General features: G+C 74.0%; 54 protein-coding genes, 1 pseudogene and 1 riboswitch (2 of these 56 cut by a window edge). Of the genes and pseudogenes, 15 read left to right on the top strand and 40 right to left on the bottom strand.

Translation table 11 applies throughout. The features are described 5' to 3' along the window. Both IE245_RS08450 and IE245_RS08445 read right to left on the bottom strand, forming a co-directional pair. On the bottom strand, positions 1-486 hold the 5' portion of the coding sequence (locus tag IE245_RS08450) for an SGNH/GDSL hydrolase family protein (RefSeq protein ID WP_189946122.1). Its footprint begins 327 nt before the window's first position; only the first 486 of its 813 coding nucleotides appear in the window; its start codon is at positions 484-486; its stop codon lies off the left edge, out of view. A gap of 160 nt (positions 487-646) precedes the next feature. Beyond that, a complete protein-coding gene (locus IE245_RS08445) occupies positions 647-1606 on the bottom strand; it encodes a M23 family metallopeptidase (protein WP_189946121.1) in 960 nt (319 codons plus the stop codon). A 4-nt stretch (positions 1607-1610) separates the two neighbouring features. Continuing rightward, a riboswitch (cyclic di-AMP (ydaO/yuaA leader) is annotated at positions 1611-1767 on the bottom strand. A gap of 394 nt (positions 1768-2161) precedes the next feature. Between IE245_RS08445 and IE245_RS08440 the strand changes: the two genes are divergently transcribed. Beyond that, positions 2162-2983: a tyrosine-protein phosphatase gene (locus IE245_RS08440; protein ID WP_189946120.1), complete on the top strand. Its 822-nt coding sequence runs from the start codon at positions 2162-2164 to the stop codon at positions 2981-2983. A 21-nt stretch (positions 2984-3004) separates the two neighbouring features. Here the strand turns inward: IE245_RS08440 and IE245_RS08435 are convergent, their stop codons facing one another. The 17 genes from IE245_RS08435 to IE245_RS08355 all read right to left on the bottom strand — a co-directional run bounded on the left by IE245_RS08435 (position 3005) and on the right by IE245_RS08355 (position 20746). After that, positions 3005-3187 (bottom strand): DUF6126 family protein, encoded by a 183-nt coding sequence (locus tag IE245_RS08435; RefSeq protein WP_189946119.1) that lies wholly within the window; start codon positions 3185-3187, stop codon positions 3005-3007. Positions 3188-3207: 20 nt separating this feature from the next. Then, complete coding sequence (locus IE245_RS08430; RefSeq protein WP_189946118.1) at positions 3208-3837, bottom strand: helix-turn-helix domain-containing protein; 630 nt, start codon at positions 3835-3837, stop codon at positions 3208-3210. Positions 3838-3912: 75 nt separating this feature from the next. Next, on the bottom strand, positions 3913-5298 hold the full coding sequence (locus IE245_RS08425) for an aspartate aminotransferase family protein (RefSeq protein ID WP_189946117.1): 1386 nt from the start codon (positions 5296-5298) through the stop codon (positions 3913-3915). Between the two features lie 10 nt (positions 5299-5308). Continuing rightward, positions 5309-6325, bottom strand: a complete 1017-nt coding sequence (hpnH, locus tag IE245_RS08420; RefSeq protein WP_189946116.1) for an adenosyl-hopene transferase HpnH — start codon at positions 6323-6325, stop codon at positions 5309-5311. Positions 6326-6332: 7 nt separating this feature from the next. Then, positions 6333-6995, bottom strand: coding sequence for a phosphorylase family protein (locus tag IE245_RS08415; protein ID WP_189946115.1), 663 nt, complete (start codon positions 6993-6995; stop codon positions 6333-6335). Continuing rightward, a complete protein-coding gene (shc, locus tag IE245_RS08410; RefSeq protein ID WP_189946114.1) occupies positions 6995-9004 on the bottom strand; it encodes a squalene--hopene cyclase in 2010 nt (669 codons plus the stop codon). Before shc ends, IE245_RS08415 begins: the two co-directional genes overlap by 1 nt. Before the next feature lie 107 nt (positions 9005-9111). Next, entirely contained in the window at positions 9112-10212 is a 1101-nt protein-coding gene (locus IE245_RS08405; RefSeq protein ID WP_189946113.1) for a polyprenyl synthetase family protein, read from the bottom strand. Further along, positions 10209-11636, bottom strand: coding sequence for a hydroxysqualene dehydroxylase HpnE (gene hpnE / locus IE245_RS08400; protein WP_229851140.1), 1428 nt, complete (start codon positions 11634-11636; stop codon positions 10209-10211). The genes IE245_RS08405 and hpnE overlap by 4 nt, the downstream gene beginning before the upstream one ends. Next, a complete protein-coding gene (gene hpnD / locus IE245_RS08395; RefSeq protein WP_189946112.1) occupies positions 11636-12583 on the bottom strand; it encodes a presqualene diphosphate synthase HpnD in 948 nt (315 codons plus the stop codon). Before hpnD ends, hpnE begins: the two co-directional genes overlap by 1 nt. After that, entirely contained in the window at positions 12580-13485 is a 906-nt protein-coding gene (gene hpnC / locus IE245_RS08390; RefSeq protein WP_229851139.1) for a squalene synthase HpnC, read from the bottom strand. Before hpnC ends, hpnD begins: the two co-directional genes overlap by 4 nt. A gap of 287 nt (positions 13486-13772) precedes the next feature. Next, complete coding sequence (locus IE245_RS08385) at positions 13773-14408, bottom strand: TetR/AcrR family transcriptional regulator (protein WP_189946111.1); 636 nt, start codon at positions 14406-14408, stop codon at positions 13773-13775. 119 nt (positions 14409-14527) lie between these two features. Continuing rightward, positions 14528-15316, bottom strand: coding sequence for an ABC transporter ATP-binding protein (locus IE245_RS08380; RefSeq protein ID WP_189946110.1), 789 nt, complete (start codon positions 15314-15316; stop codon positions 14528-14530). Then, on the bottom strand, positions 15309-16241 hold the full coding sequence (locus IE245_RS08375) for an ABC transporter permease (RefSeq protein WP_189946109.1): 933 nt from the start codon (positions 16239-16241) through the stop codon (positions 15309-15311). The genes IE245_RS08380 and IE245_RS08375 overlap by 8 nt, the downstream gene beginning before the upstream one ends. Positions 16242-16391: 150 nt before the next feature. Further along, complete coding sequence (locus IE245_RS08370) at positions 16392-17171, bottom strand: CDP-alcohol phosphatidyltransferase family protein (protein WP_189946108.1); 780 nt, start codon at positions 17169-17171, stop codon at positions 16392-16394. Continuing rightward, entirely contained in the window at positions 17149-18210 is a 1062-nt protein-coding gene (locus tag IE245_RS08365) for an iron-containing alcohol dehydrogenase family protein (RefSeq protein ID WP_189946107.1), read from the bottom strand. Before IE245_RS08365 ends, IE245_RS08370 begins: the two co-directional genes overlap by 23 nt. Next, positions 18198-18935 (bottom strand): phosphocholine cytidylyltransferase family protein, encoded by a 738-nt coding sequence (locus IE245_RS08360; protein WP_189946106.1) that lies wholly within the window; start codon positions 18933-18935, stop codon positions 18198-18200. Before IE245_RS08360 ends, IE245_RS08365 begins: the two co-directional genes overlap by 13 nt. Further along, a complete protein-coding gene (locus IE245_RS08355; RefSeq protein ID WP_189946155.1) occupies positions 18932-20746 on the bottom strand; it encodes a DUF5941 domain-containing protein in 1815 nt (604 codons plus the stop codon). The genes IE245_RS08360 and IE245_RS08355 overlap by 4 nt, the downstream gene beginning before the upstream one ends. A gap of 409 nt (positions 20747-21155) precedes the next feature. Between IE245_RS08355 and IE245_RS08350 the strand changes: the two genes are divergently transcribed. The 3 genes from IE245_RS08350 to idi all read left to right on the top strand — a co-directional run bounded on the left by IE245_RS08350 (position 21156) and on the right by idi (position 24362). Continuing rightward, on the top strand, positions 21156-22097 hold the full coding sequence (locus IE245_RS08350; RefSeq protein WP_189946105.1) for a cation diffusion facilitator family transporter: 942 nt from the start codon (positions 21156-21158) through the stop codon (positions 22095-22097). 203 nt (positions 22098-22300) lie between these two features. Continuing rightward, positions 22301-23566: a bifunctional class I SAM-dependent methyltransferase/N-acetyltransferase gene (locus IE245_RS08345; RefSeq protein WP_189946104.1), complete on the top strand. Its 1266-nt coding sequence runs from the start codon at positions 22301-22303 to the stop codon at positions 23564-23566. 163 nt (positions 23567-23729) lie between these two features. Next, positions 23730-24362: an isopentenyl-diphosphate Delta-isomerase gene (idi, locus tag IE245_RS08340; protein ID WP_373305293.1), complete on the top strand. Its 633-nt coding sequence runs from the start codon at positions 23730-23732 to the stop codon at positions 24360-24362. Here the strand turns inward: idi and IE245_RS08335 are convergent. Then, a complete protein-coding gene (locus IE245_RS08335) occupies positions 24328-24843 on the bottom strand; it encodes an ATP-binding protein (protein ID WP_189946103.1) in 516 nt (171 codons plus the stop codon). The two genes, idi and IE245_RS08335, sit on opposite strands and share 35 nt — an antisense overlap. Before the next feature lie 130 nt (positions 24844-24973). After that, positions 24974-25639 carry an HdeD family acid-resistance protein gene (locus IE245_RS08330; RefSeq protein WP_189946102.1) on the bottom strand — a complete coding sequence of 222 codons (666 nt, stop codon included), beginning with the start codon at positions 25637-25639 and terminating at the stop codon, positions 24974-24976. A gap of 71 nt (positions 25640-25710) precedes the next feature. Here IE245_RS08330 and IE245_RS08325 point away from each other — a divergent pair, with 71 nt between their 5' ends. After that, positions 25711-26463: an enoyl-CoA hydratase/isomerase family protein gene (locus IE245_RS08325; RefSeq protein WP_189946101.1), complete on the top strand. Its 753-nt coding sequence runs from the start codon at positions 25711-25713 to the stop codon at positions 26461-26463. Between the two features lie 3 nt (positions 26464-26466). Here the strand turns inward: IE245_RS08325 and IE245_RS08320 are convergent, their stop codons facing one another. Next, positions 26467-27108 (bottom strand): DJ-1/PfpI family protein, encoded by a 642-nt coding sequence (locus IE245_RS08320; RefSeq protein ID WP_189946100.1) that lies wholly within the window; start codon positions 27106-27108, stop codon positions 26467-26469. Positions 27109-27374: 266 nt separating this feature from the next. Then, positions 27375-28343: pseudogene (locus IE245_RS08315) on the bottom strand (GlxA family transcriptional regulator); the annotation flags it as partial. 125 nt (positions 28344-28468) lie between these two features. Between IE245_RS08315 and IE245_RS08310 the strand changes: the two are divergent. Together IE245_RS08310 and IE245_RS08305 are read left to right on the top strand one after the other, a co-directional pair. Then, positions 28469-29335, top strand: coding sequence for an SCO6745 family protein (locus IE245_RS08310; RefSeq protein ID WP_189946099.1), 867 nt, complete (start codon positions 28469-28471; stop codon positions 29333-29335). A 113-nt stretch (positions 29336-29448) separates the two neighbouring features. Then, on the top strand, positions 29449-31863 hold the full coding sequence (locus IE245_RS08305; RefSeq protein WP_189946098.1) for a Tex family protein: 2415 nt from the start codon (positions 29449-29451) through the stop codon (positions 31861-31863). A gap of 193 nt (positions 31864-32056) precedes the next feature. Here the strand turns inward: IE245_RS08305 and IE245_RS08300 are convergent, their stop codons facing one another. From IE245_RS08300 to IE245_RS08290, 3 genes are read right to left on the bottom strand one after another with little or no spacing between them, the layout of a single operon-like run. Continuing rightward, positions 32057-32461 carry a hypothetical protein gene (locus IE245_RS08300; RefSeq protein WP_189946097.1) on the bottom strand — a complete coding sequence of 135 codons (405 nt, stop codon included), beginning with the start codon at positions 32459-32461 and terminating at the stop codon, positions 32057-32059. Continuing rightward, positions 32458-33189 (bottom strand): 2-phosphosulfolactate phosphatase, encoded by a 732-nt coding sequence (locus IE245_RS08295; protein WP_189946096.1) that lies wholly within the window; start codon positions 33187-33189, stop codon positions 32458-32460. The genes IE245_RS08300 and IE245_RS08295 overlap by 4 nt, the downstream gene beginning before the upstream one ends. Further along, entirely contained in the window at positions 33189-34826 is a 1638-nt protein-coding gene (locus tag IE245_RS08290; protein WP_189946095.1) for an ABC-F family ATP-binding cassette domain-containing protein, read from the bottom strand. The genes IE245_RS08295 and IE245_RS08290 overlap by 1 nt, the downstream gene beginning before the upstream one ends. Positions 34827-34878: 52 nt before the next feature. On the opposite strand from IE245_RS08290, the gene IE245_RS08285 reads away from it, so the two are divergent. After that, positions 34879-35835, top strand: coding sequence for an FAD-dependent oxidoreductase (locus tag IE245_RS08285; protein ID WP_189946094.1), 957 nt, complete (start codon positions 34879-34881; stop codon positions 35833-35835). Positions 35836-35916: 81 nt separating this feature from the next. Here the strand turns inward: IE245_RS08285 and IE245_RS08280 are convergent, their stop codons facing one another. Beyond that, on the bottom strand, positions 35917-36222 hold the full coding sequence (locus IE245_RS08280) for a hypothetical protein (RefSeq protein ID WP_189946093.1): 306 nt from the start codon (positions 36220-36222) through the stop codon (positions 35917-35919). A gap of 116 nt (positions 36223-36338) precedes the next feature. Next, positions 36339-37667 (bottom strand): M14 family metallopeptidase, encoded by a 1329-nt coding sequence (locus IE245_RS08275; RefSeq protein WP_189946092.1) that lies wholly within the window; start codon positions 37665-37667, stop codon positions 36339-36341. Between the two features lie 212 nt (positions 37668-37879). Here IE245_RS08275 and IE245_RS08270 point away from each other — a divergent pair, with 212 nt between their 5' ends. Beyond that, a complete protein-coding gene (locus IE245_RS08270) occupies positions 37880-39388 on the top strand; it encodes a M1 family metallopeptidase (RefSeq protein ID WP_189946091.1) in 1509 nt (502 codons plus the stop codon). A gap of 24 nt (positions 39389-39412) precedes the next feature. Here IE245_RS08270 and IE245_RS08265 read toward each other — a convergent pair whose 3' ends face one another. Together IE245_RS08265 and IE245_RS08260 are read right to left on the bottom strand one after the other, a co-directional pair. Further along, a complete protein-coding gene (locus tag IE245_RS08265) occupies positions 39413-40414 on the bottom strand; it encodes an oxygenase MpaB family protein (RefSeq protein ID WP_229851138.1) in 1002 nt (333 codons plus the stop codon). A 140-nt stretch (positions 40415-40554) separates the two neighbouring features. Then, positions 40555-41046 carry a F0F1 ATP synthase subunit B family protein gene (locus IE245_RS08260; protein WP_189946090.1) on the bottom strand — a complete coding sequence of 164 codons (492 nt, stop codon included), beginning with the start codon at positions 41044-41046 and terminating at the stop codon, positions 40555-40557. Between the two features lie 172 nt (positions 41047-41218). Between IE245_RS08260 and sph the strand changes: the two genes are divergently transcribed. Then, the gene (sph, locus tag IE245_RS08255; protein WP_189946089.1) at positions 41219-42205 is read left to right on the top strand and encodes a sphingomyelin phosphodiesterase; all 987 of its coding nucleotides are present in this window, start codon (positions 41219-41221) and stop codon (positions 42203-42205) included. Between the two features lie 10 nt (positions 42206-42215). On the opposite strand, the gene IE245_RS08250 is transcribed toward sph, so the two are convergent. Then, entirely contained in the window at positions 42216-42755 is a 540-nt protein-coding gene (locus tag IE245_RS08250; protein ID WP_189946088.1) for a hypothetical protein, read from the bottom strand. Between the two features lie 93 nt (positions 42756-42848). Then, positions 42849-43331, bottom strand: a complete 483-nt coding sequence (locus tag IE245_RS08245) for a macro domain-containing protein (protein WP_189946087.1) — start codon at positions 43329-43331, stop codon at positions 42849-42851. Between the two features lie 83 nt (positions 43332-43414). Between IE245_RS08245 and IE245_RS08240 the strand changes: the two genes are divergently transcribed. From IE245_RS08240 to IE245_RS08230, 3 genes are read left to right on the top strand one after another with little or no spacing between them, the layout of a single operon-like run. Further along, positions 43415-43624: a helix-turn-helix domain-containing protein gene (locus tag IE245_RS08240; RefSeq protein WP_043228359.1), complete on the top strand. Its 210-nt coding sequence runs from the start codon at positions 43415-43417 to the stop codon at positions 43622-43624. Next, complete coding sequence (locus IE245_RS08235; RefSeq protein WP_189946086.1) at positions 43624-44166, top strand: Clp protease N-terminal domain-containing protein; 543 nt, start codon at positions 43624-43626, stop codon at positions 44164-44166. The genes IE245_RS08240 and IE245_RS08235 overlap by 1 nt, the downstream gene beginning before the upstream one ends. Positions 44167-44207: 41 nt before the next feature. Next, entirely contained in the window at positions 44208-44945 is a 738-nt protein-coding gene (locus IE245_RS08230; RefSeq protein WP_189946085.1) for a MerR family transcriptional regulator, read from the top strand. Here IE245_RS08230 and IE245_RS08225 read toward each other — a convergent pair. From IE245_RS08225 to IE245_RS08210, 4 genes are read right to left on the bottom strand one after another with little or no spacing between them, the layout of a single operon-like run. Continuing rightward, positions 44932-47106 (bottom strand): 3-hydroxyacyl-CoA dehydrogenase NAD-binding domain-containing protein, encoded by a 2175-nt coding sequence (locus IE245_RS08225; RefSeq protein WP_189946084.1) that lies wholly within the window; start codon positions 47104-47106, stop codon positions 44932-44934. The genes IE245_RS08230 and IE245_RS08225 overlap by 14 nt on opposite strands. A 44-nt stretch (positions 47107-47150) precedes the next feature. Then, complete coding sequence (locus IE245_RS08220; RefSeq protein WP_189946083.1) at positions 47151-48365, bottom strand: acetyl-CoA C-acetyltransferase; 1215 nt, start codon at positions 48363-48365, stop codon at positions 47151-47153. 48 nt (positions 48366-48413) lie between these two features. Further along, positions 48414-49565, bottom strand: coding sequence for an acyl-CoA dehydrogenase family protein (locus IE245_RS08215; protein WP_189946082.1), 1152 nt, complete (start codon positions 49563-49565; stop codon positions 48414-48416). Beyond that, a complete protein-coding gene (locus tag IE245_RS08210; RefSeq protein WP_189946081.1) occupies positions 49562-50728 on the bottom strand; it encodes a CaiB/BaiF CoA transferase family protein in 1167 nt (388 codons plus the stop codon). Before IE245_RS08210 ends, IE245_RS08215 begins: the two co-directional genes overlap by 4 nt. A gap of 166 nt (positions 50729-50894) precedes the next feature. Between IE245_RS08210 and IE245_RS08205 the strand changes: the two genes are divergently transcribed. Further along, positions 50895-52124 carry a saccharopine dehydrogenase family protein gene (locus tag IE245_RS08205; RefSeq protein WP_189946080.1) on the top strand — a complete coding sequence of 410 codons (1230 nt, stop codon included), beginning with the start codon at positions 50895-50897 and terminating at the stop codon, positions 52122-52124. A 90-nt stretch (positions 52125-52214) separates the two neighbouring features. Here the strand turns inward: IE245_RS08205 and IE245_RS08200 are convergent, their stop codons facing one another. The 4 genes from IE245_RS08200 to IE245_RS08185 form a co-directional block, all read right to left on the bottom strand. Continuing rightward, positions 52215-52646, bottom strand: coding sequence for a RidA family protein (locus IE245_RS08200; protein ID WP_189946079.1), 432 nt, complete (start codon positions 52644-52646; stop codon positions 52215-52217). 98 nt (positions 52647-52744) lie between these two features. After that, the gene (locus IE245_RS08195) at positions 52745-53125 is read right to left on the bottom strand and encodes a VOC family protein (RefSeq protein WP_189946078.1); all 381 of its coding nucleotides are present in this window, start codon (positions 53123-53125) and stop codon (positions 52745-52747) included. Further along, positions 53122-53262, bottom strand: a complete 141-nt coding sequence (mmpA, locus tag IE245_RS08190) for a morphogenic membrane protein MmpA (RefSeq protein ID WP_189946077.1) — start codon at positions 53260-53262, stop codon at positions 53122-53124. Before mmpA ends, IE245_RS08195 begins: the two co-directional genes overlap by 4 nt. Positions 53263-53317: 55 nt before the next feature. Next, positions 53318-54013 (bottom strand): endonuclease V, encoded by a 696-nt coding sequence (locus IE245_RS08185; RefSeq protein ID WP_189946076.1) that lies wholly within the window; start codon positions 54011-54013, stop codon positions 53318-53320. A gap of 42 nt (positions 54014-54055) precedes the next feature. Between IE245_RS08185 and IE245_RS08180 the strand changes: the two genes are divergently transcribed. Continuing rightward, on the top strand, positions 54056-54570 hold the 5' portion of the coding sequence (locus tag IE245_RS08180) for an SMI1/KNR4 family protein (protein ID WP_229851137.1). Its footprint extends 46 nt past the window's final position; only the first 515 of its 561 coding nucleotides appear in the window; its start codon is at positions 54056-54058; its stop codon lies beyond the right edge, outside the window.

Here is a 54570-nt window from a genome sequence, read left to right as displayed (position 1 = left end):
GATGGCGCGCACGTGGGCCGTGTACGTGGCGATCTTGCCGCGCAGGTGCTTGAGGACCGGTACGTCACGGGTGTCGAAGCCGGTGGTCACCATGACGGTGCCGACGGCGGAGGTGAGGTCCCGCACCGCCCGCTCGAACCGCTCGGCGACGTCGTCGGGGTCGGTGCCGGGGCGGATGATGTCGTTGCCGCCCGCGCAGAAGGTGACCAGGTCGGGGGCGAGCTCCTTGGCCCGGGGGACCTGCTCGGCCACGATCTGGTCGAGGAGGCGGCCGCGGACCGCGAGGTTGGCGTAGCGGAACTCCTGGTGGTCCGGCAGCTGGTCGGCGAGGAGCACCGCGAAGCGGTCCGCCCAGCCGACGTAGGTCCCGTCCGGCCCGGGGTCTCCGACGCCCTCGGTGAAGCTGTCACCGATCGCCGCGTACGACCCGATTCCCCCGACCGCCCCGAACGCGTTCTCTTCTATTGCTCTCGAATCGTCTGCCACGACAGCACATCTTTCCTTTCGGGATGTGACCTACGCGACCGTAAGGAGGGGTTGACGGCGGGTGATATATGCCACCGATAAAGAATTTGCCAAGCCCGGAACAGGGCGAAGGCCCGGCACGTGCGTGCCGGGCCTTCGCTGGGCCGTGGGGCCGGACGGGTCAGATGGAGACGCCGTGCTGGCGCAGGTAGGCCAGCGGGTCGATGTCCGCGCCGTAGCTCGGCGAGGTGCGGATCTCGAAGTGCAGGTGCGGACCGGTCGAGTTGCCGGTGGAGCCGGAGAGACCGATCTGCTGGCCGCCGCTCACCGACTCGCCGGCGGAGACGGCCAGGGAGGAGAGGTGGGCGTACTGCGAGTAGTTGCCGTCGGCGTGCTTGATGACGACCTCGTTGCCGTAGGCGCCGCTCCAGCCGGCGGAGACGACCGTGCCGGCGCCGACGGCGCGGACGTTGGTGCCGGAGGAGGCGATGAAGTCGGCGCCGGTGTGGTAGCCGGAGGACCACATGGAGCCGGAGGCGCGGTACGGGGTGGAGACGCCGCCGGAGACCGGGGCGACCCAGCCGGTGGCGGCGGGGGCGGCGGCCGGGGCCGCGGCGCGCTCGGCGGAGCGGGAGGCGCGGGTCTGCTCGGTGACCTCGGCCTTGGCCTTGGCCTTCGGGGCGGCCTTGGCGGCGGGCTTCGGGGCGGCCTTCGGCGCGGCGGCCTTGGCGGCGGGCTTCGGGGCCGCGGCCTCGGCGGGGTTCTCTGCGCCGAGGGTGAGCTTCATGCCCGGGAGGATCAGCGAGGGGTTCTCGCCGACGACCTGCCGGTTGTCGGCGTAGAGCTGCTTCCAGCCGCCGGCGACGTCGTGGTCGGCGGCGATCTTGGACAGGTAGTCGCCGGCGACGACGGAGTAGGTGGTCGGGGCGGCGGCCTTGGCGGCCGGGGCGGCCTGGACCTGGACCTGCGCGGCGGCGGCCACGGTGCCGGAGACGGCGGCCGGGGCGGCCTGCTCGGCGGCGTGGGCGCCGGTGGCGCCGATCAGCGGCAGGGCGACGACGGCGCCACCGGTGCCGGCGGCGACGAGGCCACGGGTGATCAGGGTGGACTTCTGGCGGCGGTGCTTACCCTTCACGGGCATGGCGAATTCCTCTCCGGCGCCTGCGAGGTGAGCTGTCGGGTTCGGACTGGAGATGTCCGGCCGCGGTTCTCACGCGGCTTCACCCCTAGCCGTCCTGCGTCGCGGGACCGGCGTACTTCCTTGGGTCCCCCGCTCCTGCCACGCGTGGACGGGTGTGAATTCCGGACGGTGGCAGGATTCGGCGGTCCGACCGGATTGACGGCGACGCTAGACGAGCGGGGTCGGCGCGAACAAGCCACGGAATTCGACGGGCATTCCGGGACGATCTTCGGGTCCGGAATTCCGGTCACCCTCCGTGGATGACGGCCCCTCGATTCCCTTTTCGGGGCGGGTGGTTGGCCCGGGCGGTCGGCCACGATCCGTCACCTCTATGACCCTGCTCACGCAGGAAATCCCATCTCCCCCTCAACCGGGGCTTGTTATCCCAAGGCGCTCCAATACGGACAGATCGCCCATTACCGGCCAGGGGGGTGCGCGGCGCCCCGCTCGCCGGGATGATTGCCGGGGGAACCGATCCCGTACGGGTCCCGTGAACGCCTACCCCCAGGAGCATTCGTGACGCAGCAGCTGCCGCAGGTCCAGCCCCTCGAATCCGACGAGCCCGAACTCGCGGCGGTCCGCAACTTCCGGGACGTGGCCGGACTGCCCACCGCCGACGGACGCGCGGTCCGGCCCGGCGCCCTCTTCCGCAGCGGTCACCTCGCCGACGCCACCGAGTCCGACGCGGCCTTCCTCTCCGGTCTCGGCCTGCACACGATCTTCGACTTCCGCAACGAGGCCGACGCCAAGGTGGAGGGCCCGGACGTGGAGCTCCCGGGCGTGCGGAACGTGAACATACCCCTGAGCGACCCGGCCGACGGCAAGGAGTTCTGGCGGATGGTCCGCGAGGGCGACCTCGACACGCTGCGGGACCTGCTCGGGAACGGCAAGGCGGAGGAGCGGATGACCTCCGCGTACCGCCGGATGATCGTGGAGCGGACCGCCGAGCACAGCCGGATCCTGCACTCCCTCGCCGAGGAGGCCGTCCCGGCCCTGATGCACTGCGCGGCCGGCAAGGACCGCGCCGGGCTCTCGATCGCGATCACCCTGCTCGCGCTCGGCGTGGAGCGCGAGGCCATCGAGGCCGACTACGTGAAGTCCGGCGCCCCGCACCGCCGCTACAAGGTGCGCCGCAGCTCCACCGCCCGGGACGCCATGGCGCCCGAGGTGATGGAGCTGCTGAGCCCGCTCTTCGACGCGCGGGTGGAGTACCTGCGGGCCGCCTTCGAGACCATCGACACGACCTGGGGCTCGGTCGACGCCTACCTGGCGGACGGCCTGAAGCTGGCGCCGGAGACCCGCGAGCGGCTGCGGGAGCGGCTCCTCACGGAGGCGTGAGGCCGCGGGTCCGGCGTACGGTCACTGGTTCTGTCCGCCCAGCATGAAGAGCAGGTAGAGGAAGCCGGCGAAGAGGTGACCGGCGATCAGGTAGGCGAAGAGGCGGAGCACCAGCCCCTTGGGGAACCTCCCCTCGCCGCGCTCCTCACCGGTGACCGCGACGGGCGCCTTGGGCGTGGCGGAATTCACGGACTTGTCGGACATGTCGACCAACCCTTCGGGACTCAGCGGGAGTGCGGGGCGCCGCCGCCCAGGCACAGCTCGGCGGCGGGGCTCTGCAGGAGCGTGTGGACGAAGAGCACCTCGGCGCCGGCGCGGCCGGCCGCGCCGATCCGGTGCGGGGTGAGCGAGTCGAAGTGCGCGCTGTCCCCGGGGCCGAGCAGGTGCACGGTCTCGCCGAGGGCGAGCCGGACCTCCCCTTCGAGCACGTGCAGCCACTCCTCGCCGGGGTGGACGCGCACGATGTCGGCCCGGGTGGCGTAGGGCACGTGGACCCGCAGGCACTGCATGGCCCGGCCCGCGCCGCCCGCCTGCCGGTAGATCCAGCCGTCGGCCTCGACCGGATCGGAGCGGTCGGCCCGGATCACCGGGTCGCGTTCCGCCGGGGTCTCGCCGAGCAGCTCGGCGACCGTCGTACCGTAGATACGGGCGAGGGCGAGGAGCATCGGCAGCGAGGGCTGCCGGTTCCCGGTCTCCAGCCGCGAGAGGTGCGCCGGGGAGAGTCCGGCGCGCTGGGCGGCCGCCTCCAGGGTAAGCCCCCGGCGCCGGCGCAGCGCCCGCAGCTGCGGGGCGACGTCGGGCACGGGCTCGGGGGCGGCGGTTTCCGGGGCGGAGCCCCGGGGGACGTGGTCCATGCGTCCATTCCGCCAGGAACGTGCCTCTGAGGCAACTTTCTTGCCTCAGAGGCAAAAGTCCGGGGCCGGCCCGGCTCAGCGCTGCGCGACCGCCTGCCTGACCAGCGTCTTCCCGAAGTCCCAGAGCAGCCCGCCCCCGCCGTGGGCGTCCTCCATGACCGCCGTGAAGGCGGTGACGAAGCGGTCCACGTCCGCCTCGTCGATCACCAGCGGCGGGATCAGCTTGATCACCTCCAGGTGGTCCCCGGAGACCTGGGTGAGGATCCGGTGCCGCTGGAGCAGCGGGACCACCACCATCTGCGCGAAGAGCCCCTTGCGGGCCGTCTGGAGCATCGCCCACCGGCCGCGCAGCGCCAGCGAGCTCGGCCGGCCGAACTCGATGCCGATCATCAGCCCCCGGCCCCGGACCGCGTGCAGCAGCTCGTAGCGGGGCACCAGCTCCTCCAGGCGGCCCTTCAGGAGGCCGCCGACCCGCCGCACGTGCGCCACCGTCCCCTCGGACTCCATCACCGAGAGGACCGCGAGGCCGGCGGCCATCGCCTGGGCGTTGGAGCCGAAGCTGGCCGAGTGGACCAGGACCCGGTCCATGGACGAGTAGACCTTCTTGAAGATCCGGTCCTTGCCGAGGGTCGCCCCGACCGGCACGTATCCGCCGGAGAGCGCCTTCGCCACGCACACAAGGTCCGGCTCGACGCCGTCCTCGTGCTGGTACGCGTAGAAGTCGCCGGTCCGGCCGAGGCCGGTCTGCACCTCGTCGGCGATCAGCAGCGCCCCGTGCCGGTGGAGCAGCTCCTGGGCGGCGGCGAGGAAGCCGGGCGGCGCCTCGTGGACGCCCTTGCCCTGGATCGGTTCGACGACGAAGGCGGCCACGTCCCCCGCGCGGAGCTCGCGCTCCAGGGCGTCGAGGTCGCCGAGGGCGATCGCGGTGTCCGGGAGCAGCGGGTCGAAGCCGGCCTTGAAGCCCTTCTCGCCGTTGACGGAGAGGGCGCCGGTGGTGAGGCCGTGGAAGGCGTGGTCGCAGTAGACGATCCTCGGCCGGCCGGTGGCGTACCGGGCGAACTTCAGCGCGGTCTCGACGGCCTCGGTGCCGCTGTTGCCGAAGAAGACCCGGTCGAGGTGGGGGCTGTGGGCGAGGAGACGCTCGGCGAGGAGTCCGGGCAGCGGCGGGCAGTCGAAGCGGGTGAGGTCGGGGAGGTCCGCGTCGAGGACGTCGTGCAGGGCCCGGCGGACGACGGGGTGGTGCCGGCCGAGGCCCATGACGCCGAAGCCGGCGAGCATGTCGAGGTGGTCGTTGCCCTCGGCGTCCCAGAAGTGGGCGCCGGCGGCCCGCTCGTAGACCTTGTCGAAGCCGATGGTGTGCAGCATCCGCGGCAGCTGCGGGTTGAGGTGGCGGGCGTGCAGCTCGTACCGCTCGCCGCCGCGCTCGGCGAGCAGCGCCCGCAGGTCGAAGCCGTCGGTCATGGCCCGCCCCTCAGCTCCCCTGGACGGTCTCGCGGACCGCGCGCAGCGACTCCTTGAGGGAGCCCATGGTGGCGAGCACGGCGGTGGGTTCGTAGCCGCAGTGCGCCATGCAGTTGGCGCAGCGCGGGTCCTTGCCGCGGCCGTACTTGTCCCAGTCGGTGTCCTCGACGAGCTCGCGGTAGGTGGGGACGTAGCCGTCGCTCATCAGGTAGCAGGGGCGCTGCCACCCGAAGAGGGAGTAGTTGGGGATCGCCCAGGCGGTGCAGGGGAAGTCCGCCTTTCCTTCGAGGAAGTCGAGGAAGAGCGGCGAGTGGTTGAGCCGCCAGCGGCGCCGGTTGCCGCCGGCGAAGGCCTTCTTGAAGAGTTCCCTGGTCTGCTCGACGCCGAGGAAGTGTTCCTGGTCGGGCGCCTTCTCGTAGGCGTAGGCGGGCGAGATCATCATCTCGTCGACCTGGAGGTCGTCGTTGAGGAAGTTCAGCACCTCGATGACGGTCTGCGGGGTGTCGGTGTTGAAGAAGGTCGAATTGGTGGTGACCCGGAATCCGCGCCGCTTGGCCTCCTTGATCGCCGCCACGGCCTCGTCGAACACGCCTTCCTTGGCCACCGACTCGTCGTGGCGTTCGCGCAGTCCGTCGATGTGGACGGCGAAGGCGAAGTACGGGGACGGCTTGAAGTTCTCCAGCTTCTTGCGGAGCAGCAGCGCGTTGGTGCAGAGGAAGACGTATTTCCGGCGGGCGACCAGCTGGCGGACGATCTCGTGGATCTGGGGGTGCATCAGGGGCTCGCCGCCGGCGATGGAGACCATGGGGGCGCCGGACTCCAGGACGGCGCCGACCGCCTGGGCGACCGGCATCCGCTGCTTGAGGACGCCGGCCGGGTGCTGGATCTTGCCGCACCCCTCGCACTTGAGGTTGCAGGCGTAGAGCGGCTCCAGTTCGACGATCAGGGGGAACTTGTCCCTCTTGCGGAGCTTCTGTTCGAAGAGATAGGTCCCGACCCGGACGGACTGACGGAGCGGCATGGCCATGACCGGCTCACCTCCTGGGGAGCAGCAGAGAACGGTGCCATTCGAAGAAAGCGGGAAGGACGGCACGGAGGACGCGGAAGGCCGATATTCCCCCGCGTACCGTGCCGATCCGGACCAGTTCGTGTTCGGGGGCGTCCACGACCACCCGTACGGCCGCAAGCGGGCGGGGTCCGGCGGCCCGGGCGGTCCGCAGGGTGGCGGCGGACTCCATGTCGACGGCGATCGCCCCGCCGGCGGCGAGCGCGGCCCGCTCGGGGCCCCGCACCACGTGGTCGGAGCCGGTCAGCGGCCCGGTGTGCACGGTCCGCCCGGGCACCGCCCGGGCGAGCGCCTCGACGAGCAGGGCGGTGCCGTCGCAGGCGAGGGCGCCGTCCGGGCCGCGGGTCTCCTCGGCGACGACCAGGTCGCCGGGGTGCATCCCGGGGGCGAGCCCGGCGCAGAAGCCGGAGGCGATGACGGCGGCGGCGTCCCAGCCCCCGCGGGCGAGCGCCCGCTCCACCCCGCGGGCGGCGTGGGCGGGCCCCATGCCCGTCCGCACCACCCGGACCGGCCCCGGCGCCCCGCCGCGCCCGCCGCCGCGCAGGGCGAACCGCTCGATGCCGAGGGCGCAGGCGACGAGGAGCGGCGGAACGGCGGCCTCCGGCTCCCCCGGCGGTCGGTCGCGCTCCATCACGGGCTCCCGCCGGGGGCGGGCTCGCCGTGCACGTAGCGGCCGAGCGCGGTGAGCGGGAAGACCTGCCGGTAGAGGTGGTAGTTGATGGAGAAGTCCCAGGGGAAGCCGGTGCCGGTGAAGTACGGCTCGTCCCAGGAGCCGTCCTCGCGCTGGGTCTCCACCAGCCAGGCCACGCCCCGCCGGGCGGTCTCGGAGTCGCGCTCCCCGGCGGCGAGGAGGGCGATGAGCGCCCAGGCCGTCTGGGAGGCGGTGGAGGCGCCGCGGCCGATCCAGGAGCGGTCGTCGTACGAGCGGAGGTCCTCGCCCCAGCCGCCGTCCGGGTTCTGCGCGGCGGCGAGCCAGGCGACGGCCCGGCGGATCGCCGGGTGGGAGACGGGGAGCCCGGCGGCGGTGAGGGCGGGGAGCACGGAGCCGGTGCCGTAGACGTAGTTGACGCCCCAGCGGCCGAACCAGGCGCCGTTCGGGTCCTGTTCGGCGAGGAGCCAGTCGATGCCCCGGCGGGTGCGGGGGTCGGCGGCCCGGCCCTCCCAGGCCAGCATCTCCACGACGTGGGCGGTGACGTCGGCGGAGGGCGGGTCGATGACCTCGCCGAAGTCACAGAAGGGCAGTTTGTTGGGCAAAACGCCCGTGTTGTCGGCGTCGAAGGCGGCCCAGGCGCCGTTGCCCGACTGCATGCCGACGGTCCAGCGGGCGGCGCGGGCGACGGCCGCGTCGACCCGGGCGGGGTCGGGGTGGCGGACCCGGCGCAGGGCCAGGATCACCTCGGCGGTGTCGTCGATGTCGGGGTAGTTGTCGTTGTGGAACTCGAACGCCCAGCCGCCGGGCGGGAGTCCGGGCCGGCGGACGGCCCAGTCGCCGGCCTTGGTGACCTCCTCGTCGAGCATCCAGTCGACGGCCTTCACCAGTGCCGGGTGGTCGGCGGGCAGGCCGGCGTCGGCGAGGGCGATGGTGGCGAGGCAGGTGTCCCAGACCGGGGACTGGCAGGCCTCGATCATGCGGGCCGGGCCCTCGGGCTCCTCGCGCCAGACGGCGAACCGGTCGAGGGACTCCAGGCCGGCCCGCATGACCGGGTGCTCCAGGTCGTAGCCGAGGAGGTGGAGGGCGATGATCGAGTAGACGGCGGGCGGCTGGATGCCGCCCCAGCAGCCGTCGTTCTCCTGGCGTTCGACGATCCAGCGGGCGGCGCTGTTCATGGCCGTCCGGCGCAGTCCGCGCGGGGCGAAGCGGTGGTAGACGCGCAGTGCCTGGTCGAGGCGCTGGAAGAGGCCGTCCCAGCCGGTGAGCGGGGCGAGCGGGCGCTTGGGCGCCGGGCGGTCGGGGTCGGTGTGCAGCTCGTCGAGGGGGAAGGGCGCCGGGCGGACCGGGCGCTTCGCCGAGACGACGGTGAGCGGCACGATGGTCTGGCGGGCCCAGCAGCCGAAGTCGTAGATGTTCAGCGGGAACCACTTCGGCAGGAACATCAGCTCGGGCGGCAGCTCGGGGAGGTCCTCCCAGCGCCACCAGCCGAAGAGCGCGAGCCAGATGCGGGTGAAGACGCGGGCGGCGGCGATCCCGCCCTCGGCCCTGATCCAGGCGGCGGCGCGGGCCATGTGCGGGGCCTCGGGCCGGTCCCCGGCGAGCCGGAGGGCGACGTACGCCTCGACGGTCGCGGAGAGGTCGCCGGGCCCGCCGTGGAAGGTGGGCCAGGTACCGTCCTCGTACTGCCGGCTGCGGATGTGCCGGGCGGCGGCCGCGGTGGTGTCGGGGTCGGAGATGCCGAGGAAGCGGCGGAGCAGGAGGTCCTCGGCGTCCATGGTGACGTTGGTCTCCAGGTCGCCCTTCCACCAGCCCTCGGGGGCCTGGCGGGCGAGGAGGTGGTCGGTGGCCGCGCGGACGGCGCGGGCGGCGGCCTCGTCGAGGCGCGCGGCCGTGGTCGTGGTCGTGGGGGTGGTGTGCGGTGGAGTGGTGCTGGCCGCGGGCGCGAGGGGGCCGAGAGCCCCGGCGTTTCCGTCGGTCGTCGCTGTCATGGCTTCCCCTTCGTGGCAGTCGGTTTCTTCTGCTCCTGTGGGTCTGCCGTCGGCCGGTGCGGGTGGCACCGGCCGGCGACCGCGCACTCATATCTGGCTGTGGGTGATCATTTCTTCCGTACGACGACGAAGTCGGCGAGGGCGATCAGCTGGTCGCGCACCCGGGCGGGCATGTCCACCTCGTCGAGCGCGCGCAGCGCGATCGTGTGCTGGCGGCGGGCCTCCTCGGCGGTCCACTCGCGGCCGCCGGCCTCCTCGATGAGGGCGGCGCGGTAGGCGAAGTCCGTCTCGGTGAAGGAGGCGAAATCGGGGGACTTGGCGTCCTCGGCGAGGAGCCGGGCGAGCCGCTCGGACGCCTCTCCGCCGGCGGCGAGGGCGGCGACGACGGGCAGCGACTTCTTCCGCTGCCGCAGGTCGCTCCAGGTCTGCTTGCCGGTGGCGTCCGGGTCGCCCCAGATGCCGAGGAGGTCGTCGACGGCCTGGAAGGCGAGGCCGAGGTGGTAGCCGTACTCCTCCAGCTTGTCGGCGGTGCGGTCGTCGGCGCCGCCGAGGACCGCGCCGATGGAGACGGCGCAGGCGAGGAGGGCGCCGGTCTTGTTGCCCTCCATCTCCAGGCACTCCTCGACGGTGACCCGCTCGCGGTGCTCGTAGGAGATGTCCTGTGCCTGGCCGTCGATGAGCTTGCGGTTGGCGGTGGTCAGCCGGCGGGTGGCGCGGCCGGCCTCGACGGTGCCGAGCTCCAGGAGGATTTCGTTGGCGAGGGCGGAGAGCGCGTCGCCGACCAGGATCGCCTGGGCGGGGCCGAACACCTTCCACACGGTGTCGCGGTGGCGGCGCTGCTCGTCGCCGTCCATCAGGTCGTCGTGCAGCAGCGAGAAGTTGTGCACGAGCTCGACGGCGACGGCGCCGGGGACGCCGACCTCGGGCGCGGCGCCGGCGGCCTCGGCGGACAGCAGGGCGAGCGCGGGGCGCACGGCCTTGCCGCTGTCGGCGTCGGTGGGGTTGCCCTCGGCGTCGATCCAGCCGAAGTGGTAGGCGGCGACGGTGTCCATGGGCGGTGCGAGACGGCCGACGGCCGCCCGCATGACAGGGGTGGACAGGGTCCGTCCCCTCTCCAGCAGGGCGCTGACGTCCGCGGTGTCGACGGCCGGGGTCCCCGGGGGCACGGTCGGCACGGTCTCTCCTCTGGTTCCTGTGATCACACTCATGCCGCCTCCTGCAGCGGATGGTCGTGGCGGCGGCCGAAGGCGGAGAGCGCGGCGCCGGCGGCGCTGAAGCCGCTCCGGACGGCACCCTCCATGGTCGCGGGCCAGCCGGTGGCGGTCCAGGCGCCGGCCAGGTAGAGACCGGGCGCACGGGTGCGGGCGGCGGGGCGGAGGCGCCCGACGCCGGGTGTGGGGGCGAAGGTGGCGGTCCGCTCGCGGGTGACGAAGAAGTCGCGGACCCCGGCGCCCCGGGCGGCCGGCAACAGCCGCTCCAGCTCCGGGAGGTAGCGCTCGCGGAGTACGGAGACGGGGGTGTCGATCTCGTCCTGGGCGGCGGACTGCGAGACGGCCAGGTACTGGCCGGGGCCGGTGAGTCCGGAGGACCCGGTGCGGTCGAAGACCCACTGGACCGGGGAGCCGAGGGCCGTGAAGAAGGGCCGCTTCAGGACCTTGCGGTCGTAGACGACGTGCAGGTCGAGGATGGGCGCGGTGCCGATGTCGAGGAGCCGGTCGACGTCGTCGAGGGCGCCCTCGGGGAGCAGGCCGTGGGTCTCGGTCTGGGGCACGGCGAGGACGACGGCGTCGGCGCCGAGGGTCTCGCCGGGCACCTCGACGGTCCAACGGCCGTCGTCCGTGCGGGAGATCCGCTCGGCCTTGGTGCGCAGCAGGGTGCGGACGCCGAGCCCGTCCAGGGTCTTGCCGGCGAGGGTGTCGTGGAGGTGGCCGAGCGGCACGTGGGCCCAGCCGATGTCGGCGGCGCCGGGGTCGGTGAGCAGCCCGGTCTTGAAGACCATGGCGGCGAGCCCCATGGAGGCGTCCGGGGCGGGGGCGTTGAGGGTGGGGATGCCGACGAGGTCCCAGAGGGCCTCGATGGCGCGGGGCGACTGTCCGTGCCGGCCGAGCCAGGTGGCGAAGTCGATGCCGTCGAGGGCCGGGTCGGCGGGGTCGAGCTTCTTGAGGGCGAGCGCGGCGCGGCCGACGGAGGCCCGCTCGGCGAGCGAGAGGTGGGGGTACGTGGCGAGGCTGCGGGCCAGGTGGAAGGGGACCGGCAGCGGGTCGCGCCGGATCCGTCCGAGTCGGGGCCCGCGGGGGTGCGCGACGTCGAGGACGGGCACGTCGAGCCGGTCCTGGAGGGGAGCGAGCCGGGCGCCGTCGACGCGGTCGAGGAACCAGCGGTAGGCGGTGCAGCACCGCAGGTAGACGTGCTGGCCGTTGTCGACGGTCAGATCGCCGCGCCGGAAGGAGAAGGCGAGCCCGCCGAGGCGGGGCCGCCCTTCGAGCAGCGTGACGCCGACCCCGGCTTCGGCGAGCCGGATCGCCGCGGTGATCCCGGCGAGCCCCCCGCCGACGACGACGGCGGTGGGGGCCTCGGGGGTGTCCGCCGCGTCGCGCGGGCGGGCGGGCCCGGGGGTGCCGGTGGGGGCCATCAGGCGGGCCTCCTCGCGGCGCGGCGGGCGATGTGGCGGGCGTCGAGGCCGGAGAGGCCGCGGACGGCGACGTACGCCTTCTCGGGACCGGGCAGCGAGACCCGGCCGCGGAGCACGGCCCCGGGGTCGCGCTCGATGCGGTCGAGGAGGCGGCGGTAGATGCCTGCCATGGCGGCGACGCAGGCGCCGCTGCGCCGGTCGAGCAGGGGCAGCAGCCGGTAGCCCTCGGTGAAGAGGGCGCGGGCGCGGCGGACCTCGAAGTGGACGAGGCCGGCGAAGTCGGCGCCGGCCGGCAGGGTCCGGGAGCCGAAGCCGTCCTCGCAGCCGAAACGGGCGAGGTCCTCGGCGGGCAGGTAGGTGCGGCCGTTGCCGGCGTCCTCGCGGACGTCCCGGAGGATGTTGGTGAGCTGGAGCGCGAGGCCGAGGGTGTCGGCGTACTCGGCGGCCCGCTCGGACTCGGCGGCGCCCGGCTGGGTGCCGAAGACGCCGAGGGAGAGCCGGCCGATGGCGCCGGCGACGCACCGGCAGTAGACCTTGAGCTCGTCCCAGGTGCGGTAGGTGGCGCCGCGGACGTCCATGAGGACGCCGTCGATCAGCTCGTCGAGCCCTTCGAGGGGGATCGGGAAGCGGCGGGCGGAGTCGGCGAGGGCGACCGCGACGGGGTCGGTGTCGTCCTCGGCGACGTCGCCCTTGCGGACCCGGTCGAGCAGCGCCCGGGTGGTCTCCAGGCGCTCGTGCTTCTCCTCGGGGGCGAGCGTGCCGTCGCCGATGTCGTCGACCCGCCGGGAGAAGGCGTACAGGGCCGACATGGCCTGCCGCCTGTCGGGGGGCAGCAGGCGGATCCCGTAGGCGAAGTTGCGGGCCTGCTGCCCGGTGACGGCCTCGCAGTAGCTGTACGCGGCCTGGACCGGCGCGGACGGCCGGCTCGTGATGTCCTCGACGGTCATGTTCCCCCCTCGGCGCGGGCCCGGAGCAGGACCGCTCCCGTCCGGCGCGCCAGGCTCGGCTTGGTGGGCTTCGGCGGTCCGGCGAGGACGTCGAAGCCGGCGGCGGCGATGGCGTCGAGCGCGGCGAGTCCGCCGGCGGTGAAGCCGGCGAGCAGCAGCCGGAGCCGGCCGTGGACGCTGCCGACGAGCGGGGCGCCCGCGTGCAGCAGGGCGCGGGCGCGTTCGGCCTGGAAGGCGACGAGGGAGCGCACGGCGGATCCGGCGGACGGCCGGGCGAGCTCCTCCTCGGTGACGTGGAACCGCTTGAGGTCCTCGGCGGGGAGGTAGATCCGGTCGCGGCCGAGGTCCTCGGCGACGTCCTGGAGGTGCTCGACGATCTGGAGGGCGGTGCAGATCTCGTCGGAGCGGCGGATCCGCTCGGGGGTCACGGTGCCGGTGATGCCGAGGACGAGCCGGCCGACGGGGTTGGCGGAGAGCTCGCAGTACGCGAGGAGGTCGTCGTACGTCTCGTACCGGCTGACCAGCTGGTCCTGGCGGTTGGCCTGGATCAGGCCGAGGAACGGGCCGGGGGTGAGGCCGCGGCGCCGCACCGTGGGCTGGAGGGCGCGCAGCAGCGGGTGGCGCGGGGACCCGTCGAAGACCCGGTCCAGGTCCTCCTCCAGGGCGTCGAGGAGGGGGAGCGGGCCGGCGTCGGATCCGAGGCCGAAGGGCTCGGCGCCGCCCGGGGCGAGGTCGCCGTCGCCGATGTCGTCGACGAGGCGGGCGTAGCCGTAGACGGCCATGAGGTCGTCGCGCCAGTCGCGGGGCAGGAAGAAGGGGGCCACGGGGAAGTTCTCGTGCGCGGCCTTGCCGAGTGTGGTGCGCGAGGGGCCGTCGGCGCGCACGTGCCGGGGAGTCGTCACCGGGCGGCGCCCGGCGCGGGGACGGCGACACCCACGTGAAGCTGGAGATTCTGCGTCATGGCCGTCATATCTCCCGTTCTACACTGCCGATCCAATCCATCCCATTTCGGACACGCCGCCGCGCACGGAGCACGCGCCCGCCGGGCGTTCCCGGGGGCGCCGCGGCGGTGTGGATCGGACCGGTACAGCTTACGTTGTACGAGGGATGTCGCCATTCGGGGGGTCTGCCGCCGCGCGGGCCGCGCCGGCCGGGCTGACCTGTGGCGTCGGGGCGGGCCCGCCGGAGGTCAGCGGGCGCGGGCTCCGGAGACGACCATGGCGAGGGTGGTCTCGACGACGTCGTCGCGGCGCCGGGCGGGGAGCCGGCGGAGCGGGCCTTCGAGGAGCAGCAGGGAGAGGCCGTGGACGGCCGACCAGGCGGCGGCGCCGGCGGCGGAGCGGCGCCCGCCGCTGCGGTCGAGCGCCTCCAGGGTCTCCCGGAGGAGGGTGAAGGCCCTGATCTCGGGCTCCGGGGGCACGGGCGCGCCGGCCGGCGGTTCCCCTGCGGCGGGGCGGACGGTGCCGAAGGCGGCGCGGTAGAGGCCGGGGTGGTCGACGGCGAAGCCGACGTAGCCGCGGCAGAGGGCGGCGAGCCGGCGCTCGGCGGCGAGCGCGGGGTCGTCGGCGCCGGGCTCGCGGGCGGCGGCCCGCTCCATGGCCTCGGCGAGCCGGGCCCGGGCGTGGCCGCGGACGGTGCGGAGCAGTTCGCCGCGTCCGTCGAAGTGCCGGTAGGCGGCGGTGGGCGAGACGCCGACCCGGCGGGCCGCCTCGCGCAGGACGACCCTCTCGGGGCCGCCCTCGCTGGCGAGGTCGACGGCCGCGCCGATCAGGGCGTTGCGCAGGTCGCCGTGGTGGTAGTTCTTTCCGCCCGAGATCCCTGGCATGGGCTCATCCTGCCCGATGTTGACCGCATGAACATTCCAGCCGGGGGCGGGACCGGCGAAAACCGGAAGCGCCCCCGCCGGTGGGGCGGGGGCGCTGCGCGCGGGACGCGGCGGGGAACTCAGCGGGCGGTCTCGCGCTCGTACGCCTTGAGCACCTCGTCGGTCGGGCCGTCCATCAGGAGCTGGCCCTTCTCCAGCCAGAGCACCCGGTCGCAGGTGTCCCGGATGGACTTGTTGCTGTGGCTGACCAGGAAGACCGTGCCGGCCTCCTTGCGCAGCTCGCGGATGCGCGCCTCGGACCTGATCTGGAACTTGCGGTCACCGGTGGCGAGCGCCTCGTCGATGAGGAGCACGTCGTGGTTCTTGGCGGCCGCGATGGCGAAGCGGAGCCGGGCGCCCATGCCGGAGGAGTAGGTGCGCATCGGCAGGCTGATGAAGTCGCCCTTCTCGTTGATCCCGGAGAAGTCGACGATGTCCTGATACCGCGCGTGGACCTCCTCGCGGCTCATGCCCATGGCGAGGCCGCCGAGGATGACGTTGCGCTCGCCGGTGAGGTCGTTCATCAGGGCCGCGTTGACGCCGAGGAGCGAGGGCTGGCCGTCGGTGTAGACCTTGCCGCTCTCGGTGGGGAGCAGTCCGGCGATGGCGCGCAGCAGGGTGGACTTGCCGGAGCCGTTGGTGCCGATGAGGCCGATGGCCTCGCCGCGGTAGGCGGTGAAGGTGACGCCGCGGACGGCGTGCACCTTGCGGACCCCTCGGCTGACCTCGGCCTTGCCCTTGCCGACGATCCGGCTGAGGGCCGCGGTGGCGCTGCCCTTGCCGCCGCCCCCGGTGTTGACGCGGTAGACGATGTGGACGTCCTCGCAGATGACGGTGGGCGCCAGGGGGTTCTGGGGGGTGTCAGCCACGGCCGTACCTCTCCTCAGCCTTCCAGAAGTAGACGAAGCCGCCGATGCCGAAGAGCAGCGCCCAGCCGAGGGCGGTGGCCCAGACGTGGGCGGGCAGGTTCGAGGCCGCGTAGTCGTCGATGAGCGCGAAGCGGACCAGGTCCATGTAGACCGCCGCCGGGTTGTACATGAGGATGTCCGCGATCCAGGCCGGCTTGTCCGCGAGCATCACGGGGATCGAGAACATGACGCCCGAGGCGTACAGCCAGGTCCGCATGACGAAGGGCATGAGCTGGGCGAGGTCGGGGGTCTTGGCGCCCATCCTGGCCATGATCATCGCGAGGCCGGTGTTGAAGACGAACTGGAGCAGGAGCGCCGGGATCAGCAGCAGCCAGCTGAGCGAGGGGTAGCTGCCGAAGGCGATCGCGACGGCGGCGAGCACGACCATCGAGAAGAGCAGCTGCTGGAGCTGCTGGAGCGAGAAGCTGATCGGGAGGGTGGCGCGCGGGAAGTGCAGGGCGCGGACGAGGCCGAGGTTGCCCGAGATCGCGCGGACGCCCGCCATGACCGAGTTCTGCGTGAAGGTGAACACGAAGATGCCGGTCACGAGGAAGGGGATGTAGACCTCCGTGCTCATGCCGCGGCCCGCCTTCAGGATCAGCCCGAAGATCAGGTAGTACACGAGGGCGTTGAGCAGCGGGGTGGCCACCTGCCAGACCTGGCCGAGCTTGGCCTGGCTGTACTGGGCGGTCAGCTTCGCCGAGGAGAACGCCAGGATGAAGTGGCGGCGGCTCCACAGCTCGCGGACGTACTCGAACAGTCCGGGGCGGGCGCCGCTGACGGACAGGCCGTACTTGGCGGCGAGGTCGCCCGGGGCCAGGCCCTCGTCGACGGAGGACGGGGGCGCGCTCGTCGCGACCGCCCCGCCCTGGTGAATGTCACTCACAGTCGAAACTTTCGTGTTCAAGAGGTGCGGCACGTCGGATACCACGATGTCGGACGGCCGGTGTGGCGGCTCGGCGAGTCATCGGGGTCGCCACACCGTACGCCATTGCGGTGGCCGGCCGGTGAAGCGGGAGTCCCGGCCGGCGCCCGCTCACTTCAGCCGGCTGGACGCCATGATCGAGACGAGGTGCAGCACCGTCTGGAGCAGGGCGATGCCCGCGAGGACCGCGACGCCGAGCCGGGAGAAGAACAGGTCGCCGCGCGCCTGGTCGGCGATGGCGAGCACCAGGATCAGCAGCGAGGCCTCGATGCCGAGGATCAGCCGGTGGAACTTGAGCGCGCCGGCGGCACGGCGGGCCAGCGCCATGCCGGAGGAACGGGGCTCCGAGGCGGCCTCCTTGACCGGGGGCATGCCGTTCTGGTGGCGGGCGACGCCGACCAGGTCGGTCTCGGCCTTGATCAGGATGGCGCCGAGCGCGGCCAGGGTGCCGAGGAAGGCCCACAGCCAGTCGATCCGGCCCTCGCCCCACAGGTCGGCGGCGCGCAGGCCGAAGCCGACGAGGACGGCGGCGTCGCACAGGTAGGCGCCGACCCGGTCCAGGTAGACGCCGGCCAGCGAGTACTGCTTCTTCCAGCGGGCCAGCTCGCCGTCGACGCAGTCGAGCAGCAGGTACATCTGCACGGCGACGACGCCGAGGACGGCGCCCCAGATCCCGGGCAGCAGCAGCGCCGGGGCGGCGAGCACGCCGAAGAGCGTCATTAGATAGGTCAGCTGGTTGGGCGTGACCTTGGTGTCCGCCAGCCGGCGGGTGATCCGCAGGGAGATCTCCCGCATGTAGAGGCGGCCGCCCCAGTGCTCGCCGCTGCGCCGGTCCTTGACGCCCGGCGGGTGGACGACGGGGCGGAGTTCAGCTACCGATGGCTTGGGCATAGTCGGCGTACGCGTCCCTGATCTGTTCGGTGGAGAGGTCGAGGTGTTCCAGGATGGTGAAGCGGCCCGGCCGGGTCTGCGGGGCGAAGTCGACCGCCCGCACGAACTCGTCGACCGTGAAGCCCATCTCCTCCGGCCGTACCGGAAGGCCGTGCCGGCGCAGGGTCTCCACGATGGCGAGGGAGTCGTCGCGGGCCCCGCGCAGGTGCATCGCGAAGGCCGCGCCGAGGCCGCACTGCTCGCCGTGGCTGGCCGCGCGGGCCGGGTACAGCAGGTCGAAGGCGTGGCTGATCTCGTGGCAAGCGCCCGAGGAGGGCCGGGTGTCGCCGCTGATGGACATGGCGATGCCGGACATCACCAGGCCCTCGGAGAGGGTGACGAGGAAGTCGTCGTCGCCGACGCCGCCGGGGTGCCGGAGCACCGCCTCGCCCGCGCTGCGGGCCATGGCGGCGGCCAGGCCGTCGATCTTCTCGCCGGTCTCGCGGTGGGAGAGCTCCCAGTCCGCGAGGGCGGAGAGGTTGGAGACCGCGTCGCCGATGCCGGAGCGGACGAAGCGGACGGGGGCGTCCCTGATCACGTCGAGGTCGATGACGAGCGCGATGGGGGTGGGCACCCCGTAGGAGCCGCGACCGTTGTCGTTGTCCAGGGTGGACACCGGCGAGCACAGGCCGTCGTGCGAGAGGTTGGTGGCGATGGCGACCAGCGGCAGCCCGACCCGGGCCGCCGCGTACTTCGTCACGTCGATGATCTTGCCGCCGCCGAGCGCGACCACGGCGTCGTACCGCTTGCCGCGCATGGCGTCGGCCAGCTCCACGGCCGCGTCGATGGTGCCGCCGGCGACGGTGTACCAGTCGGCACCCGGCAGCTCGGCGCAGAAGCGCTCGCGCAGGGCGATCCCGGACCCGCCGCTGATCGCCACGGCGATCTTGCCGTTGCTGGAGATCCTCTCGTCCGCCATGAGCGCGGAGAGTCCCTCCAGCGCGCCCCGGCGGATGTCGACGACGACCGGCGACGGGATCAGTCGGGTCAGTACCGGCACGCGATCTCCCGGCCCTTGGCGAGATCGTCGTGGTTGTCGATCTCGACCCAGGAGACCTCACCGATGGGCTCGACGTCGACGGTGAAGCCGCGGTTCACGAGCTCCTGGTAGCCGTCCTCGTAGTAGAGGTCGGGGTCGCGCTCGAAGGTGGCCTTCAGGGCGTCGGCGAGCTCCTCGGCGGCCTCGGGCTCGATGAGGGTGACGCCGATGTACTCGCCGGTCGCGTCCGCCGGGTCCATCAGCTTGGTGATCTTCCGGACGCCGGCGCCCCCGGCGGCGACGACCTTCATCTCCTCGTCGGCGAGCGACTTCACCGTGTCGAGGGCGAGGATGATCCGCTTGCCCTCGCCGCGGGCGGCGAGCAGCGTCTTCTCGACGGAGACCGGGTGGACGGTGTCGCCGTTGGCGAGGATCACGCCGCGCTTCAGGACCTCACGGGCGCACCACAGGGAGTAGGCGTTGTTCCACTCCTCGGCCTTGTCGTTGTCGATCAGGGTGAGGGCGAGGCCGTACGTCGCCTCCAGCTCGGCCTTGCGGGCGTAGACGGCCTCCTTGCGGTAGCCGACGACGATCGCGGCCTCGGTGAGGCCGACCTCGGCGAAGTTCCGCAGCGTGAGGTCGAGGACGGTGGTCTCGCCGTCCACGGGCACGAGGGCCTTCGGGAGGGTGTCGGTGTACGGGCGCAGTCGCCGTCCGGCACCGGCTGCCAGAACGAGGCCGATCATGCTGTTTCTCCTTCGTCATGAACAGCGGGCGCTCCGGAGGAGACCCAGAAGCGGATGGACTCCACGGCCACCACGAGGGCGAGCGCGCCCGCGAGTGCGGTCAGCGCCAGGGTGAAGTCGTCGCCGCGGTCCACCAGGAGGGCGGCGAGGACGGTCACCAGGAGCGTGCGCCCCTCGTGTCCGCCGGTGACGCGCACCAGCCAGGCGGGCGGCGCGCCGGTGCCGCCGCGGATGCGGTACACCGTGTCGTAGTGATGGTAGGCGACCGCCGCGACCAGGCCGAACGCCGCGGGGACGGCCTGCGGGACGTCCGAGCGGGCGGCGAGCAGCAGCACGGTGGTGTACTCGGCGGCGCGGAAGAACGGCGGGACGAACCAGTCGAGGGCGCCCTTGAGGGGGCGGGCGACGGCGAGCCCGGCGAGGACCGCGTAGCCGCCGGCGGCGCCGACGGTGGCCCAGCTCCCGACCGGGGCGGTGGCCGCGACGGAGATCATCAGGGCGGCACCGAGGAGCGCGGCGACCGGGGCCGGGGCCGGCAGGCGGCGGGCGGCCCGGGCGACGAGGAGCGCGAGCGGGCCGGAGTCCGCGAGGTCGGCCAGGGCCCGGGCGGCCCGGTCGGTGCGCGGCCCGCGCCGCTTGACCGAGCGCAGCAGCCGGCCGGCCGTGGTGTAGCAGGCGGCGAAGGCGCAGCCGACGATCAGCGCCCAGAAGACGATCCGGGGGCTGGTGGCGGCGGTGAGGACGGCGATCATCGCCCAGCGCTCGCCGATCGGCAGGATGATCATGCGGCGGGCCCAGACGGTCCAGCCGACGCCGTCGAGCTTGCTGGACAGCGCCAGGCTGGTCCTGGCGGTGGAGCCGGCGGCGGCCGTGTCGGCGACGTTCGACTCGTTGAACGAGAAGTCGACGACGTGCCGGCAGGTCATGAGGACCATGGCGGCGAGCGCGAGGGTCCACACGTCGTCGCCGCCGCGGGCGGCGCCCAGGGCGAGACCGGCGTAGAAGGCGTACTCCTTGGCCCGGTCGAAGGTGGCGTCGAGCCAGGCGCCCATCGTCGAGTACTTGAGCGCGTACCGGGCGAGCTGCCCGTCGGTGCAGTCCAGGACGAAGGAGACGAGCAGCAGCACGCCGGCGGCGATGTAGCCGCCGCGCTCCCCGGTGGCCGCGCAGCCGGCCGCGATCAGGGCGGTGAGCAGCGAGGCGGTGGTGACCTGGTTGGGGGTCAGCCCCCGGCGGGCGCACCAGCGGGCGATGTACCGCGAGTAGGGGCTGATGAAGAAGGTGGTGAAGAAGCCGTCGTGGGCCTTCACGGCGGAGCGGAGGCGGACGGCCTCGTCGTCGACGGCGTCGACGGCGGCGCGGGCCTCGTGGCGGGCCGCGGCGTCGGTGGGGACGGCGGCGACGAGGGTGCCGAGCGCGGGCCGGTGCACGGCGACGCCGTCGGCGTCGAGGGCGTCGGCGACGGCCTCGGTGAGGTCGCGGTCCGGCTCGGCGGCGGCCGGGGCGGTGGGCGCGGGGACGGCGGTCAGCGCGCGGACCAGGGCCGGGCGGGCCTCGGGCTGCGCGGAGAGCGCCCCGGGCACGGCGGCGGCCGGGAAGCGGGGGTCGGTCAGCGCGAGCCGCAGGGCGTGGCGGTGTCCGACGAAGCGGGAGTCGACGAGGGCGACGCGCTCGCCCGCGGGGGCGGCGGCCAGGAGGGCACGGGCCTCCTCGGCGCCGGTGGCCCGGCGGACGTGGAAGCCGAGCGACCGCAGATCACCGTCGAGCGAGGATCCGGGTGCCGGCGGGCCGGTGAGGATGGCGGTCGACAGACGAACTCACTCCTTGGGACGGGCAGAGGGCCGGCGGGGCCTGTCGGTCCCGGGCACGACGGTGCGCCCCGGCACCGGGCGGCGGCACGTCGGCTGAGGCTATCGGATCGACGGAGCGTGAGTTCACCGAGGCTTCGCACGCCGGACGCCCCCCGGTCCGCCCGCCGCCGCCGGGGTGCGCCGCGCTCCGCGCGATCATCATCGGTGATCGGCGGCCCGCCCTCCAAACCGGTGTCGGGAACCCTCCGGACGACATTCCGGCAGGTGATCGTACGAATACCGCCCCTGAGGGCATCATCGCAGGTCAGAGCAATGACAACGGTGTTCAGTACCGTGTTGCGCATACCCCCCACCCGTAGTTCACTGGCGGATCGGGGCACCGACGGATCAGGACTTGGGAGGCCATGTCATGGGGGCTGGACACGACCACGGGCACAGCCACGGGGGCACGCCGCCGACGGGTACGGCGGGCGCCGCGTACCGCAGCCGGTTGCGGATCGCGCTCGGGATCACGCTCTCCGTGATGGTGGTCGAGATCGTCGGCGGCGTGGTCGCCGACTCGCTCGCGCTCATCGCCGACGCGGCGCACATGGCGACCGACGCGATCGGGCTCGCGATGGCGCTCCTCGCGATCCACTTCGCCAACCGGCCTCCTTCCGGGAACCGCACCTTCGGCTTCGCCCGCGCGGAGATCCTGGCGGCGCTCGCCAACTGTCTGCTGCTGCTCGGCGTGGGCGGGTACGTGCTGTACGAGGCGGTCCAGCGGTTCATGGAGCCGGCCCAGACCAGGGGCGGGCTCGCCATCGCCTTCGCCGCGGTCGGCCTGGTGGCCAACGTCGTCTCGCTGTCGCTGCTGATGCGGGGACAGAAGGAGAGCCTGAACGTCCGGGGCGCCTATCTGGAGGTCCTCGCCGACGCGCTCGGCTCGGTGACCGTCATCGTCTCGGCCGCGATCATCCTGGCGACCGGCTGGCAGTACGCCGACCCGATCGCCTCCCTGGTCATCGGCCTGATGATCGTGCCGCGCACGGTCAAGCTGCTGCGCGAGACCCTGGACGTGCTCCTGGAGGCGGCCCCCAAGGGCGTGGACATGGCGGAGGTGCGGGCGCACCTCCTGGCGCTGCCGGGCGTCGAGGACGTGCACGACCTGCACGCGTGGACGATCACCTCAGGGATGCCGGTCCTCTCCGCCCATGTGGTGGTGGACGCGGGGGCGCTGGACTCGGTCGGCCACGAGAAGATGCTGCACGACCTCCAGGGCTGCCTGGGCGACCACTTCGACGTGGAGCACTGCACCTTCCAGCTGGAGCCGGCCGGGCACGCCGAGCACGAGGCGAAGCTCTGCCTGTGACCGCCGGGGCCCGGCTGTGAGATGCTCGTCGTACGAACACGTGCGTGAGAGGAGCTGAGGTTGATGACCGTCGCGAGGGAGGCCGCCTTCCGCGGCCGCACCCGGTCCAGCTTCAGCTCCCGGGTCTCCGGCTGACCTGATCCCGGTTCTTCCACCGGTCCGTCACGTCGTCGGCCGGGGCCCTTCACCCGAGGGTTTCCACGTTGTCCGACAACGACATCCAGAACGCTTCCGCGTCCCACGACGCCTTCTTCGCCCTGCACCACGGCCTTCCGCGGCAGGGGCCGGGCTCCGACGCCACCACCCGCCGGCTCCTCGCGCTCGCCGGACCGCTGCCCGCGCGTCCGCGCGTGCTCGACCTGGGCTGCGGCCCGGGCCGCTCCGCGCTGCTCCTGGCCGCCGAGGCGGGCGCCGAGGTGACCGCCGTCGACACCCACGAGCCGTTCCTCGACGAGCTGCGGGCGGCCGCCGCCGCCCGCGGTCTCGCCGGCTCGGTCCGCGCGGTCCGCGGCGACATGGGCGCGCCGCCCTTCCCCGACGGCTCCTTCGACCTCGTCTGGGCCGAGAGCTCGGTCTTCGTGCTCGGCTTCGACCGGGCGCTCGCCGAGTGGCGCCGACTGCTCGCGCCGGGCGGGACGCTGGTCCTCACCGAGTGCGTGTGGACCACCGCCGCGCCCGCCCCGGAGGCCCGCGCCTTCTGGGACGAGCACTATCCGCTGCGTACGGTCGCCGAGCTGGCCGCCGTCGCGGTCGGGGCCGGGTACCACGTGCTCGGCACCTTCCTCCAGCCCGACGGCGACTGGGACGAGTACTACGTCCCGCTGGCCGCCCACGCCGACGCGGCCGACACCTCGGTGCCGGGCATGGCCGGGGCCGTGGCGGCCGCCCGGGCGGAGATCGCGCTGCGCCGCGACCACGGCGGCGACTACGGCTACGCGGGCCTGGTGCTCCGCCCGGCCGACCCCCGCTGGCCCACCCGCCCCGAGCGGGAGGCCGACCGCGCGGCCGTACGGGAGGTGACCGCGGCGGCCTTCGGGTCGCCGGCCGAGGCCGAGCTCGTCGACGCCCTGCGCGCCGACGCGGACGCCTGGCTGCCGGGGCTCTCGGTGGTGGCCGAGGCCCCGGACGGCTCGGTCGCCGCGCACGCGCTGATCACCCGCTGCCGGGTGGACGGGGCGCCGGCGGCGGCGCTCGCGCCGGTGTCGGTGGCGGCGGCGCACCAGCGGACCGGTGCCGGGCAGGCCGTCGTCCGGGCGGCGCTCGACGCGGCACGGCTCGCGGGCGAGCGGCTCGTGCTGGTGCTCGGCCATCCGGAGTACTACCCCCGGTTCGGCTTCGTACGGGCGTCCGAGTACGGAATCAAGCCAGGTTTCGACGTTCCGGACGAAGCGATGATGGCGCTGGTCCTGGACGGTTCCGGGCCCGTGCCGCCGGGCACGATCGCCTATCCGGCGGCGTTCGGGGTCTGACCTGCCCGTGACGGTCCTCCCGTCGCGCCGCCGCTCCCCCGCGCCGGCGTTACTCCGGTGCGGTGGGAGCGGCGGGCTCCGGCCGCCGAAGTGCGGACAAGCCGGTTTTGTACGGCAGACTGGGTGCGCCCCCAGGGGCCGAGGACCGAAGCGAAGGATGGGTATGCCGACCACACAGGGCACCACGGCCGAGATCGCGCCGGGGCTTGCGTCTCAGCTCGCGTCGGACGGCACGGAGCCGTCCGCCACCCCGGAGCCGATCATGCTGGAACTGGTCGACGAGGCCGGGAACACCATCGGTACGGCGGAGAAGCTCGCCGCCCACCAGGCCCCCGGGCAGCTGCACCGCGCCTTCTCCGTCTTCCTCTTCGACGAGGAGGGCCGGCTGCTGCTCCAGCGCCGGGCGCTCGGCAAGTACCACTCCCCCGGCGTCTGGTCCAACACCTGCTGCGGGCACCCCTACCCGGGCGAGGCGCCCTTCGCGGCGGCCGCCCGGCGCACCTTCGAGGAGCTGGGCGTCTCCCCCACCCTGATGGGCGAGGCAGGCACCGTCCGCTACAACCACCCGGACCCGGCCTCGGGCCTGGTGGAGCAGGAGTTCAACCACCTCTTCGTGGGCCTGGTGCAGGCCGCCCCGCGGCCGGACCCGGAGGAGATCGGGGAGTACGCCTTCGTGACCCCGGCCGAGCTGGCCGAGCGGCACGCGGCCGCGCCGTTCTCCGCCTGGTTCATGACGGTGCTCGACGCGGCGCGCCCGGCGATCAGGGAGCTGACGGGTCCTGCCGGGGGCTGGTGACCCGGCCCTCCGCCGTCCCCGGCCCCGGTGCCATCGGGGCCAGGGGCAGCGCCGCCCAGATGATCTTCCCGCCGCCCGCGGTGTGCTCGACGTCGCAGGCCCCGCCCGCCTCCAGGGCGATCTCCTTCACCAGGAGCAGGCCCCGGCCGCCGGTCTGGCCGTAGTCCGCCTCCAGGGCCTTGGGCCGGTACGGGTGGTTGTCCTCGACGGACACCCGGACCCACTCCGGCCCGATGGCCACCTCGACCGCTATCTCCGGGGAGAGCAGCGCCGCGTGCCGCACGGCGTTGGTGACCAGCTCGGAGACGATCAGCAGCAGCCCGTGCCGGATGTCCTCGTGGACCGGAACCCCCTGGCGGGCCAGCAGGTCGCGTACCGCGTGCCGGGCCTGGGGGACGGAGACGTCGACCGCGGGAGCGGTGAAGCGCCAGACTCCTTCGTAGGACGGTGGCCGGGCGGGGACACCTCCGCGGGTGTCCATGGTCCGGTTCCCACCCTCGTGCTCGATTCTCGCCACACCGGGAGTCTTGGCAATCCGGAGGGACATCCCGACCTACTGACCAGAAGTCGACACCTATCGGCCGTCTTCTGATCGATGACGTATGTCGACGTCAGTTGTTCGACTGATCCTGCGCGTTTTCCGGGGGAATCATCGGAGTCGCCTCCCCTGCCGGTTCCGGCTGCGGGGTGACCATGCCGACGATCCTCCGGCCGCCGATCCCCATCGCGACGAGTCCCAGGCCGTCGAAGAGCAGCGCCAGCGAGAAGAAGCAGCCGATGACGTACCGGCTGCTGTCCGGCCAGTCGAAGAGGACCAGGACGCCCAGGAGCACCCCGAAGGCGCCCTGGAGCAGCGTCCACCCGAACTGCGGGCCGCGCGTCACCACGCTGCCGACCAGCCGGAAGACCCCGCCGGTGAGGAAGAGCAGGGCCGCGAACATCGTCAGCGCCTCGGCGGTGCCCTCCGGGTGACGGAGCACCACGCAGCCGGCCGCGAGGTTCACCGCCGCGACCACCGCCGCCAGCCAGAAGGAGCCGGTGCCCCGGGACGCGTACGCCTGGAGGAGGCCCACCAGACCGCCGACGAGCAGCAGCCAGCCGAAGAGCCACATGGACGTCAGGGTGGCGACCCCGGTGTAGACCAGGCCGACCACGCCGCAGAGCACGAGGATGACGCCGAGCGCGGCCAGCCGGCCGAAGCTCCGCCCGAGCCTCTGCCCCTCGCGGGCCATCTCCTGCACGGGATCGAGGCCCTCGTCCCGGTCCTTCCTGGCCATCGTGCCTCCTCGTGGCTGCCTGACGACCCCTTCCCGATCGTACGGTCGGCACCGGTGGATAGCATCCGGCCATGGAGACCGTGGAGCCGCAGCTCGTCGACACCGTCACGGACGGCGTCGCGACCCTCGTCATCAGCAATCCCGCCAAGCGGAACGCCATGACGGCCGGCATGTGGCGGTCGCTGCCCGCCGTCCTCGGCCGGCTCGCCGCCGACCCGGCGGTCCGGGTCCTGGTGCTGACCGGAGCCGGCGACACCTTCTGCGCCGGCGCCGACATCTCGACGCTGCGCGAGCCGGGCGACGAGCAGCAGGCCCTGGCGGTCCGCGCCGAGGAGGCGCTCGCCGCCTTCCCCAAGCCGACCCTCGCCGCCGTCCGCGGCTACTGCGTCGGCGGCGGCAGTCAGCTCGCCGGCGCCTGCGACCTGCGCTTCGCCGCCGAGGGCAGCCGCTTCGGGATCACCCCGGCGAAGCTCGGCATCGTCTACCCCTCGTCCTCCACCCGACGGCTCACCGCCCTGGTGGGCCCCGCCACCGCCAAGTACCTGCTCTTCTCCGGCGAACTCATCGACAGCGAGCGGGCGCTGCGGACCGGCTTCGTGGACGAGGTGCACCCGGCCGGCGAACTGACGAAGCGGGTCGGGGAGTTCTGCCGGATCCTCGCCTCCCGCTCCCTGCTCACCCAGGCCGCGGCCAAGGAGTTCGCCGACGGCCGGCTCGACCGGGACGCCCACTGGGCGGCGCAGGCGCACGGCAGCGGCGACACCGCCGAGGGCGTCGCCGCCTTCCTGGAGCGCCGGGCGCCCCGCTTCACGTACGGCCTCTGAGGCTCAGCCCTGCGGCAGGTCCTCGGGCCGGGTGCCGCGCCACCGCTCCACCAGGTGGGCGGGGGCCTTCAGCGGCGAGCCCGCGTCGTAGGGCGGCTGGGGGTCGTACTCGGTGAGCAGCTGCACGGTCATCGCGGCGTCGTCGCCGGCGATCCGGCCGAGCAGGTGCAGACCCATGTCGATGCCGGAGGAGACACCGGCGGCCGTCACGTACTTGCCGTCGAAGACGACCCGCTCGCCGGTGGGTTCCGCGCCCAGCGCGCGCAGCTCCTCGTAGGCCAGCCAGTGGGTGGTCGCGCGACGGCCGTCGAGCAGCCCGGCGGCGCCGAGGAGCAGCGCGCCGGTGCAGACCGAGGTGGTCCAGGTGCTGGTGGAGTCGGCGGTGCGCAGCCACTCCCGGATCTCCGGGTCGTGCACGGCCCGGCGGGTCTCCGGGCCGCCGGGGACCAGGACGACGTCCGGGTGCGGGACGTCGGCGAGCGCCTTGTCGGCGACGAGCGCGAGGCTGCCCTGGTCGTTGCGGACGGGGCCGGGCTCCTTGGCGACGAAGACGGTCTCCGCCCCGGGGAGCCGGGCGAGGATCTCGTACGGGCCGACGGCGTCGAGCGTGGTGAAGCCCTCGAAGAGCAGGACGGCGATCTGCATGGGTGTGATCCCTCTCAGCTGACGGGTCCGGTGGTGGGTGCGGGCGGCGGCGCCGTGACGGGTCCGGGCGCGGGCGCCGGGGCGGGGACGGAAGCGGTGACCGGTGCGGAGGCGGGTCCGGGGGCGGGGTCGACGGCCGGTGCGGGAACGGGTCTGGGCACGTGGGCGCCGACCGGGGCAGGCGCCGGGGCGGGGACGGGGTCGACGACCGGTGGGGACACCGGTGCGAGGACCGGTGCGGGCGCGGGTCCGGTGACCGGGGCGGTCGCCGGGGCGTGGAAGCGGCGGCGGTAGTCGGCGGGGGCGGTGTCCAGGGCCTTCACGAAGGCGCGGCGCATCGCCTCCGGGGTGCCGTAGCCGGCGGCGCGGGAGACCTCCTCGACGCCGCGGCCGGTCTCCTCCAGGAGCCTGCGGGCGTGTTCGAGGCGGATCCGGTCGACGTAACGGCCCGGGGTGACGCCGGTCTCCGCGTGGAAGGCGCGGGCGAAGTGGCGGGGCGAGAGCCGGGCGCGGGCGGCGAGCCGCTCCACCGACAGGTCCCCGTCCGGGTGCTCGGCGATCCACGCCTGGACGTCGCGCAGCGGCTCGCGGCGCGCCGTCTGGGCGGCGAGGTGGGCACTGAACTGCGCCTGGTTGCCGGGGCGGCGGAGGAAGACGACCAGCATCCTGGCGATGGCGAGGGCCGCCTCCCGTCCCAGGTCCTCCTCCACCAGCGCGAGGGCCAGGTCGATGCCGGTGGTGACCCCGGCGGAGGTGGCGATCCGGCCGTCCCTGACGAAGATCGGGTCGGGGTCGACCTCGACCGCCGGATGGCGGCGGGCGAGGTGCTCGCAGGCCATCCAGTGGGTGGTGGCCCGGTGACCGTCGAGCAGCCCCGCCTCGGCCAGCCGCAGCGCGCCCGTGCAGACCGAGACCAGCCGTTCGGCGCGCGGCCCGTGGACCCGCAGCCAGTCGACGAGGGCCGGGTCGGCGCCCCGGGTGCCCTCGCCGCCGGGGACGAGGAGGGTGTGCGGCGGCCCGTCGGCGACGGCCTCCTCCAGGGAGGTGTCGGGCAGGATCCGCAGGCCGCTGGAGGTGCGGACCGGTCCGCCGCCCGGGGAGGCGGTACGGATCGGGTACGGGTCCCGCGCGGCGCCCGAGGCCCACCGGGCGCCGTGGAACACCTCGACGGGCCCGGTGACGTCGAGGCTCTGCACGCCGTCGAAGAGGACGACGAGGACGGGGCGCTGGGTCATGCCCCCATCCTTCGGGCCCGGCGGGGACGGCCGCAAGGACGGCCACCCCACCTTTCCTGCCATGCGGACGGACCGCGCGCCGAGGCCATTCCCTCCGTACCAAGCAGTCGGTTAGGTTCTGTTCCATGACGACCCCTCTGCCGCCCCGGGCCGGGCGCCGCTGCCACAACGCCCTGAACCCGCTCCACTCGACGCTCTACTTCTCCCCCGACCTGGACCGGGAGCTCGGCGCCCTCGGCCTCGCCGACCCCGCCGCCGTGCGGCTCGCCGCCCGCAGCGCCCCGCTCGGCGCCGTCGGCGCCGGCACGGTCGCCGCCACCTTCTACAACTACCGCTGGGAGCTCCTCGCCCGGCACCTGCCCACGGTCTGGGAGACCGCCGCTCCCGCCGCCGTCCTCGACGCCCGGCTGCGGGCCGTCGACGCCACCCTGCGCCGGCTGCTCGGCGAGGAGGCCGTCGCCTCCCCGGAGATGGCCGAGGCCGCCGGGCTCGCCCTGCGGGCCGCCGAGGCCTGCACCCGGCACGCCCGGCCGCTGTACTCCGCCAACGCCGACCTGCCGGTCCCCGAGGAGCCGCACCTCGCCTACTGGCACGCCGCGACCCTGCTGCGCGAACACCGCGGCGACGGGCACCTGACGGCCCTGCTCTCCGTGGGCCTCGACCCGGTGGAGGCGCTGGCCTCCCACACCGCCACCGGCAAGGGCATGGCGCCGCGCTGGGTCCTCGGCACCCGGGGCTGGGGCCGCGCCGACTGGGAGGCCGCCCGGGAACGGCTGCGCGAGCGCGGGTACCTCGACGCGGACGGCGAACTGACGGAGGCCGGCGTCCGGCTGAGGGGGGAGCTGGAGGAGACCACGGACCGGCTGGACGCCGCCCCGTACGAGCACCTCGGCGCGGCCGGCGTGGAGCGCCTCACCGAGCTGGGCCGCGGATTCCTGGCCGCCGCCGGGGCCGCGGGCGCCTTCCCCGCCGACCTCGTCGGCAAGGGCTGAGCCCGGGGACGCCGGGCGGCGCGCGCGGAACCGGACCGGTTGCCGCGTCCGGGTGACGGACGCGGCAGAATGCACGGGCAAGCCAGTGGTACGAGCAGACGGGTCGGGACACGGTGACGACGTCCATCGAAGCAAGGATCGCCGAGGAGCTCGGCGTACGCGAGCGACAGGTCAGGGCGGCGGTCGAGCTGCTCGACGGCGGCTCCACCGTGCCGTTCATCGCGCGCTACCGCAAGGAAGCGACCGAGATGCTCGACGACGCGCAGCTGCGCACCCTGGAGGAGCGGCTGCGGTACCTGCGGGAGCTGGAGGACCGGCGGTCGGCCGTCCTCGACTCGGTGCGCGAGCAGGGCAGGCTCACGGAGGAGCTGGAGGCCCGGATCCTCGCGGCCGACACCAAGGCGCGCCTGGAGGACATCTACCTTCCGTTCAAGCCGAAGCGGCGCACCAAGGCGCAGATCGCCCGCGAGGCCGGACTCGCGCCGCTGGCGGAGGGACTGCTCGCCGACCCGTCGGTGGAGCCGGCCGCCGCGGCGGCGGCCTTCGTCGACGCGGACAAGGGCGTCGCGGACGCCGCCGCGGCCCTGGAGGGCGCGCGGGCGATCCTCACCGAGAAGTTCTCCGAGGACGCCGACCTCATCGGCGAGCTGCGTGAGCGGATGTGGACGCGGGGCCGGCTGGTCGCGAAGGTCCGCGAGGGCAAGGGCGACAGCAAGGAGGGGCCGGGCGCGAAGTTCGCCGACTACTTCGACTTCGCCGAGCCGTTCACCGCGCTCCCCTCGCACCGGGTGCTCGCCCTGCTGCGCGGCGAGAAGGAGGACGTCCTCGGCCTGGAGCTGGAGCCGGAGGAGGCCACCGACGGGCCGTCGTCGTACGAGCCGATCGTGGCGAGCCGCTTCGGCATCGCCGACCGGGGGCGCCCCGGCGACAAGTGGCTCCAGGACACGGTCCGCTGGGCGTGGCGCACCCGGATCCTGACGCACCTCGGGATCGACCTGCGGGTGCGGCTGCGGACGGCCGCCGAGGACGAGGCGGTCCGGGTCTTCGCGGCGAACCTGCGGGACCTGCTGCTCGCCGCGCCGGCCGGCACCCGGGCGACGCTGGGCCTCGACCCCGGTTTCCGCACCGGGGTGAAGGTGGCGGTGGTCGACGCGACCGGCAAGGTCGTCGCCACCGACACGGTCCACCCGCACGTCCCGGCCAACAGGTGGGACGAGTCGCTGGCGAGGCTGGCACGGCTCGCGAAGGAGCACGCGGTCGAGCTGGTCGCCATCGGCAACGGCACGGCCTCCCGCGAGACCGACAAGCTGGCCGCCGAACTCCTCGCCAGGCACCCGGAGTTGAACCTGACGAAGGTGATGGTCTCGGAGGCCGGCGCCTCCGTCTACTCGGCCTCCGCGTTCGCCTCGCAGGAACTCCCGGACCTGGACGTGTCGTTGCGCGGCGCGGTGTCCATCGCCCGGCGGCTCCAGGACCCGCTGGCCGAGCTGGTGAAGATCGACCCGAAGTCGATCGGCGTCGGCCAGTACCAGCACGACCTCGCCGAGACGAAGCTCTCCCGCTCGCTCGACGCGGTCGTCGAGGACTGTGTGAACGGCGTCGGCGTCGACGTCAACACCGCCTCGGCGCCGCTGCTCTCGCGGGTCTCCGGGATCAGCTCCGGCCTCGCCGAGAACATCGTCGCGCACCGCGACGCCCACGGCCCCTTCCGGTCCCGCAAGGCCCTGAAGGACGTGGCCAGGCTCGGCCCGAAGGCGTACGAGCAGTGCGCGGGCTTCCTGCGCATCCGGGGCGGCGACGACCCGCTGGACGCCTCGGCGGTGCACCCGGAGGCGTACCCGGTGGTGCGGCGGATGGCGAAGACCACCGGCGGTGAGGTCGCGGCGCTGATCGGCGACACGGCGACGCTGCGGTCGCTGCGGCCGGCCGACTTCGTCGACGACTCCTTCGGTCTGCCGACGGTCACCGACATCCTGCGCGAGCTGGAGAAGCCGGGCCGCGACCCGCGGCCCGCGTTCAGGACGGCCACCTTCAAGGAGGGTGTCGAGAAGATCGGCGACCTGGTGGCGGGGATGGTCCTGGAGGGCGTGGTCACGAACGTGGCCGCGTTCGGGGCGTTCGTGGACGTCGGCGTCCACCAGGACGGCCTGGTGCACGTCTCGGCCATGTCGAAGACCTTCGTCAAGGACCCGCGGGACGTGGTGAAGCCGGGCGACGTGGTGAAGGTGAAGGTCCTCGACGTCGACATCCCGCGCAAGCGGATCTCGCTGACGCTGCGGCTGGAGGACGAGGCGGTGGCGGAGGACGGCTCCGGCGAGCGCGGGCCGCGGCGCGAGCGGGGCGGCCGGCCGCCCCAGCAGCGGCAGGGCCAGGGCCGCGGTCAGGGCCAGGGGCGCGCACAGGGCCGGGGCCAGAACCAGAACCAGGGCCAGGGCCGCGGTCAGGCCGCCGCGCCGGCGAACAGCGCGATGGCGGACGCCCTCCGGAAGGCGGGGCTCTTCGGGGAGGGCGGCGGCAAGCGGCGCTGACGCCCCACGACGCCGCCCCCGGTCCCGCCCGCGCGGCGGGACCGGGGCGGGCGGCCGCCGTGGCGGAGGCGCGACGGAGCGGAGGCGCCCGCAGGAGCGCCGTTCCGTCGTGCCCGCCCTCTCCCCGGCTCTCCGCTTCGCTCGAACAGGGGCCCCCGTCGCCCCGGCGGGACGTGCGCCCGCGACGGAACGGCTACGGCAGGAAGCGCAGGGCCCAGTCGGCGCGGTTGGCCACGGCCAGGTCGTCGTCGTCGGTCAGCGGGCGCAGGACCGTCTCGGCCTTCTTCGGGTCGGCCTGGACCAGGTCGACGATCTCCGCCGCCAGGCCGTCCTGGTCGTCACCGAGGTCGACCGCCGAGGCGCGGACGAGGACCGGGAGGGTGTCGGGGCCGCCGAGGGCGGCGAGGACGCCGCCGAGGAGTTCGCGGGCGTAGCCGTTGCGCTCGGCGACGGCCCGGTCCAGTTCGGACTCCAGGCGCGGCAGCCGGGTCCGGTCGCCGCTCGCCGCGATCTCGTCGGCGAGGTCGATCGTGGCGTCGACGTCCGCGTCGAGGTCGTCCAGCATCGCGAGGAGCCGGGTCACGCTGTCGTCGGTCATGGTGCCTCCGTAAATGCGCCGTCCACGAGGACGGGGACGGTCGTCGACGCGTCGAGTTCGGCGGCCACCTCCACGTCCCGCGGAAAGCCGTACTCGTACAGTTCACGGCCCGAGTCGCAGCCGTGCAAGGCCGCGGCCGGGTCGTCCGTCGCCGCCCACAGCGTGGCCGCCGCGGTCGCCTCCGGGGACAGGGGGAGCCCCGGCGCGAGGCCGCGCAGGGCGTCGAGGACCGCGCCGGCCCCGAGGTGGTCCTCCAGGGCGGGGCGCAGCGAGCCGTCCGGCCACCGCTCGCCGGCGGCGACCACGGCGAGCGGGCGTGCCCCGGAGCCGTATCCGTGGCGGGCGAGCCAGTGGGCGACGGCGGTGCGGTTGCGGAGCGAGGCGGCGACGACGGTCGCCGTCCCGGCCTCGGCGGCGATCGTGGAGCCGTTCGGGGACGGCAGGACCAGCCGGTCCGGGGCGGGGGCCGAGCGGAGCGCCGCCGGGGAGAGCGACCAGGGGTGCGTCCCGGTGGCCTCGCTCCGGCCGACGGCGAGGACGGCGTCCTTCTCGCGGGCGTACGCGGCGGCCGTGGCGTCCCGCCATCGGTACGGGTGCACGGCCGTCCCGCGCTCCACGGCGACGCCGACGGCGGTGGTGAAGGAGAGCGCGTCGACGACGACCAGGCAGCCGGTGCCGGCGGCGAGGGCCCGTGCCCCGACGGGCCCCCAGCCGAAGGCGACGCCCATCAGAGTTCGGTGACCTTGCCGTCGGCGACCTCGACGCGGCGGTTGACGCGGATCGCGTCGAGCATGCGGCGGTCGTGGGTCACCAGGAGCAGCGTGCCCTCGTAGGAGTCGAGGGCGGACTCCAGCTGTTCGATGGCGGGCAGGTCGAGGTGGTTCGTCGGCTCGTCGAGGACGAGGAGGTTGACGCCCCTGCCCTGGAGGAGGGCGAGGGCGGCGCGGGTCCGCTCGCCCGGGGAGAGGGTGGTGGCGGGGCGCAGCACGTGGTCGGCCTTGAGGCCGAACTTGGCGAGCAGGGTGCGGACCTCGGCCGGTTCGGTGTCGGGGACGGCGGCGCAGAAGGCGTCGAGGAGCGTCTCGGTGCCGTGGAAGAGCCTGCGGGCCTGGTCGACCTCGCCGACGACGACGCCGGAGCCGAGGGCGGCGTGGCCGGAGTCGAGCGGGAGGCGGCCGAGGAGGGCGGCGAGCAGGGTGGACTTGCCGGCGCCGTTGGCGCCGGTGACGGCGACCCGGTCGGCCCAGTCGATCTGGAGGGTGACGGGGCCGAAGGCGAAGTCGCCGCGGCGGACCTCGCCGTCGCGGAGGGTGGCGACGACGGCGCCGGAACGGGGCGCGGCGGCGATCTCCATCCGCAGCTCCCACTCCTTGCGGGGCTCGTCGACGACGTCCAGGCGCTCGATCATGCGCTGGGTCTGGCGGGCCTTGGCGGCCTGCTTCTCGCTGGACTCGCCGCGGAGCTTGCGGCCGATCTTGTCGTTGTCGGTGGCCTTGCGGCGGGCGTTGCGGACGCCCTTGTCCATCCAGTTGCGCTGCATGAGCGCCCGGCTCTCCAGGGCGGACTTCTTGTCGGCGTACTCCTCGTACTCCTCGCGGGCGTGCCGGCGGGCGGTGGCCCGCTCCTCCAGGTAGGCGTCGTAGCCGCCGCCGTAGAGGGTGATCTGCTGCTGGGCGAGGTCGAGTTCGAGGACCTTGGTGACGGTGCGGGTCAGGAACTCGCGGTCGTGGCTGACGACGACGGTGCCGGCCCGCAGCCCCTTCACGAAGGCCTCCAGGCGCTCCAGGCCGTCGAGGTCGAGGTCGTTGGTGGGCTCGTCGAGGAGGAAGACGTCGTAGCGGGAGAGGAGGAGGGAGGCGAGGCCGGCGCGGGCGGCCTGGCCGCCGGAGAGGGCGGTCATCGGCTGGTCGAGGCCGACGGTGAGGCCGAGGGAGGCGGCGACCTCCTCGGCGCGCTCGTCGAGGTCGGCGCCGCCGAGGTCGAGCCAGCGCTCCAGGGTGGTGGCGTACGCGTCGTCGGCGCCGGGGGTGCCGTCGACGAGGCCCTGGGTGGCCTCGTCCATGGCGGCCTGGGCGGCGGCGACACCGGTGCGGCGGGCCAGGAATTCCCGGACGGTCTCGCCCTCGCGCCGTTCGGGCTCCTGCGGCAGGTGGCCGACGGACGCGGTCGGCGGGGAGAGCCGGACCTCGCCCTCCTCGGGGGTGTCGAGCCCGGCGAGCAGCCGCAGCAGGCTGGACTTGCCGGCGCCGTTGACGCCGACGAGGCCGATGACGTCGCCGGGGGCGACGACGAGGTCGAGACCGGCGAAGAGGGTGCGTTCGCCGTGGCCGGCGGCGAGGTCCTTGGCGACGAGAGTGGCAGTCATCAGACCACGCATCCTACGTGGGCGGCGGGGGCGGCCCGGGTACGGTCCGGGCATGGGCAGCGACGTGATCGTGGTGGGCGGCGGGGTCGTCGGGCTGACGACGGCGGTGGTGCTGGCGGAGCGGGGGCTGCGGGTGCGGGTCTGGGCCCGGGACCCGGCGGAGGCGACGACCTCGGCGGTGGCGGGCGCCCTGTGGTGGCCGTACCGGATCGAGCCGGCGGAGGAGGCGGGCGCCTGGGCGCTGGAGTCGCTGGAGGTGTACGGGGAGCTGGCCGCGGCACCGGAGGAGACCGGGGTGCGGTGGGTGCCGGGGGTCCACGCGGACACGCCCCTGGACGGCCTCGGGGCGTGGGCGGCCCGGGTGCCGGGCCTGCGGCGGCTTCCGCCGGAGGAGGTTCCGGGGCCGTACGCGACGGGACTGGCGGCCCGGCTGCCGCTGATCGACATGCCGGTCCACCTGGGGTGGCTGCGGAGCCGCCTGGAGGCGGCGGGCGGGGTGGTCGAGCGGCGGGCGGTCGCCGCCTGGGAGGAGCCGGCCGCGGCGGCGCCGGTGGTGGTGAACTGCACGGGGCTCGCGGCGCGGGAGCTGGTGCCGGACGCCGGACTGCGGCCGGTGCGGGGCCAGTTGGTGCTGGTGGAGAACCCGGGGGTCGAGGAGTGGTTCACGGCCGCGGACGCGGGGGCCGCGGAGACGACGTACTTCTTCCCGCAGCCGGGGCGGCTCGTCCTCGGAGGGACCGCCGAGGAGGGTGCGGAGGGACCGGAGCCCGACGCGGCGACGGCGGCGGGGATCGTGGCGCGGTGCGCCCGGATCCGGCCGGAGATCGCCGGGGCCCGGGTGCTCGGCCACCGGGTGGGGCTGCGGCCGGCCCGCACCGGCGGGGTGCGCGTCGAGGCGGTACGGCTGCCGGGCGGTGGCCTTCTGGTGCACCACTACGGGCACGGGGGCGCCGGGGTGACGGTGGCGTGGGGCTGCGCGCGGCGGGCGGCGGAGCTGGTGCCGGGGTGAGGCGTACGGCCGAAGGCCCCCGTCCGGCGAGGACGGGGGCCTTCGGCGGGCCGGCGGGACGCGGAGCGCGTCCCGCGCGGGTCACCTCCCGAACGGCGGGGCCACGACCTCGTCGGCGCGCTCGCACTGCTTGGCGCGGCGCTGCAGGGCGTCGGCGCGGGCGTAGGCGCGGCGGGACTCCTCGTAGGCCTTGAGGCGCTTGAGCTGGGCGGCCCGGTCGCGCTCGGCGCGGGCCTGGTTGTACAGCTGGGCCGGGTTGCAGGTGCGGCCGGAGGCGGCCTCGGCCGACGGGGCGGCGGCGGTCTGTCCGAGCAGCAGGCCCCCGGCCAGCAGCATCGTGGCGAACAGGGCGGGCAGGGTGCGGCGCGCACGCGTCGCGTGGGACATGTGGTTCTCCAAGTCGGGGCCGTGGGGGCCCGTGTGAGGCATGGTCAGTACCGACCGGTAACTTTACCCGCCCCAACGGGACCTGTCGGACATGGCCCTTCTCGCCCACGGAAACGTCAACACTCCTCCACAGGAAGCCCACTGACGAGGCGATAGGTCGCGCGGCCGTCGAGGAGCAGCGGCACGAGGAGGCGCTGCGACTGGCGCAGCGGGACGTACGCGCCGCCGTCCGCGGTCCGGCTCGACTCCACCCCGTGCAGGGCGAGTTCGTCGCCGGTCTCGGCGTACTGGGCGGCGTCGAGGCGGTAGCCGCAGGGCGGGTCGGCGATGATCTCGGCGGGCTCGGGCGGGTCGTTGTCGGCGCCGCCGAGATAGACCGGTCCCTCGTCGGCGAGACCGGCGAGCCGGGCGGCGGAGGTGGCCGCGGCGAGCGGGGCGCGGCGCTCGGAGACGTACGCGAAGACGTCCGCCAGGGCGGTGAGGTGGGTGGCGACCCTGCGCCGCTGGGAGAGGGCCGGGTCGCGTTCTTCCGCCTCGCCGAGCGGGTCCTCGCGGGTCTCGGCGAGGAGGGCGGCCATGTGCTTGATCCCGGCGGTGTTGCGCAGGATGCGCTCCTGGCCGTCGCCCGCGACCTGCTTCACGGGGCGGCCGGTGAAGGGGTCGGTCCAGATGCCGTAGACGCCGTGGGTGCGGCCCGCGCGGGCGGCGCCGGGGCGGACGTACTCCTCCGAGAGGACGCGGGACTCGGCGTGGACGCGGGCGTCGGTGTCGAGGCTGCGCGGCCAGAGGGCGAGGAGGTCCTTGTCGTAGTGGCCGGGGGTGGCGCCGTACTCGTGGAGGTCGTGGACGAGATCGGGCCGGCGGTCGCGGATCACGGCGGCGAGGGCGCGGGCCTCGGCGGTGCGCAGGGCGAGGTGGTCGCGGTTGACGTCGATGCCGGCGGCGTTGCCCCGGGTGCCGGCCTCGCGACCGTCGGGGTTGGCGTCGGGCACGACGAGGACGGTGGTGCGGGCGAGCAGCCGCAGCGTCCCGGGGTCACGGGCGAGGGCGAGGTCGCGGACGGTGGTGAGGCAGGCCTCGCGCCCGGCCGGCTCGTCACCGTGCTGGCTGCAGACGAGCAGCACCGTGGTGGCGCCGCGCGCGGGGCCGAGGGCGGCGAGCCGCAGCGGCCGGCCCTGCTCGGTGGTGCCGATGGTGGTGACGGCGAGGCGGGCGCTGCGCCGGTCGACGGCGGCGAGGAAGTCCCGCTCCTCCGCTGCGGTCGTCCAGCGGGCGCCGCCGCTCGCCTCGAAGCCGGTCCGGGGCGGGGCCGGCGGCGCGTCCGGAACCGCCGCCTTCGCGGGGACGGTGACGAGGGGCAGTCCGAGGAGGGCCGCCCCGGCGGCGAGGGCCAGGGCGCGGCGGGCGGCACGCGGACGCTTCGGCACGGGCGTGGGCATCGGCATGGCGGGACCGTACTCGCCCGGCCCGGGGTGCGGAAGAGCGCGTGCGGGAAACGGGTGAACCGGTGCTTCATGTCGGCCGAATGGCGATCGTGTGACGGAAGGCGCCCTTTACGTGACGCTCCGTCGCGTGGTTCATAGAGTCCGAACAAGTCCGGATCAAGGACCGACGCCCACCCACGCGTCTTCGTCACCCACGACTTGGGGAGCCCTCCGTGCACCGCAGAATCATCGTTCCGAGCGCCCTCGCGGCCTCGCTGCTGCTGGCGATCCCGGCTTCGGCGGCCGACTACGTCCCGGGCGCGCCGGGCATCGGCGACTCCTACTACCCCACCGCCGGCAACGGCGGCTACGACGTCTCCCACTACGACCTGCGCCTGAAGTACCAGCCGGTGACCGACCTCCTGGAGGGGACGGCGACGATCCTGGCGACGACCACGCAGAACCTCTCCCGGTTCAACCTGGACCTGGGGCTGAAGGCGAGCGAGGTGCGGGTCGACGGCCGGCGGGCCTCGTTCAAGGCCACCGGGGAGCACGAGCTGGAGATCGTGCCGGCCGTGCCGCTGCCGAAGAACCGGCAGGTCACGGTGGTGGTCCGCTACGCGGGCAAGCCGTCCGAGTTCAAGGTCGGCGGCTGGTCGGCCTGGCACCGCACCCCGGACGGCGGAGTCGCCGCGCAGGAGCCGGACTCGGCCGCCTGGTGGTTCCCGTCCAACGACCACCCGCGCGACAAGGCCACCTTCGACGTGTCCGTCTCGGTGCCGGACGGCACCCAGGCGATCAGCAACGGCGTGCTCCAGTCGCAGTCCTCGCGGCTGGGCTGGACCCGCTTCAACTGGCGTTCCGACAAGCCGCAGGCGCCGTATCTGGCCACGCTCGCGGTGGGGAAGTTCGACATCACGACGGACACGACCGCGAACGGGCTGCCGGTCCTCAACGCCTACAGCAAGGACCTCGGCGGCCACGCGGGCGCGGCCCGGGCCTCGATCGAGCGGACCGCCGAGGTCGCGGAGTGGCTGGAGGAGGCCTTCGGCCCGTACCCGTTCAACGCGCTCGGCGGCTACGTCCCCAATGTGACCAGCGGCTACGCCCTGGAGACGCAGACCCGGCCGTTCTACAGCCCGCGGCAGTTCGCGAACGGCTCGAACGTGTCCGTGGTCGTCCACGAGCTGGCCCACCAGTGGTACGGCGACAGCGTCTCGGTGCGCGACTGGAAGGACATCTGGATCAACGAGGGCTTCGCCCGCTACGCCCAGTGGCTGTGGTCGGAGAAGGAGGGCGAGGGCACGGCGCAGGAACTGGCCGACTACGTGTACGCCGTGCGGACCGCCGAGGACCCGTTCTGGACGGTGAAGCCGGGCGACCCGGGGCCGGAGAACCAGTTCCACATCGCCGTGTACGACCGGGGCGCGCTGGCGCTCCAGGCACTGCGGAACGAGATCGGCGACGAGGACTTCTTCACGGTCCTGAAGGGGTGGCCGCAGCGGTTCGCGCACGGTGACGCGCGGGTCGCGGACTTCGTCCGGTACGCGGAGGAGGTCTCCGGCGAGCCGCTCGCGGAGCTCTTCGACACCTGGCTGTACGAGCCGTCCAAGCCGGCGGCCGGCCCCTCGGCTGCCTCCGCGCCGGCCTCCCCCGCCCGGACGGCGGCGGCGCCGGTCCAGCCGAAGTCCTGGAAGAAGATCGCGGCGACGAACGGGGTGCACGAGCACGAGCACCGGTAGGCCGTGCGTGCGGGAGGCCGTCCGTCAGCGCGCGGCGCGGCGGGCGGCCTCCCTGGCGCGCCGGGCGAGCGGCAGGTAGCGCAGCCGCTCGGGCAGCACCGGGACGACCACGCGGACGATCCGGGCGACGCGGCGCAGCCTCCGCTCCTGCTCCGGGCTCCACTCCAGACCGATCGCCGCGCGGGCGTCCGGCGGCATCAGGCCGACGGTGAGGAAGGCGCGGACCCGCTGGAAGGGGCGGCGGAGCAGCGGCCAGAGCGGACGGAGGACGAGCCGGAGCGGGAGCGGGCCCCGGTCGGGGGCGGGGACGGGGGCGTCCGGGTCGAGGAGCTCGCGGACGACGGCGGTGGCCTCCAGCTCCTCGGCGAGGACCTTGCGGTAGAAGGGCCAGAACTCCTCGACGGTCTGCGGCATGTCCCGGTCGTGGATGCCCAGGATCCGGCCGACCTGGAGCCACTCGGCGTAGAGCCCGCGGTCCTGGGCCTCGGTGAGCGGGCGGTGCAGCAGGGCGAGGCCGTGCCGGTAGACGGGGTAGCCGGTGGCGTGCACCCAGGCGTAGTAGGCGGGCGTGAGGGCGTGGTAGCGCCGTCCGTGGGCGTCGGTGCCCTGGATGTCCCGGTGCAGCGCGCGCAGCCGCCGCCCCTCGGCGGCGGCCTCCTCGCCCCCGTACACCCAGAGCTGCACGGACCGCAGCGACCGCTCCCCCCGCCCCCACGGGTCGGTCCGGAAGACGGAGTGCTCGTCGACGCCCGCCCCGATCGCCGGATGCGCGACCTGCATGGTGAGGGCGGCGGGCAGCATGAGCAGCGCCCGCACGTCCCCCGCGACGGACCAGAGCACCCCGCCGACGGGCGGCGGGGCGGGTTCGGCACCTCTCCGGCCGGACGCGCGGCCGGCGGGCACGCCCGAGGTGCCGGTCACGGCGGAGCCGGGCGCGGTCGGGCCGGCCTCGGACGGGCCGGGCGCGGTCGGGTGCGCGGTGGTGGGGGTCGCCCGGCTCGTGGGCGTCTCGTCGTCGGTGGTCATGCGGGGTTTCCTGCCTCTCGCCCCGGTGGCTGCTCCTCCAGGGTGCGCCTTCGGGGCGTGGATACGACGGCGGGGCCGTTCCCGGGGGCTTGGCGGCCCCGGGAACGGCCCCGGCGTGGCGGTGTGCGGTGCGGGCGCGGTCAGGCGCGGTCGGCGCCGACCGGCTCGCCGACGATGCGGCCGGCGAGGGCGTGGGCCCAGGCGTCGACATCGGCGTTGAGCTCGCGCTCGGCGGCCTCGCGCTCGGCGGCGATCTTCGCGGTGCCGGCGGCGAGGATCGCGTCGCGCTCGGCCTGGCCCTCGGCGCGGGCGGCCGCGATGGCGGCGGAGCCCTCCTCGACGGCCTTGGAGCGGATGCGGGCGGCCTCGTGGCGGGCCTCGGCCAGCTCGGCCTCGTACTGGGCGCGGATGTCCGCGGCCTCGGAACGCAGGTCGTCGGCGCGCTCGGTGCCGCCGTCGATGGCGTCCTCGCGCTCCTCGATCGTGCGCTTGATCTTCGGGAGGATCACCTTCGCCAGGAAGAAGAAGGTCAGGAAGAACACGGCGAAGCCGAGGATGAGCTCGGCCCAGACCGGGTTGAGCGGGCCGAGGTCCATGTCGAAGATCTTGGCGTTGGAGGCGAGGGTCGTCATGGCGCGCATCCTACCTGGTCCCGAAACCGGCGGATCGTACACCCCCGTGATCGTTGGCGCGCCCGTACGACGCGGGCAAGATTCCCGGCACCTGGAGGCTACCGGAAGGTAACTACGACTGGTTGTATGGCCCGCGCCGAGTCCAACCCCCCACCACTCGACGGGAGTTCACGTGTCCTTCAGCGCGTTCCGCCGCATCCCCGGTGCCGCCCTGTCCCTGGCGCTCGCCGCCGCCACCCTGGCGGCGACCGCCCCCGCCGCCTCCGCCGCCCCCGAGGCCGCCGCGGCGCCCCGCCTGAAGGTGCTCACGTACAACGCCTTCCTCTTCTCGAAGTCCCTGTACCCGAACTGGGGGCAGGACCACCGGGCCCGGGCGATCCCCGCCGCCCCGTTCTTCCAGGGCCAGGACGTCGTGGTGCTCCAGGAGGCCTTCGACAACTCCTCCTCCGACGCGCTCAAGGCGAACGCCGCCGCGGCCTACCCGCACCAGACGCCCGTCATGGGCCGCTCGAAGACCGGCTGGGACGCCACCGGCGGGGCCTACTCGGCGACCACCCCCGAGGACGGCGGGGTGACGATCCTCAGCAAGTGGCCGATCGTCCGCAAGGAGCAGTACGTCTACAAGGACGCGTGCGGCGCCGACTGGTACTCGAACAAGGGCTTCGTCTACACGGTCCTCGACGTGAACGGCAGCCGCGTCCACGTCGTCGGCACCCACGCCCAGTCCACCGACCCGGGCTGCTCGGCGGGCGAGGCGGCGCAGACGCGCAGCCGCCAGTTCAAGGCGATGGACGCCTTCCTCGACGCGAAGAACATCCCGGCGGGCGAGCAGGTGATCGTCGCGGGCGACCTGAACGTCGACTCGCGCACGCCCGAGTACGCCACGATGCTCGCCGACGCGGGCCTCGCCGGGGCGGACGCCCGCACCGGGCACCCGTACTCCTTCGACACCGAGCTGAACTCGATCGCGGCGGAGCGCTACCCGGACGACCCGCGCGAGGACCTCGACCACGTCCTGTACCGGGCCGGCAACGCCCGCCCGGCGAACTGGACGAACCACGTGGTCCTGGAGTCGTCCGCGCCGTGGTCGGTCTCCAGCTGGGGCACGACGTACACGTACACCAACCTGTCGGACCACTATCCGGTGACCGGCTTCTGATCCCCGGGGGTCAGTAGCCGGGGCCGCCGAAGAGGGTGTACGCCCAGGCGGCCACGGCGATGCCGACCAGGACGAGCACCACCCAGGAGCCGGCGCCCGTGTGCCGGCTCCTGCCCGTCCGCGCCGGGCGCGCCTTCGAGGCCCTGGGGGCCTTCGACGCCTTGGGGGCCTTCGGTTCCCTGCGGGCCTTCCGGCCCTTCCCCGGCCGCCCGGCGCGCGAGGGCCCCGGGTCCGCGCCCCCGTCCGGCCCCTCGTCGGCCGCCGCGGCGACCTCGGCGAGCATCCGCCGGCAGACGGTGGCCAGCTCGGCGACCGGCGCCGTCAGGTCGACGACGACCTCGGTGCGGGCCGGGGCCGTGGTCCCCCCGTCGAGGATCCGGCCGGCCCGCAGCAGCGCCCGGTCCTTGCCGCCCGTCGGGGCGAGGCTGATCCACCGGCGCACGTGCTCGCCGCGGATGACGACGCCCCCGCCCCGCTCCCGGTACACCGTGTGCTCCCGCCACAGGACCCCGGCCAATTCCGCCGCCGTCTCCCTGAGTTGCGCGTACATCCCACTCCCCTGTTCCCGCCCGCCGACGCGGACCGGCCGCCGACTCTAACCCCCGCGGGACCGTCCCTGCGGCCCGCCCCCACCGCCCGCCCCTTACGCGCCGAAGTCGTACACGGTGACCGGTATCCCCCGCGCCACCAGCCGCTCCCGCACCAGCGGCTCCACCCGCTCCCACGTCCCGCCGGCGAGCCCGCACCCGATCCTCGGCATGTGCACCGAGGCCCCCAGCTCGACGGCCTTCTCCGCGAGCCGCTCCAGCGCTCGGTCGATCGCCTCGTACCGCACGGGCACGCCGGAGCTCCGCCCGGTGCGGATCCCCCGCTGGCCCACCAGGTTCGCCACCCAGAGGTACGGCGAGACCCGTACGAACTGCGCGGCGCCGAGGCCGAAGTCGTTGCCCGCCCGCTCCCGGTGCCAGCGGCGGAAGGCCGCCTCGGGTTCCGGCCAGCGGCGCGAGACGGCGAGCACGAAGCCCTTGCCCCAGCCGCCCAGGTCGTTGCAGACGTGGGCGACGATCCGGACGCCCTTCCCCCGAGGGGCGGTCGCGTCGCCCCGCACGTACTCGATCTCGGTCATGGGGGCACGGTAGGCGGCGGCACCGACAACGACGGTCGTCAACCGTGGTTGACAGTCGCCGACCGTCAACCTAGATTGACATCATGACCGATGCGACCGATCTCGCCGCGCGGGCCGGTGACCGTGATCCCCGGGTGGGACTGCGGGCCGTGTCCGCCCTGCGGCGGCTGTTGGAACAGCTGGAGGCCGTCCAGGTGCGCAGCGCGCGCCACCAGGGGTGGTCCTGGCAGGAGATCGCCACCGAGCTGGGGGTCAGCCGGCAGGCCGTTCACAAGAAGTACGGGAGGCAGTGATGTTCGAGCGGTTCACGAAGGCGGCCCGGGGCGTGGTGAAGGGGGCGGCCGAGCACGCGGAGCGGAGCGGGGCCGAGGCGGTGACCGCCGAGCACCTGCTGCTGGCGCTGCTCGACCGGGAGGGGACGCGGGCGGCGGGGGTGCTCGGGCGGCTCTGTCCGGCGGAGCGCCGGCCGGCGCTGGCCGCCGCGCTCGCCGACGCGCGCCGGCGGGCCGGGCTGTCCCGGGCGGACGCCGAGGCGCTGGCCGGGCTCGGCATCGACGTCGACGCGATCGTCGCCCGCGTCGAGGCGACCCACGGGACCGGAGCCCTCTCCGGCCGCCGCCGGCTCTCGGGGCGCAGGCCCTTCTCCCGCGAGGCCAAGGCCGTCCTGGAGAACTCGCTGCGGGTGGCGCTGGCCCGCAAGGACCGGGAGATCGGCGACGAGCACCTGCTCCTGGCGCTCACCACGGCCGGCGGGGTCGTCGCCGAGACGCTGGCCGATCACGGGGTGACGTACGGGGCCGTCGACGCCGCCCTCGTGGCACCCTCCGCGCTCTGAGGGCTTTTACAGTCCTGGTGAGACAGCAATACTGTTGAACCATGGAGGACGAGAGCGGCGAGGGACTGCCCCCGGGGTACACCGTCGACGAGCTGGCGGCCCGGGCCGGGGTGACGGTGCGGACCGTGCGGTTCTACGGGACGCGGGGGCTGCTGCCGCCGCCGGTGATCGGACCCCGCAGGGTCGGGCGGTACGGGGACGGGCACCTGGCCCGGCTCGCGCTGATCGAGGAGCTGCAGCGGCAGGGCATGACGCTGGCCGCGATCGAGCGGTACCTGGAACAGCTGCCGCCCGACCTGAGCGCCCAGGACCTCGCGGTGCACCGGGCGCTGGTGGCGTCCTGGGCGCCGGAGTCCGCCGAGACGATCACCCGGCGGGAGCTGGAGCGGCGCGCCGGACGGGAGCTGGCCGACCGGGACGTCGAGCGGCTCGCCGCCATGGGGGTGCTGGAGGCGACCGGCGATCCCGGGGTGTTCCGGCTCGACGGGTCGCTGCTGCGGCTCGGGGTCGAGATGCTCGACGTGCCGATCGAGCACGACACGATCCTCGCCTCGCGGACCGTGCTGCTCGACCACGCCCGGTCGGCCGCGCAGGAGCTGGCGCGGCTCTTCCAGGAGGAGGTGTGGAGCCCGTACCGGGAGAGCGGGGAGGACCCGGACCACCTGACCGCCATGAAGTCGCTGTCCGCGCACATGCAGCCGATCGTGGTCCAGGCCCTCGTCACCGCCTTTCAGCGGTCCCTCAGCGAGGAGTTGCGCTCCGCGTTCAGGAGTCCGTGAACGTCTCGCCGCGCTCGGCCTTCTCCACCAGGAGGGCGGGCGGGGCGAAGCGCTCGCCGTACGTCTCCGCCAGCTCGCGGGCGCGGGCGACGAAGCCGGCGACCCCGCCCTCGTAGCCGTTGACGTACTGGAGGATGCCGCCGGTCCAGGCCGGGAAGCCGATGCCCATGATGGAGCCGATGTTGGCGTCGGCGACCGAGGTCAGGACGCCCTCCTCCAGGAGGCGGACGGTGTCCAGGGCCTCGGAGAAGAGCATCCGCTCCTGCATGTCGCGGAACGGGATCTCGTACCCGGGCTTGGTGAAGTGCTCGCGCAGGCCCGGCCAGAGCTTCCCGCGCGCGCCGTCCTCCGCGTAGTCGTAGAAGCCGGCGCCGCCGCTGCGGCCGGGGCGGCCGAACTCGTCGACCATGCGGTCGATGACGACCTCGCCCGGGTGGGTGACCCAGGTGCCGCCGGCCTCCTCGATCGCCTTCTTCGTCTCGTTGCGGATCTTGCGCGGGAGGGTGAGGGTCAGCTCGTCCATCAGGGACAGGACCTTCGCCGGGTAGCCGGCCTGGGCGGCGGCCTGCTCGACGGAGGCGGGCTCGATGCCCTCGCCGACCATCGCCACGCCCTCGTTGATGAAGTGGCCGATGACGCGCGAGGTGAAGAAGCCGCGCGAGTCGTTGACGACGATCGGCGTCTTGTTGATCTGGCGGACCAGGTCGAAGGCGCGGGCCAGGGCCTCGTCGCCGGTGCGCTCGCCCTTGATGATCTCGACCAGCGGCATCTTGTCGACCGGGGAGAAGAAGTGCAGGCCGATGAAGTCGGCCTGGCGCTCGACGCCCTCGGCGAGGACGGTGATCGGGAGGGTCGAGGTGTTGGAGCAGAGCAGGGCGTCGGCGTCGACGACGTGCTGGATCTCCTGGAAGACCTTGTGCTTGAGCGCGGTGTCCTCGAAGACGGCCTCGATGACCGCGTCGCAGCCGGCCAGGGCCTGCGGGTCGGCGGTCGGGGTGATCCGGGCGAGGAGGGCGTCGGCCTTCTCCTGGGTGGTGCGGCCCCGGGAGACGGCCTTGGCGCAGAGCTTCTCCGAGTACGCCTTGCCCTTGGCGGCGGCCTCGTCGGTGACGTCCTTGAGGACGACCTCGATGCCGGCGCGGGCGCAGGAGTAGGCGATGCCGGCGCCCATCATGCCGGCGCCGAGCACGGCGACCTTGCGGACCTGGCGCTTCTCGACGCCCTGGGGTCGGCTGGCGCCGGAGTTGACGGCCTGGAGGTCGAAGAAGAACGCCTGGATCATGTTCTTCGCGGTCTGGCCGGTGACCAGCTCGGTGAAGTACCGGGACTCGATGACCTGCGCGGTCTCGAAGTCGACCTGGGAGCCCTCGACGGCCGCGGCCATGATGCTGCGCGGGGCCGGGTAGGGGGCGCCGTTCAGCTGCTTGCGCAGGTTGGCCGGGAAGGCCGGCAGGTTGGCGGCGAACTTCGGGTTCGACGGGGTGCCGCCGGGGATCTTGTGGCCGGGGACGTCCCAGGGCTGGGCGGACTCCGGGTGGGTGTCGATGAAGGCGATGGCCTTGGCCATCATCTCCTCGGGGGTGTCGGCCAGTTCGTGGATCAGACCGTTGTCGAGGGCGCGCTTCGGGGCGTACTGGGTGCCCTGGAGGAGGACCTTGAGGAGGGCGTCGGTGATGCCCATGAGGCGGACGGTGCGGGTGACGCCGCCTCCGCCGGGCAGCAGGCCGAGGGTGACCTCGGGCAGGCCGATCTTGGAGCCGGGCGCGTCGAGCGCGATCCGGTGGTGGGAGGCGAGCGCGATCTCGTAACCGCCGCCCAGGGCGGCGCCGTTGAGGGCGGCGACGACCGGCTTGCCGAGGGTCTCGATGCGGCGCAGGGCGCGCTTCATGACCATCGCGGCGTCGAAGATGTCCTGGGCGTGCTCGGGGCCCGCCTGGATCATGTCCTTGAGGTCGCCGCCGGCGAAGAAGGTCTTCTTCGCGGAGGTGTAGATGACGCCGCGGATGGAGTCCTTCTCGGCCTCCAGACGGTCGGCGACGGCCGTGATCGACGTGCGGAACGCCTGGTTCATGGTGTTGGCGGACTGGTTCGGGTCGTCGAGGACGAGGGTGACGATCCCCGTGTCGTCCTGCTCCCAGCGGATGGTGGTGCTCTCGCTCATGCTGATGCTTCTCCGGTGGCCGGTGTGAGGGTGCGGACGGGGGATCAGACGCGCTCGACGATGGTGGCGATGCCCATGCCGCCGCCGACGCAGAGGGTGGCGAGGCCGTAGCGCTTGTCCTGGCGCTCCAGCTCGTCGACGAGGGTGCCGAGGATGATGCCGCCGGTGGCGCCGAGGGGGTGGCCGAGGGCGATCGCGCCGCCGTTGACGTTGACCTTGTCCAGGGAGACGCCCATGTCCTTGACGAAGCGCAGGACGACCGCGGCGAAGGCCTCGTTGATCTCGATGAGGTCGATGTCGTCGATGGTGAGGCCGGCCTTGGCGAGCGCCTTGCGGGCGGCCGGGGCGGGGCCGGTGAGCATGATGGTGGGCTCGGAGCCGGAGACGGCCGCCGCGACGATCCGGGCGCGCGGCGTGAGCCCGTACCGCTCGCCGACCTCCCGGGAGCCGACGGCGAGGAGGGAGGCGCCGTCGACGATGCCGGAGGAGTTGCCCGCGTGGTGGACGTGGTCGATCTCCTCGACCCAGTGGTACTTCTGCAGCGCGACCGCGTCGAAGCCGCCGAGCTCGCCGATGTCCTTGAAGGACGGCTTCAGCTTGGCGAGGGAGTCGGCGGTGGTGCCGGGGCGCATGAACTCGTCGTGGTCGAGGACGGTGAGCCCGGCCCGGTCGACGACCGGCACGACGGAGCGGGCGAAGCGGCCCTCCTTCCAGGCGGTGGCGGCGCGCTCCTGGGAGAGGGCGGCGTACTCGTCGACGTCGCGCCGGGTGAAGCCCTCGATGGTGGCGATGAGGTCGGCGCCGATGCCCTGCGGGACGAAGTTGGTCTCCAGGTTGGTCATCGGGTCGGCGAACCAGGCGCCGCCGTCGGAGGCCATCGGCACCCGGGACATCGACTCGACGCCACCGGCGAGGACCAGGTCCTCCCAGCCGGAGCGGACCTTCATCGCGGCCATGTTGACCGCTTCGAGGCCGGAGGCGCAGAAGCGGTTCTCCTGGACGCCGGCGACGGTGTCGGGGAGACCGGCGGCGATGCCGGCGATGCGGGCGATGTCGGAGCCCTGGTCGCCGACCGGGCCGACGACGCCGAGGACGATGTCGTCGATCGCGGCCGGGTCCAGGCTCGGGTTGCGGCGCTGGATCTCGCGGATCAGGCCGGTGACGAGGTCGATGGGCTTGGTGCCGTGCAGGGAGCCGTTGGCCTTGCCGCGTCCGCGCGGGGTGCGGATCGCGTCGTACACGTACGCTTCGGTGCTCACGGGAAGCCTTTCGCGGTGAGGGTTTTCGACAATCGGGGAGGTCGGGGGTCAGCCGAGGAGGGAGCGGCCGATGATCTCCTTCATGATCTCCGTCGTGCCGCCGTAGATGGTCTGGATGCGGCCGTCGGTGAAGGCGCGGGCCACCGGGAATTCGCTCATGTAGCCGTATCCGCCGTGCAGTTGCAGGCAGCGGTCGGCGACCCTCTTCTGGAGTTCGGTCGCCCACCACTTGGCCATGGAGGCGTTGACGGGGTCGAGGCCGAGGCCGGTCGGATCGGCGTGCTCGGCGATGCACCGGTCGACGAACGTGCGGGTGACGGCGCACTCGGTGGCCATCTCCGCGATCTCGAAGCGCACGTGCTGGAGCTTGGCCAGCGGCCGGCCGAAGGCCTCGCGCTCCTTGACGTACCGGGTGGTGAGCTCCAGGAGGTGCTCGGCGCCCGCGATGCCCGCGACGGCGATGGCCAGGCGCTCCTGGGCGAGGTTGGTCATGAGGTGGACGAAGGCGCCGTCGAGCTCGCCGAGGAGGTTCTCCTTGGGGACGCGCACGTCCTCGAAGAAGAGTTCGGCGGTGTCCTGGGACTTCTGGCCGATCTTGTCGAGGTTCCGGCCGCGCTCGAAGCCCTCCATGCCGCGTTCGACGACGAGGAGGGAGAGGCCGTGCGCGCCGCCCTCGGGGGTGGTCTTCGCGACGACGATCACCAGGTCGGCGAGGATGCCGTTGGAGATGAAGGTCTTGGAACCGTTGAGGATCCAGTGGTCGCCGTGGTCCACGGCGGTGGTGCGGATGCCCTGGAGGTCGGAGCCGGCGCCGGGCTCGGTCATCGCGATGGCGGTGACGATCTCGCCGGAGCAGAAGCCGGGCAGCCAGCGCCGCTTCTGCTCGTCGGTGGCGAGCTTGGTGAGGTAGGGGCCGATGATGTCGTTGTGGAGGCCGATGGCGAGGCCGGGGGCGGCCGCCCTGGTGAACTCCTCGGCGAGGACGGAGGCGTACCGGAAGTCGGGGTTCCCGCCGCCGCCGTACTCCTCCTCGACGGCCAGGCCGAGGAGGCCCTGGCGGCCGGCGGCGAGCCAGGCCTCGCGGGAGACGATGCCGTCCTTCTCCCACTGCTCGTAGTGGGGCAGCACCTCCTTCTCCAGGAAGGTGCGGACGACCGCCCGGAAGGCTTCGTGGTCCTCGGTGTAGAGCGTGCGCTTCATGCGGTCTTCGACTCCTGGGTGTGCGGGGCGTCCTGGGGGCGCAGGGCGGGGACGGCCCAGTCGCGGGCGACCTCGGCGGTGTCGGCGCCGGGCAGGGCGGGGCCGGTACGGAGGGTGCCGGGGGTGGCGGAGAAGCGGGGCGCGGGCGCGGGCTGGACGAGTCCGCCGTGCTCGGCGAAGGTGGCGCGGGCCGCGAGGTGCGGGTGGCCGGGGGCCTCGCGGAGCGAGAGGACGGGGGCGACGCAGGCGTCGGTGCCCTCGAAGACCTCGGTCCACTCGGCACGGGTACGGCTCCGGAAGCGGGCGGCGACCGCCTCCCGCAGCTCGGGCCAGCGGGCGAGGTCGTGCCGGCGGGCCCGGGCCTCCGGCAGGTCGAGCAGGCGGGCGAACTCGTCGTAGAAGCGTTCCTCCAGGGCGCCGACCGCCATGTGGCCGCCGTCGGAGGTCGCGTACACCCCGTAGAAGGGGCAGCCGCCGTCGAGGAGGTTCACCCCGCGCCGGTCCTGCCAGCCGCCGGCCAGGAGCATGGCATGGATCATGGTGGTGAGGTGGGCGGTGCCGTCCACGATGGCGGCGTCGACGACCTGGCCCTCGCCGTGCGTCCGCGCGTGCTGGAGGGCGGCGAGGACGCCGACGACGAGGTAGAGCGAGCCGCCCGCGTAGTCGCCGAGCAGGTTGGCCGGGATGCTCGGCGGGCCGTCCGGGTCGGGGCCGACGAGGCCGAGGGCGCCGGTGACGGCGATGTAGCCGATGTCGTGTCCGGCGGCGGGGGCGAGCGGACCGTCCTGGCCCCAGCCGGTCATCCGGCCGTAGACGAGCCGGGGGTTGCGGGCGAGGCACTCCTCGGGGCCGACGCCGAGGCGTTCGGCGACGCCGGGCCGGTACCCCTCGATCAGGACGTCGGCGCGCTCGACGAGGTCGAGGACGGTCGCCGGGCCGTCCGGGGCCTTGAGGTCGACGAGGACCGAGCGCTTGTTGCGGTTGGTGAGGTCCTTGGCGGGGTCGACGCCGAGGCCGGCGCCGCCGGGCCGGTCGACGCGGACGACGTCGGCGCCGAGGTCGGCGAGGAGCATGGCGGCGAAGGGGCCGGGGCCGATGCCGGCGAGCTCCACGACCCGGACACCGGCGAGCGGGCCGGTGCCCTCGGTCTGCCTGGTCTTCATCGAGCCCCCAGAGTGTGTGACACCAATGATGTAACACCGGAGATGCTAGGAACGTGTTCCACTCGGCACAAGCCCCCCGGCCGAGCAAGCGCTTGGAAATTCGACGGGGCGGTCGGGTCCGCTATCCTCCGCCGACGACATCGCCGAGGGACGGGAGTGGGGCTCGATGGACACAGGGGTGGGCGCGGGGGCGGGCGCGGCGCGGGAGTCCGGACGGGAGGCGGCGGACCGGCCGTACGACGTGGTCCTCTACGGGGCGACCGGGTTCGTGGGCGAGCTCACCGCGGAGTACCTGGCCGAGCACGCCCCCGCCGGCTGCCGCTGGGCCCTCGCCGGCCGCTCGCCCGCGAAGCTGGCGGCGTTGCGGGACCGGCTCGCCGCGGGACGGCCGCACCTCGCCGGCCTGCCGCTGCTGACCGCCGACTCCGGCGACCCCGCCTCGCTGCGGACGCTGGCCCGGTCGGCCCGGGTGGTCGCCTCCACCGTCGGCCCGTACGTCTGGTACGGCGAGGGCCTGGTCGCGGCCTGCGCCGAGGCCGGCACCGACTACCTGGACCTGACCGGCGAGCCCGAGTTCGTCGACCGCGTGTACGTCCGCCACGACGCGCGCGCCCGGGAGACCGGCGCCCGGATCGTGCACGCCTGCGGCTTCGACTCCGTCCCGCACGACCTCGGCGTGCTCTTCACCGTGGAGCGGCTGCCCGAGGGCGTGCCGCTGCGGATCGACGGCTTCGTCCGGGCCGGCGCCGTCTTCTCCGGCGGCACCTTCGCCTCCGCCCTGACCGCCTTCGGGCGCGGTCCGCAGACGCTGCGGGCCGCCCGCGAACGCCGCCTGCACGCGCCCCGGTTGGTGGGGCGGCGGGCCCACGCGCCGCTGGGCGGACCCCGGTTCAGCACCGAGACCGGCACCTGGGCGCTGCCGCTGCCCACCCTGGACCCGCGGGTCGTGGCCCGCTCGGCCGCCGCGCTCGAACGGTACGGCCCCGACTTCCGCTACCGCCACTACGCCTCGGTGAAGACGCTGCCGATGGCCCTCGGCGGCACGGCGGCGCTCGCCGCGACCCTCGTCACGGCCCAAGTGCCCCCGGTGCGGCAGTGGCTGATGAGCCGTTACGCGGCGGGCTCCGGCCCCTCGGCCGAGCGGCGCGCCCGCAGCTGGTTCACGGTCCGCTTCGTCGGCGAGGGCGGCGGACGGCGGGTCTTCACGGAGGTGTCGGGCGGCGATCCCGGCTACGACGAGACGGCGAAGATGCTCGCCGAGTCCGCCCTCTGCCTCGCCCTGGACCCGCTGCCCGAGACGGCGGGCCAGGTCACGACGGCGGTGGCGATGGGCGACGCCCTGATCTCCCGGCTGCGGGCGGCGGGGCTGCGCTTCCGGGTGGCGCACTCGGAGTGACACCGGTGCCGCGCGCCCGGACGCGGCCGCCTGGGGGCGCGTCCGGGGGCGCGTCCGGGGGCGCGTCCGGGGGCGCGTCCGGGGCGCGCCTCACCAGCCGATCATGTCGGGGGCGCCGGTCTCGGCGACCACCGCGTCGATCTCGATCTCGACCAGCCACGCCGGGTCGATGAAGCGGGACACCTCCACGAAGGTGCAGGCGGGACGGACGTCGGCGAAGCGTTCGCCGTGGGCCCGGGCCGCCTCGCGCCAGGTGGCGGCGTCGGTGAGCATGACGCGGGTGCGGACGACGTCGGCGAGCACGGCGCCCGCCTCGCGCAGGGCGGCCTCGGCGATGTCGAGGCAGCGGACGGTCTGGGCGTAGACGTCACCGGGCGCGGTGGTGGTGCCGTCGGGCGCGATCGGGGCCGTACCGGAGACGGAGACGTACGGGCCGAGCCGTACCGCGCGGGAGAAGCCGATCTCCGGTTCGAGCGGGGAGCCGGAGGAGACGAGTCGTCGTGAGGTGGCGTGCAGGTCCATCCGGGCATACTGCCCACCCCGCGCCCGCTCGAAGCGCCGTCGGGAAGCGGCCTTCGGGGCCCGCCCACGAGCCGTCGGACAGAGGCCGACGAGCCGCCTCAGCACCCCATGAGCCGGAAGGGGTGCCCGGCCGGATCGGCGTAGACCCGCCACAGCGGCGCCCCTACGGCCTCGCCCGCGTCACCGAGGGGGACGGCTCCGAGGGCGAGCACCCGCTCGTGGGCCGCGGCCAGGTCCGGGACCCGGATGTCGAGCAGGAACTGCTGCTCGGGGGCGCCCCAGACGGGCGGCTGGTGGTCGGCGACGTCCTGGAAGGCGAGGACCGGTCCGTGCGCGTCGCGCAGCACGGCGGAGCCGGCGCCGACGGCGAGCGCCGGGTCGGGTGACTCGACCTCGCCGCCGAGCACCTCCCGGTAGAACCCGGCGAGCGCGAAGGCGTCGGGGCAGTCGAGCACGACGCAGCGCAGCCGCCCGTTCATCCGAGGGTCCAGTCGGCGAGCACGTACAGGATGGCGCAGGTCCAGGCGAGGGCGGAGAGCGCCGCGACGGTGAGGGCGGCGGGCAGCGCGCGGCCGCCGGAGCGACGGCCGGGGCCCGTGGTGACGGGGGTTGTCATGGGGCCACTGTGCCGTGGGGGTCTGACAGCGGACATCCGTACGGGTACTCAGCCGCTACTCAGCCGCCCGCGCCTCCTGGAGCGCGCGCCGGCAGAGCGCGTCGGCGTGGCGGGTGGTCTCGGGAATCCGGTAGCGGGGGGAGAGCGCGAGGGCGTGCGCGCAGGCGTTGTCGAGGGAGATCCGGTGGCCGACGGAGACGAAGACGGGCTTGATCCCGTGCTGGGTGCGCAACGCCCTTCCGACTTCCTCCCCTTCGGCGAGCAGCGGGGCGAAGTCGCCCCGTTCGGATCCCGGTCGCTCGTACGAGAAGGTGAAGGGGTTCTTGGCGACGCCGATCGAGGCCCGTCCGGTGAGCACCCCGAGGTGGGCGGCGAGGCCGAAGCGTCGCGGGTGGGCGAGTCCGTACCCGTCGCAGACGAGGAGTCCCGGGTCGGCGGTGAGCGCGTCCAGGGCGGCGAGCACGGCGGGGATCTCCCGGAAGGCCAACAGCCCCGGCACGTAGGGGAAGGAGACCCGGCCGACGGCGGTGGCCTCCTCGACCACCTCCAGCGTTCCGGCGTCCAGGACCACGGCGGCCGCGGCGACCAGGTCCCGCTCGTCGTCGTAGGCCACGTCGAGTCCGGTGACGTGCCCCTCCCCCACGGCCGGCCCTTCCTCGTCGAGCACGAGCCGTCCGCGCAGCGCGCGCTGGACGTCCAGCGCCGCCGCCTCGTCGGCGGGCCATCCCGCCGGAACCCCGATGATCCCCATGCGGGCCACCCTACGGCGGCGGCCTCGAGTACCGTGCCCGCCGTGACCTCGATCGACGCGCTCGTACGCCTCTGCCCGCCGCCCGCCGGGGCGCCGCCCGCCGTGGACTGGGCGGGGACCGAACGCGCCCTCGGGCTGCCGCTCCCCGAGGACTACAAGCGGCTGGTCGAGACGTACGGCTCCGGCGTCTTCGACGGGACGGTGTGGCTGCTCACCCCGGACGCGGGCCGCCCCGACCACGACCTGGTGGCGCAGACCGCCGAACGGGACGAGATCCTGGAGTCGTTGCGGGAGTGGGAGGCCGACGAGCGGCCCGCGGAGCTGGCGGAGCCGGGGGCGCGGGTGGTCCCGTGGGCGTTCGAGGAGGGCTCGGGGGCCTTCCTGTACTGGCTGGTGCGGCCCGGCAGCCGCCCCGACACCTGGCCGGTGCTCTACAACGAGGGGCGCGGCCCCCTCTGGGAGCGGCACGGCCCGGGCTGCGCGGCCTTCCTGCACGCGGTGCTCACCGGCACGGCGGACACCGCGTACTTCGGCCACCTGTACGAGGTGCTGAAGCC

This window comes from Streptomyces roseolus (assembly GCF_014649855.1).
GTDB lineage: Bacteria > Actinomycetota > Actinomycetes > Streptomycetales > Streptomycetaceae > Streptomyces > Streptomyces roseolus.
The sequence above is the reverse complement of the archived record's forward strand: the minus strand, read 5'-3'. Positions and strand labels throughout refer to the sequence as shown.

Excerpts from the sequence above, each read along its gene's own strand:
- IE245_RS08360 (WP_189946106.1), bottom strand. The coding sequence starts at position 18,935 with ATGATCGGCCTCGTTCTGGCAGCCGGTGCCGGACGGCGACTGCGCCCG.
- IE245_RS08350 (WP_189946105.1), top strand. The coding sequence starts at position 21,156 with ATGGGGGCTGGACACGACCACGGGCACAGCCACGGGGGCACGCCGCCG.
- IE245_RS08290 (WP_189946095.1), bottom strand. The coding sequence starts at position 34,826 with ATGACTGCCACTCTCGTCGCCAAGGACCTCGCCGCCGGCCACGGCGAA.
- IE245_RS08200 (WP_189946079.1), bottom strand. The coding sequence starts at position 52,646 with ATGGACCTGCACGCCACCTCACGACGACTCGTCTCCTCCGGCTCCCCG.
- IE245_RS08265 (WP_229851138.1), bottom strand. The coding sequence starts at position 40,414 with ATGACCACCGACGACGAGACGCCCACGAGCCGGGCGACCCCCACCACC.
- idi (WP_373305293.1), top strand. The coding sequence starts at position 23,730 with ATGCCGACCACACAGGGCACCACGGCCGAGATCGCGCCGGGGCTTGCG.
- IE245_RS08210 (WP_189946081.1), bottom strand. The coding sequence starts at position 50,728 with ATGAAGACCAGGCAGACCGAGGGCACCGGCCCGCTCGCCGGTGTCCGG.
- IE245_RS08295 (WP_189946096.1), bottom strand. The coding sequence starts at position 33,189 with ATGGGCGTCGCCTTCGGCTGGGGGCCCGTCGGGGCACGGGCCCTCGCC.
- IE245_RS08230 (WP_189946085.1), top strand. The coding sequence starts at position 44,208 with ATGGAGGACGAGAGCGGCGAGGGACTGCCCCCGGGGTACACCGTCGAC.
- IE245_RS08225 (WP_189946084.1), bottom strand. The coding sequence starts at position 47,106 with ATGAGCGAGAGCACCACCATCCGCTGGGAGCAGGACGACACGGGGATC.
- hpnE (WP_229851140.1), bottom strand. The coding sequence starts at position 11,636 with ATGGCCCCCACCGGCACCCCCGGGCCCGCCCGCCCGCGCGACGCGGCG.
- IE245_RS08370 (WP_189946108.1), bottom strand. The coding sequence starts at position 17,171 with ATGCCCAAGCCATCGGTAGCTGAACTCCGCCCCGTCGTCCACCCGCCG.
- IE245_RS08235 (WP_189946086.1), top strand. The coding sequence starts at position 43,624 with ATGTTCGAGCGGTTCACGAAGGCGGCCCGGGGCGTGGTGAAGGGGGCG.
- IE245_RS08300 (WP_189946097.1), bottom strand. The coding sequence starts at position 32,461 with ATGACCGACGACAGCGTGACCCGGCTCCTCGCGATGCTGGACGACCTC.
- IE245_RS08330 (WP_189946102.1), bottom strand. The coding sequence starts at position 25,639 with ATGGCCAGGAAGGACCGGGACGAGGGCCTCGATCCCGTGCAGGAGATG.
- IE245_RS08250 (WP_189946088.1), bottom strand. The coding sequence starts at position 42,755 with ATGTACGCGCAACTCAGGGAGACGGCGGCGGAATTGGCCGGGGTCCTG.
- IE245_RS08275 (WP_189946092.1), bottom strand. The coding sequence starts at position 37,667 with ATGCCGATGCCCACGCCCGTGCCGAAGCGTCCGCGTGCCGCCCGCCGC.
- IE245_RS08385 (WP_189946111.1), bottom strand. The coding sequence starts at position 14,408 with ATGCCAGGGATCTCGGGCGGAAAGAACTACCACCACGGCGACCTGCGC.
- IE245_RS08245 (WP_189946087.1), bottom strand. The coding sequence starts at position 43,331 with ATGACCGAGATCGAGTACGTGCGGGGCGACGCGACCGCCCCTCGGGGG.
- IE245_RS08215 (WP_189946082.1), bottom strand. The coding sequence starts at position 49,565 with ATGAAGCGCACGCTCTACACCGAGGACCACGAAGCCTTCCGGGCGGTC.
- hpnH (WP_189946116.1), bottom strand. The coding sequence starts at position 6,325 with ATGGCCATGCCGCTCCGTCAGTCCGTCCGGGTCGGGACCTATCTCTTC.
- shc (WP_189946114.1), bottom strand. The coding sequence starts at position 9,004 with ATGACAGCGACGACCGACGGAAACGCCGGGGCTCTCGGCCCCCTCGCG.
- IE245_RS08335 (WP_189946103.1), bottom strand. The coding sequence starts at position 24,843 with ATGGACACCCGCGGAGGTGTCCCCGCCCGGCCACCGTCCTACGAAGGA.
- hpnD (WP_189946112.1), bottom strand. The coding sequence starts at position 12,583 with ATGACCGTCGAGGACATCACGAGCCGGCCGTCCGCGCCGGTCCAGGCC.
- IE245_RS08240 (WP_043228359.1), top strand. The coding sequence starts at position 43,415 with ATGACCGATGCGACCGATCTCGCCGCGCGGGCCGGTGACCGTGATCCC.
- IE245_RS08280 (WP_189946093.1), bottom strand. The coding sequence starts at position 36,222 with ATGTCCCACGCGACGCGTGCGCGCCGCACCCTGCCCGCCCTGTTCGCC.
- IE245_RS08260 (WP_189946090.1), bottom strand. The coding sequence starts at position 41,046 with ATGACGACCCTCGCCTCCAACGCCAAGATCTTCGACATGGACCTCGGC.
- IE245_RS08310 (WP_189946099.1), top strand. The coding sequence starts at position 28,469 with ATGACGACCCCTCTGCCGCCCCGGGCCGGGCGCCGCTGCCACAACGCC.
- IE245_RS08445 (WP_189946121.1), bottom strand. The coding sequence starts at position 1,606 with ATGCCCGTGAAGGGTAAGCACCGCCGCCAGAAGTCCACCCTGATCACC.
- mmpA (WP_189946077.1), bottom strand. The coding sequence starts at position 53,262 with ATGACAACCCCCGTCACCACGGGCCCCGGCCGTCGCTCCGGCGGCCGC.
- IE245_RS08415 (WP_189946115.1), bottom strand. The coding sequence starts at position 6,995 with ATGGAGCGCGACCGACCGCCGGGGGAGCCGGAGGCCGCCGTTCCGCCG.
- IE245_RS08325 (WP_189946101.1), top strand. The coding sequence starts at position 25,711 with ATGGAGACCGTGGAGCCGCAGCTCGTCGACACCGTCACGGACGGCGTC.
- IE245_RS08435 (WP_189946119.1), bottom strand. The coding sequence starts at position 3,187 with ATGTCCGACAAGTCCGTGAATTCCGCCACGCCCAAGGCGCCCGTCGCG.
- IE245_RS08430 (WP_189946118.1), bottom strand. The coding sequence starts at position 3,837 with ATGGACCACGTCCCCCGGGGCTCCGCCCCGGAAACCGCCGCCCCCGAG.
- IE245_RS08185 (WP_189946076.1), bottom strand. The coding sequence starts at position 54,013 with ATGGGGATCATCGGGGTTCCGGCGGGATGGCCCGCCGACGAGGCGGCG.
- IE245_RS08320 (WP_189946100.1), bottom strand. The coding sequence starts at position 27,108 with ATGCAGATCGCCGTCCTGCTCTTCGAGGGCTTCACCACGCTCGACGCC.
- IE245_RS08405 (WP_189946113.1), bottom strand. The coding sequence starts at position 10,212 with ATGAGTGTGATCACAGGAACCAGAGGAGAGACCGTGCCGACCGTGCCC.
- IE245_RS08195 (WP_189946078.1), bottom strand. The coding sequence starts at position 53,125 with ATGAACGGGCGGCTGCGCTGCGTCGTGCTCGACTGCCCCGACGCCTTC.
- IE245_RS08205 (WP_189946080.1), top strand. The coding sequence starts at position 50,895 with ATGGACACAGGGGTGGGCGCGGGGGCGGGCGCGGCGCGGGAGTCCGGA.
- IE245_RS08285 (WP_189946094.1), top strand. The coding sequence starts at position 34,879 with ATGGGCAGCGACGTGATCGTGGTGGGCGGCGGGGTCGTCGGGCTGACG.
- IE245_RS08425 (WP_189946117.1), bottom strand. The coding sequence starts at position 5,298 with ATGACCGACGGCTTCGACCTGCGGGCGCTGCTCGCCGAGCGCGGCGGC.